Below are 57,671 nucleotides of genomic sequence, written 5' to 3' on the forward strand. Positions count from 1 at the left end.
CAGATTATTTTCATGAATCATTTATGCAAATTATTAGCCTTTATTAGCTTATTTAATAACCATCTCATTTTTGAAAACTAGATTTATTAAATTTTTTAAACCCTTGATTGTTCAACCTACAAACTGATTTTGAACGAATTATTATCATAAAACACAATTTATAATATTAATACTTAAGGCTATGAAAAGAAAGTCATTACAATTCGTTATTAGAACTTGTATCCTGCTAATAACCATTTTAAACACTAACCTAAAAGCTTATAATCAAGTAGGGCAAACCGAAGGATTTGCTAAATTTCAAGTTGATTTCATCAGTGCAATTCATGATGATTCTTTTAGGGGCTTCACTCTAACGGAGAAAGATATTGCAGGATCCCCCTATCTTTCAAATGAATTTATATTTGGCTTAGTTATGACTAATGATAATGTAACTTATGCAGGGATTCCATTGCGCTATAATATATTTAATGATGAGATGGAATTTAAAATCTCAAATGACACCATACTTTCAATCACCAATCCGGAAATTATTAAAGAAATAAAATTTGGCGATGAGTCTTTTATATACCATAAAGTTAATAATAAAAAAGGTGGTTATTATAGTCTACGATGTACTGGTAAAGTTCAATTACTTGCAAAATATAAAATTATTTTCAATCCAGCTAAAGAACCTGAGCCGTACAAGGAAGCTACTCCTCCAACCTTTAGTAAGAAAAGCACAACTTACTGCATTAAACTAGAGGATGCCGATCCGGTATTAATCAATAATAATAAAGATATTGAAAATGCTTTTGGAAAAGAAAGTGATGAAATACTGGGGATTATCAAGAAAAATAAATTAAATGTTAAAAAAGAAAAGGATTTGATTCAGTTGGTTCAAATGATAAATCAGAAGTAAGGATCAAATTTTTCCAGATACTAAGTAAGTTTACTCTTTACAATTGAAGCAATTTGTTTGCTTTCAGCCTTACCGGCTAATTTTTTAGAGGCAAGCGCCATTACTTTTCCCATATCTTTCATTGAAGATGCGCCGGTTTCCTGAATAATTTTCTCAATAATCCTACCTACTTCTTCCTCACTAATTTGCTCAGGCAGATATTTTTGGATCACCTCAACCTGAAACAGCTCGACATCTGCCAATTCTTGCCTTTCCTGATTAAGATATATTTCAGCCGATTCTTTTCGTTGCTTCACCAATCGTTGCAATAACGAAATTTCGGCATCTTTGGATATTTCACCATCCTTTGAATCCTTCCCTGTCTTAACCAATAATAATGAAGCCTTAACTGCTCTCAATGCTTCCAAAGCTTTTGGATCCTTAGCTAACATCGCTTTTTTAATGTCTGCATTTACTTGTTCTTCCAGGCTCATTGTTCAATTATTTAAAATTCCTAATCAACATTATCGTGTAAAAATGAATTATTCTGTTTTAAACTTATTGAATCATTCTCATCCGGTTCTGATAAAGAAAACTTTGAAACTAAAGATTCTGAAGATGGACTGGGTTCAATTAGCTCAACATTCCTTCTCATGTAAGCCGGCTCTCTCTCGAGTTTTTCCAAATCTTCACGTGATTTAAGCCTGATGCTCAAATCTTTTAGCTTCCTTACCCTGTCATTTGTACGACGTTCAACTTCCTCAATATCCATTTGATCAGATGATTTTTCGGTATCGAAGCTTAATTTGGGTTTAGATAGTTCTGCTTCCTGATTATCAACCCTACTAACCAAAGTAGGTTCAGTTATCTGAATCTTGTCAATTGGGTTTTCTGATTTCTTTGTAAAATCAATTGGAGGAGGATTTAGGCGAAACGTTATGGTACGCTCTAGTTTTTCCTCTATAGGCTTCATTTTTAATACATTTTCCTGAGTTGACTCTTGCCTATTCCTCATATCATTCGTAGATATAAGTTGGATTTCATCCATTGGATTCTCGGGCTTATCTTCCTTTTTCTTTTCAACCGTTAAAGGATCACGGTTTAAGGGAATAATTATTTTTTTTGCCCGTTCGATATCAGCTTTTGTTCTGGAATCAAATCCTGTTGCGACAATCGTAACACTAATTTTATTTCCAAGAGATTCATCAGTACCATTACCCCAAATAATTTCTGCATTTCTGCCTGCTTCTGTTTGAATATACTCGGTAATTTCCGTAACCTCATCCATTGATATTTCCTCAATGCCTGAGGAGATGTAGAGAAGTATATCACTTGCACCCGCAATATCACTATCATTCAATAATGGAGAGGCAAGAGCAGCTTTCACCGCAACAATAGCCCTGCTTTCGCCTTCAGCGGATGCAGATCCCATCAGTGCTTTTCCACTGTTTTTCATTACTGTTTTAACATCCTCGAAATCAACATTTATATAACCAGTTACAGTAATGATTTCAGCAATTCCCTTTGCAGCTGTTGTTAAAATGTTGTCGGCTTGCGAAAAGGCCTGAGATAATTTCAGGTCACCATGTAACTCACGCAATTTATCGTTGCATACAACAAGTAAAGTATCTACATTTTCGCGCAGATCTTTTATCCCCTGTTCTGCCTGCAGTTTTCTTTTTCTTCCTTCAAAAGAAAATGGAATTGTAACAATCCCTACTGTTAAAATACCCAATTCTTTAGCTACTGCTGCAATAACCGGAGCAGCTCCCGTACCGGTACCGCCACCCATTCCGGCAGTGATAAATAACATTTTGGTATTTTTTTCCAAAAGCGTTTTTATCTCTTCTATTTTTCCTATCGCTGCCTCCTTGCCCACAGATGGGATGGACCCTGCTCCTAATCCATTGTTTCCGATCTGGATTTTTGTTGGGACAGAACTTGTCTCCATTGCCTGAGCATCAGTATTACAGATGATAAAATCTACCCCTTTAATACCTTGATTAAACATGTGAGTTACGGCATTGCTCCCACCACCTCCTACACCAATTACTTTTATTAAAGAAGACTGGTTCTTTGGATGATCAAATTTTATCATTGCGCTATATTTGGTTTCTTAAATTTATGTTTTAATATCCTCTAAAAAAATTGCTAATTTTAATTTTTTCAACAATTATTTTGTTAATTATTATTCTATTCCATCTCGTTCAAACCAATCCTGAATACTCTTTAAAAAGTTAGTAGGCTTGACTTCTTTTTTTGCTTTTTTAGGCGACCACATCAATTTTCTTTTTTCGCCTTTTTCAAACATTTCCCTATCCTTATCTCTCTTATAACGATCAATCCCTACAATCACGAGACCTATACCAGTCGAGTACATCGGGCTTGCCATCTCATCATCTACGTCGTTTGCCAGGTGCTCATTTGGATAGCCAATTCGTGTATCCATGCCGGTAACAAATTCGGTAAGCTGAGAAATATGGCTCAATAATGCACCACCACCGGTGAGAACTATTCCTGCTATAAGTTTCTTTTCATAGCCTGAATTTCTGATTTCGTAATAAATATGCTCCACAATTTCTTCCATACGGGCCTGAATGATGCTGGCTAAATTTTTCAATGAGATTTCTTTTGCCGGACGTCCGCGAAGACCAGGAATTGCTACAATTTCTTCTTCTTTATTCTCACTTGCCAAAGCTGAGCCAAATTTCACTTTTAATTCTTCAGCATGTTTTTTGATAATCGTACATCCCTCTTTAATATCTTCGGTAATAATATCGCCTCCAAAAGGAATCACCGCAGTATGACGAATAATCCCATCCTGGAAGATAGCAATGTCTGTTGTTCCGCCACCAATGTCGACCAAAACTACCCCGGCTTCTTTTTCGTCATCGCCCAGCACTGCTTCAGCAGAGGCAATTGGCTCCAAAATCAGATCAACGACTTCAAGACCAGCTTTTTTAACACACTTGTAAATATTTTTGGCGGCAGCGGTTTGGCCGATGATGATATGAAAGTTGGCCTCCAGCGTATTTCCCAACATCCCAATTGGCTCTTTTACCCCTTGCTCATTATCGATAACGTATTCCTGAGCGATCACATCAATGATTTCTTCGCCGGGGCTCATGTTTAAATTATACATGGAGTTGTTCAGGAAATCTAAATCTTTCTGGCTTATTTCCTCATCACTGTTTTCACGTATAATATTGCCCCGATGTTGCAAACTTTTAATATGTTGTCCTGCAATACCCACATTTACATATTTAATTTCCACACCTGAAGTTTGAGTGGCTTGCTCAACTGCAGTCATAATGGATTGTACCGTATGCTCAATATTAGATACGACACCACGTTTGACCCCTATGGATTCTGTTCTCCCGAATCCAAGTAACTCAATTTTACCTTTGTCGTTTTTACGTCCAACAATGGCAGCAATTTTTGTAGTTCCAATATCTAATCCAACAATGATTTCTGATGTTTCCATATCATTAAATTTTTGTACAAACAACCTGATTTTTAAACTTTATATTTATCATTTCATAAGCATCCCAGCCATTTATAGGCATTCCCTGCTCGTAGAATATCTGAAGCTTATTCAACTTTTCCTCAACATGTTCAGCCTTACCTAACAATATATATTGCTTTCCAAGTTTTGGGATAAGTTCTATTTCTCTATCTTTATTTACATAGATTTGCTCAATTAAGGCACTCAAAAAGGTATCTTTTCGGATAAACTTTACCAATTCAATAATTGGTGCTATTTCTGAGTTTTCAGCTTGATTATTCAGATTTAATCCCTTTTCATTATTTATATCTATACTTTTTAAAAACCCGCTAACAATTACCAATCGCGGAACATACTGTGGACTTAACGGCATGTAACTTCCATAATTATCCACATAAAAACTTCCTCTGGGCATTTCAAGTCTGAAAATTGGCTGCCTTTGCACAATATCGATAATCAATTCACCTTGAATATTTGAATAAACATTGGCACTCCTGATATAAGGATTTTGTGAAAACAGATTTTCAAGTTTCTCAGTACTAATTACGTTGATAGCTACAGAATAAATATCGCCATACGTTGTTTTAACTATTTCCTCAATTTCACTCTTTTCAATAAAAATATCCTGTTCGGGATAATTTATGCTAATTCGCATGCCAATGCATTTCACCTCTTCCTGCTTTAATGAAACGACATAGATCAACACTACCACTCCACAAGCAGCAATGATCCCGGCTAATATTTTAAGTATCCGTTTCATAATAATCTTTCCTTTATCGGTTGAACCAATTTATCAATATCACCTGCGCCAACTGTCAGCAATACTTTGGGTTTAGAATCTGAAATAAAATTTAGTACCTGCTCGTTTGTAAACAAATATTTGTTTTTCAAATTCACTTTATCTAATAAAAAAGTAGCGTTTATTTCTTCTATAGGCTTTTCACGTGCCGGATAAATTTCAAGCAAGATGAGTTCATCAAGTTGCTCCAGACTTCTGGCAAATTCATCGGCAAAATCGCGTGTACGGGAAAACAAATGCGGTTGAAATATGCCCGTAATTTTTTCCCCCGGGTAAAACTCTCTTACAGCCTGAATACATGCTCTCAATTCTTCCGGATGATGTGCATAATCATCAATATAAACACAATCCGGTCTATTTATTAGAATATCAAAACGACGTTCTACGCCCATATATGTTTTGAGTGCTTCCTTGATAAACTGATTTTTGATCCCATATAATTTGGCGACAGATACAGCTGCAATCACATTTTCAAGATTATGCCTGCCCGGAATCATAAATTGAAGATCATTCAGAACACCCTCAGTTGTGTGAATTTTAAATTCATAGGCAGCATTTACTATCGCGATATCGTATCCATAAAAATCAGCATTATTATCCAAGTTGTAGGTGAAACACTTTTTAGATCCTAACTCTGATTTTAATCGGTGATTGACAACCAAATGTGAATTTGGCTTGCCTTGCCCAGCAAATAATTTAAAATATTCAACCAACTGCATTTTATTATAATAAATATCCAGATGATCCGCATCCATAGAACTGATCAGGCTTATATTCGGGCTTAAACTTAAAAATGAACGATCGTATTCATCGGCCTCTGCAATGACAACTTCTGCATCAGCCGATCCAACAAAATTCGTGTTATAATTCTTTGTAATTCCGCCAACAAAAGCCGAAACTTTTATACCGGCCGTTATAAAAATATGCGCAACCAAAGATGTAATGGTTGTTTTACCATGTGTTCCCGCAATGGCAATGGTAAATTTATTTTTGCTAAGCTCACCAAGCAATGCTGATCGTTTAAGAACGGGAGTTTTGAGCGTTTTGAAATAATTAAATTGTTTATGATCGCTTGGTATCGCCGGAGTATATACAACCAAGTCTATTAATTCAGGGATTTCTGCTACTGCATCGATATAAGTTATATGAATGCCTTCCTCTTCAAGAAGCCTGGTGAGTTTGGTTTCTGTTTTATCATAACCACTTACCTTGACGCCTTTTTGCATAAAGTAACGAGCCAGGGCACTCATTCCAATGCCCCCGATGCCTATGAAATATATATGTTTCAGCTCGTTCAAATTCATGATTAATTTTTTTTACCCAACAGTTTCATAATTTCGTCAACAATAATTTCACTTGCATTTGGTATTGCAAGTTTTCCAATATTAGCTTTGAGCTTAAGTTGAAGCTCTTTGTTACCTGATAAATCTTTTAAAATTGGGCCTAACTTTTCTCCAATATTTGATTCTTTGATCATTAATGCAGCTTCAAGCTCAACCAATGCCACCGCATTTTTAGTTTGATGATCTTCTGCCGCTGATGGAAGAGGAATGAATATTACGGGGTTTTTCACCAAACACAATTCTGAGATGGCAATTGCACCAGCCCGTGAAATCACGATATCAGCAGCTGCATAGGCCAAATCCATTTTTTCGATAAACTTAAATATTTTGATCCTGTCAGATGCATTCTGTAGAGCCTTATTATAAAATGTCGTTCCTGTTTGCCAAATCAATTGCAAATCATTTTTAATAAATTCAGGCAATAAATTCTCAATGCTTTTATTGATCGCAATTGCACCCTGACTTCCACCAACCACAAAAACTACCTGTCGTGAATCCAGTTTAAAAAACTCCCTTGCCTGTTTTCGTTTTCCTGAAACATCAATCAACTCTTCTCTTACCGGGTTTCCTGTTTTGACAATTTTTTCTTTTGGAAAAAAATGATCCATATGATCATAGGCCACACAAATTGAATTTACTTCTTTAGCCAGAAGCCTGTTTGTGATTCCCGGATATGAATTCTGCTCCTGAATCAGTGTTGGAATTTTTTGTCGTATTGCCATACGTAAAGTTGGTCCGCTGGCATAACCTCCCACGCCAATCACAATATCGGGTTTAAATCTCTTGATAATTTGTTGCGCTTTAAATAAACTAAAAATCAGTTTTATCGGGAATAGTAAATTATTGATTGTTAAGCTGCGTTGGAGGCCACTGATCCATAATCCTTCAATTTTAAATCCGGCCAATGGAACCCGCTCCATTTCCATTCTTCCTTTTGCCCCAACAAATAAAATCTCAGCTGCTCCTAACCTTTTCATCAATGCCTTAGCAATAGCTATTGCCGGGAAAATATGCCCCCCGGTTCCACCTCCGCTAATGATTATTTTAGGATTGGCTCTCAACATTTTCTTGACTTTTATCTATTTTTCCTGTTAGATTAACTTCTTTACTCACACTTAAAATAATGCCAATGGATAAACTTGTAAACCAAATTGAAGTCCCACCCATACTGACCAATGGCAAAGGCTGACCCGTAACCGGTAATAAATCGACTGCAACACCCATATTTATTAAAGCCTGAAAAACCAGATTGAAAGCAACTCCAATGGTTAAAAATGCCCCAAATTTCTTTGGGATTATCGTAACAATTTTTACTGCCCTGTAAAACAAAATCATGTAAAGCAAAACGATGACACTTGCCCCGATTAATCCATATTCTTCAATAATGATGGCAAAAATAAAATCAGAATATGGATGAGGTAAAAAATTCCTTTGGGTACTGTTTCCAGGCCCTTTACCTATTATTCCTCCTGATGCGATTGCTATTTTGGATTGATCAACCTGATAAGTACTCTCACTGCTGCCATCCGGAGAAATAAAGTTTTCTATTCGGTTTTTCCAGGTTCCTATCCGTCCCTTCTTATCTCCGGAAGAATTGTAAAGAATAAAGATGAAAACAGTTAATATAACAACCCCTATCATAACCAGGGATAAAATATAAGTCATGTTTACCCGTCCAATAAACATCAGTACCAAACATGTGACAAACAGTAATGCAGCAGTTGAAAAATTAGAAGGCAAGATTAATCCACAAACAATTAAAATTGGCAACATTAATGGTACAAACGCCGATCTAAAATCCTTGATTTGATCTTGTTTTTTTGTCAGAAGGCGTGCCAGATATACGATTAAAGTAAGTTTGGCCAAATCGGATGTTTGAAAACTCAAATTAAAGGGCAAGGGCAGAACACGTTTTGCATCGTTCAAATCTATCCCAATAACCAATGTAAGGGCAAGTAAGGGAACCGCAATAAAAAGTATTATTTGAAAAATCCTGGAATAGTAGGTATAGTTAACCAGATGGGCCAAATACATGAGTCCAAAACCAAAAGCAAGTATCGTAAAATGCTTGATCATATAGTACTCCGTGTTCCCACCTTTGTATTTATAAGCCAGTGTGCCAGATGAACTATAAACAGCCAATAAAGAAAATACAGACAATAGTATCACTACCGCCCAAATTACTTTATCCCCTTTTATTTTATTTGCAAAGCTTGACATCCCAGCTATTTCTTATTATTATAACCCGTTAACGGCTTGTTTAAATTGATTACCCCTATCCTCATAATTTTCGAATAAATCGAAGCTTGCACAAGCGGGTGAAAAAAGAACAGAATCACCTCTTTTAGCCAATTGATATGAAATATTAACAGCTTCAGTGATCGATTGCGTATCAATAATTGTCTCAACTTCTCCTGCAAATGCTTCATGAATTTTTGAGTTATCCAATCCTAAACAAATAACCGCTTTAACTTTATTGCGAACCAAGGTTTTCAAAATTTCATAATCATTGTCTTTATCAATTCCTCCTGCAATCCATACAACTTTGTTCTGCATGCATTCAAGTGCATACCAAGTAGAATTTACATTTGTGGCTTTTGAATCGTTGACAAATTCGATCTCGCTTATGGATGCCACAAACTCAAGACGATGTTCGATATTTTGAAAATCCGTCAGGCATTTTTTAATTGTCTCCTTCCGAATACCTATCAATTTAGAGTTTATACCTGCTGCCATTGATTTGTAAGCTCTTTGCTTACCCTGTAATGCTAATTCTTCTAGAGTCATGTTAATTTTATTTGAGTATTTATATAAATCCTAATTATTCTATTATCTAAGTTTAAGCGTAACAATCGTAAATACTGCGAGCATGATTCCAACAATAAAAAATCGCTGAACGATTTTTGGCTCCGAATAACCCAGTACCTGAAAGTGATGATGAAGCGGTGACATTTTAAAAATTCGTTTCCCAATGCCGGACTTCCTTTTTGTATACTTGAAATAGCTTACCTGAAGTACAACCGAGAGATTTTCAACAACAAAAATTCCGCATAAAATTGGGATTAATAACTCTTTTCGAATGATAATGGCAATTACGGCTATAATCCCGCCAATAGCCAAACTTCCGGTATCGCCCATAAATACTTGTGCAGGATAGGAGTTGTACCATAGAAAACCTATGCAGGCCCCAACAAAGGCACTGATATAAATGGTCAATTCCCCTAAATTGGGGATATACATGATATTTAGGTAATTGGCAAATACGATATTTCCAGAAACCCAGGTTAAGACAGCAAGTGTAGCTCCGATAATCGCGGAAGTTCCGGTTGCCAGGCCATCCATCCCATCCGTTAAATTGGCTCCATTTGAAACAGCCATGATGATCAAGATTACAATTGGAATGAAAATCAAATAAGCTAAGTTTGCATAATCTTTGCCCATCCAGGATATCAGGATAGAATAGTCAAACTCATTATTTTTTACGAAAGGGATACTTGTTTTTGTTGATTTTACTGCATCCAGTTCAAAATTCGCTTTGGCATCACCAAGATTGATCCCCTGTGCAATTGCAGTTTCAACACTGATTTTTTCCCTTATGACAATCGAATCATTAAAATACATGACCGAGCCAACTACCAATCCTAAAATTATTTGTCCTAATAACTTAAATCTTCCGGCCAAACCTTTTTTATCTTTTCTGAATACCTTGATATAATCATCCAACAAACCAATTCCGCCTAACCAAATGGTTGTGAAGATCAAAAGCAAAACATAAATATTATCAAGTTTTACAAATAGAAGTGTTGGGATCAGGACCGCTCCTATTATGATAAGTCCTCCCATTGTTGGCGTTCCTTGTTTTTCAATTTGCCCTTCCAACCCTAAATCCCTTATCGATTCGCCAACCTGCTTTTTAACAAGCACATTTATCAGTCGCTTACCAAAAAGTAGTGAAATGATGAGAGAGAAAATTATTGCCATTGCCGCACGGAATGAGATATACTGAAATACCCCTGCACCCGGGAAGTTGAAATGCTGATCGAGATAACTGAATAAATAATAAAGCATAATTTCTGTCTTATAAATTCATTAATAATTGCTTAACAATCTCTTTTTCATCAAAAGGCAATTTTTCACCTTTAATAATTTGATATTTTTCGTGGCCTTTTCCTGCTACTAAAATGATATCGCCATCTTTCGCAAACATGATCGCAGTTTTTATTGCTTCTCTTCTATTCGTTATTGATAAAGCTTTTCTCATCTGAACTGCATCAAGTCCGGCTTTCATATCTTCAATAATTTGATCAGGATCTTCATTGCGCGGATTATCAGAAGTAAGGATGACACGATCACTATTATTGCAGGCAATTTGCGCCATAACAGGTCGCTTTAATTTGTCACGATTCCCTCCAGTTCCAATCACCGTAATGAGCTGTTCATTTCCGGTTCTGATCGACGCAATCGTTTTCAAAACATTCTCTAAAGCATCGGGTGTGTGGGCGTAATCAATTATTACGTTTATATTACTTTCATATCGTATTTGATCAAATCGACCTTCGGCAGCCTCCATATTGCTCATCAATGTGAGCACCTTTAATTTATCCTCACCCAACAAAACTGCCGTGGCATAAACGGCGAGTAAATTATAAGCATTGAATTTCCCAATTAATTTAAACCATACAGGATGATTCTCAATTTCCAATTCCAATCCTTCAAATTGATTGGTCATAATTTTTGTATTGAAATCTGCAACACCTCTTAAACCATAAGTAAATTTATCTGCCTTGGTATTTTGCAGCATAATTTGTCCGCGCTTATCATCGGTATTGCAAAGTGCAAATGAAGAGGAAGGCAATTGATCGAAAAATTTCTTTTTAGCTTTTAAATATTCATCAAAAGTCAGATGATAATCTAAATGATCATGTGAAAGATTGGTAAAAACAGCCCCTGAAAAATGAAGTCCATAAATACGCTCCTGATCCACTGCATGAGAGCTAACTTCCATAAAACAAAACTCCACACTTGCTTTCACCATTTTATCAAGTAATTGATTCAGTTGAACGCTATCCGGCGTAGTATGTGTAGAAGCAATGCACTCTTGTCCAATTTTATTTTCAATGGTAGAGAGCAATCCTGTTTTATAGCCTAGCTTTGAGAATAAATCATGAAGTAAAGTAACTATCGTGGTCTTGCCATTTGTTCCTGTTATTCCTATCAATTTTAGCTTAGTAGATGGGTGATTGTAAAACTCCGTTGCCAATATTCCCAAAGCTTTTTTTGAATCCGGAACTTGAATATAACAAATGGAATCATTAATGATAGCAGGGATTTTCTCACAAACAACAGCAAGAGCACCTTGCTGAATAGCCAAATCGATAAACTGATGACCATCTACATTTGTTCCAGCCTGAGCAACAAATAAAGATCCTTTTTTAACCTTCCGTGAATCAAAAATAATTTCTTTGACCTGAAGATCGTTAGATCCAATCAATTGCTCGATTTGCAAACTACCTGATATGTCGATCAAATTCTTCATTATACCTAGCTTGATAGATTTAATATTATCATCATTCCACTTGATATTTTTGTTCCGGCACTAATAGATTGGCTCGAAACAATACCTCTGCCAATCACTTGTGTTTTTACACCTATACTTTCCAATAAATAAACTGCATCCTTCACGCCCATTCCGCTAACATCGGGTATCAAACCTTCTGTAACTTCTATTTTGCTTATTTCAATACGTCTTTCTTTTGGTTGGGAAATCACCCAACTGCTATCAGAAATAGTTTTGATCGGATAAGCAAGTGCCTGATAAAGCAATTTGAAATCCGAGTTTTCGCCTTTAATTTCACCCGGAAAGATTGTTTTTGGCTGCAGATTTGGCGTACCCAGTTGGTTTGCCAATTGTGTAGCTACGATTTTATCAGCTATTTCTTTGAAAACAGGAGCTGCAACAGAGCTTCCATAAATCTTACCCTTTGTAGGATTATTTACTACAATGATGCATGAATACTGTGGATCATCAGCCGGGAAATAACCAACAAACGATGCATTATAATCAGACTTATTATAACCACTCTTGCCTCTTGCAATCTGCGCGGTACCTGTTTTCCCTGCAACTCTATATTTTATGTTTTCAAATGCAATATCTCCGGTGCCTCTCAAAACAACTCCTTCCAGCAGAGCTTTGACCGAATCAATTGTTCGTTGCGAACAAATTGATTTATTGATCACAATTGGGCTAAAAGTCTTTAATACCTGATTTTCCTGCCGTATCGCCATCACAAATTGAGGTTTTACCATCACTCCATTATTTGCGACAGCGTTGTAATAAGTCAGGGTTTGAAGAGGTGTCAGAGTCAATTCGTAGCCAATCGACATCCATGGTAAAGTGGTACCATACCAATTACTTTTATCTTTTGGGCTTTTAATATATGGTTTACCTTCTCCTAAAATATCCAGGCCCAAAGGTTCATTAATTGACATTTTAGTTAAATAATCAACAAATTTTTGCGGATTGTCTTCAAATATTTTAGTTATAACTTTTGATATTCCGACATTTGAGGATTTCTCGAAAGCTTCGCGAACGGTTATCCATCCTTCGCCAATCTTATGATCATCCTTCATAATCCGGTCATAATATTTGACCCATCCTTCACCGGTTTCGACGTAATCATCCACCTTTACTTTTCCCGATTCCAAAGCAGCAATTATAGAAGCCAGCTTAAAAGTTGAACCGGGTTCTACATTTTCGGCTATTGCGTAATTGTATGATTCTTCATATGTTCCTGTGGATGGCTCATAACGCAGGTTTGCAATCGCCTTAATAAATCCGGTTTTTGTCTCCATTAACACCGCACAACCCTGATATGCGCCATGCTCGACCAAATGCTGGTATAATGCATTCTCTGCAACATCTTGGATATCTACATCTATCGAGGTAAAAATATCCTTTCCGTCAACCGGAAGAATATCATTTTCGTCATTTAACGGGATCCAATCTCCATTATTTATTCTCCTTTGCAATTGCTGACCTTGAATTCCTTCAATATGATCGGCATAAGCACCCTCTAAACCAACAAATAATTTTTCTTCTTTATTCTGATAACCAATGGTGCGTTTAGCCAGATTGCCAAAAGGCATTTTTCTCGTAGTATTTGAAATTGAGATTAACCCACCAAGGTATTTACCTCTTCTCAAAATTGGGAATGTTCGCAGCTCTTTCAATTGTTCATAAGTAACATTCCTGTTTATTAAAAAATATCGATTCCCATCTTTACGGGCTTTTTGCAACTTATTTTTATACGATTGTTTTGAATTATCACCAAACAATTTTGAAAGACATAAAGCCAAAGAATCCACTTCTGAGTTGAATAAATCATCTGTTATATGCTCCGAATCCACATCCATTCTGATTTCAAAAACAGGCACAGAAGTTGCGAGCAATCTTCCATCGTCGGAATATATATTACCACGGTTAGCTTCTAAGCTTACATACTGCATTTCTTGCTTCTCTGCCTTCTGAAGCAACTTATCGGATTGATAAACCTGAATTTGAACGACTTTAGCAATAACAGCAATTCCTGCGAGCAGTACAAAAATGTACAACAAATAAACCCGCCATAGTATGTCACGTTTGTCGTTCATTACTTCAATTAATTTTTGATTTCAGGTTTTACCAAAACCAGTTTATAGGGAGGAACCACAGATTCCTTTATTCCACTCCCTAGCAGCCGTTTTGTAATTTCAGATTGTTTACTAATATTCATCAAGTTTGATTTACACGTAATGTATTCGTATCTCAATTCCTTCAGCTCTTTATTCAATGCATTGAATTCTCTAATATCCTTCTCCGCATAATAGATATTTGCGATATAAAGGATGGCTAAAAATGTGGCATAAAGCAAAAAAGTCAATTGGTTTACTACTCCATCTTTCGTTAAAAATCCCCCACCCAGAATACTTTGAATTGTCCGACGAAAAGAGGAAGTTTTAGCTGAAGAACCAGCCGAACTTGATCTTTGACCCGTTTTTAATTCATTTCTTTGTATCATATCTTTTCAGCGATACGAAGCTTTGCACTTCGTGATCTTGGATTTAAATTCAATTCCTCATTTGATGCGGTTACAGGCTTTCTTGAAATTTGGCGAAACAGTGTGATCGGGTTTCCATAAAAATCCTTCTCGAGTTTTCCTTCAAAATTTCCTGTCTTAATAAAATTTTTCACCAATCGATCTTCCAATGAATGGTACGACATTACGACCAATCTGCCACCCGGTTTAAGCACCTCAGCTGCTTGTTCCAGCATACTTTTCAAAGCACTTAACTCATCGTTAACTTCTATACGTAGGGCTTGATATAGTTGAGCAAGGAACTTATTTTCTTTGCCTCTTGGCATACAAGACTCCAAGGTTTTCTTCAATTCAACGGTGGTTGAAATCGGATGTTCTGCCCTGCCAATAACAATTAATTTTGCGATATGCTTTGAGTTTTTTAGTTCTCCATAAGTTTTAAAAACAGCACTTAATTCCTCCAATGAATAATTATTTAAAACATCTAAAGCAGAAGTTTCGATTGACTGGTCCATTCGCATATCAATTTTTCCGTCGACACGAGTAGAGAAGCCTCTTTCTGCAGTATCAATCTGGTGTGACGAAACTCCTAAATCAGCCAAAATCCCATCCACCGGAAGCAACTGAAATAATTGTAAATGCTTTTTTAACTCTTTGAAATTTGCCTGAATAAAAATGAGTTTGCTATCTTCAACTTTGTTTTGGATAGAATCCTTATCCTGATCGAAGGCAATTAATTTTCCAATCTCTAAGTTTTTCAATATTTCTTTTGAATGGCCTCCTCCACCATAAGTCACATCCACGTAATGACCATTCGGTTGAATAGCCAAACCTTCTATACATTCATGTAGTAATACTGGATTGTGGTACATTAATTAATTTATTCAGTTTCATTATCACCCATCACTTCTTCAGCCAAACTTGCAAATTCATCAGGATTGTAATCCACAGCTTTTTCATATTCCGCACGATCCCAGATTTCAATTTTATTTACAACTGATGCAAGAACGATTTCGCTCTTTATTTCTCCATATTTTAACAGATCTTTCGGGATCAGGATTCTCCCTGCTTTATCTAATTCGGCAGTTTTCACACCGGCCATAAATTTTCTGATAAAATCAACATTCTTCTTTTTAAATCGGTTTAGCGTATTAATTCGTTTGCTTTCCAATTGCCATTCCTCTTTCGGATATAACTCCAGGCATTTCATAAAAATGCTCCTCTTGATCACGAATCCTTCCGTTGAGGCGGATGGGATTTGTGTCCTCAATTGCGATGGAAACATCAGTCTTCCTTTGACATCCACCTTACATTCGTATGTACCTATTATTTCAGCCAAGAATCTTGATTTTTATGGAGTAAATATAAATAATTATTTACCACTTTTTACCACTTTTTACCACTTTGTTAATAAAAAGTTACATTTAAATGGGTATTTTTTTTTGACACATGAAGAAATTGGGTTACAGAATTGATTGCCTGCTATTTATCTTTGAAATATTTTATAAACATTTCAAGCTCTTTAATCTAATTAAACTCAGAAAAAAAATACCGGTTATGAGGTTAAAGAATGACTATTAATCCTAAATTTGTATAGAATGCATAACAAAACCGATGGACTGATACAACAAAGGCAAAAGCATGAAGCAAAAAGTGATAGATATTGACAATGTTTTTAGAAGCAAGAATCCAAAACTATTTAAATTAATTCCGGGATTTTTACTCGCTTATTTAAAAAGGATTGCCCATGAAGATGAAATGAATAGCTTTCTTGAAGAACATTCTCAACTATCGGCATTTGAGTTTATCGACACCGTATTGTTCGATGAATTTGGAGCAAAGGTTTTTTCAGAAGGCCTCGAAAAAATACCACAAACAGGAAAATACATTATAGCTTCGAATCATCCATTAGGAGGGCCAGACGGGTTGGCATTAATGCACGAAGTTAGAAAAGTCAGGAGTGATTTAATCGTCCCTGCTAATGACCTTTTATTGAATGTACCAAATCTTAAAGAGATTTTTATTCCAATCAACAAACATGGAAGCAATGCCGATAATGTACGGATAATCAATGATACTTTCGCCTCTGAATCTATTTTGCTTTATTTCCCGGCCGGCCTCGTTTCTCGTAAAAAATCGGGACATATTTCGGATTTACCTTGGAAACAAACATTCATCAAAAAAGCAATCCAACACCAAAGAGACATAATCCCTACGCATATTAGCGGGCGTAATTCCAACTTTTTTTATAACCTTGCAAATTTACGTGAGAAACTTAAAATTAAGTCAAATATAGAAATGCTTTATCTGGTTAATGAGATGTATAAACAACGAGATAAAACAATTAAAATTACATTCGGAAATCCAATTCCTTACCAAACTTTTGATAAGAGAATGAGCAGCATTGCTTGGGCGCAGAAAGTGCGAGAACATATTTATTCCATTGAAACAAACCCTGAAAGTGAATTTAAATATTAAGTTGAACTGAAATTGAACTGTATGGAAACCATAATACCACCTGTCGATAAAGCCTTGCTTGAAAAAGAATTGAATGATAAAATCTTTATCCGTAACACAAATTTTGGCAATAACGAGATTTACGTTTTTACGGTACATGATTCACCAAATCTGATGCAAGAAGTTGGTCGTTTGCGTGAAATCACCTTTAGGGATGCAAAAGGAGGAACCGGAAAATCTATCGATATTGATAGTTTCGACATTTCTGAAATTCCATTCAAACAACTTATTGTTTGGAATCCTGAAGACAAAGAAATCATTGGCGGCTATCGGTTTATCCATTGTAAAAATTTACAAATCAATGAGAAAGGTGCTGTTAGTACACCAACTGCAGAATTATTTAAATATTCTGAAAAATTCGTGAAGGAATTTTTACCATATACGATTGAACTAGGACGATCTTTTGTTCAACCACTTTACCAACCCTCAAACAATATCAGAAAAGGGATGTATTCATTGGACAATATCTGGGACGGTTTAGGCTCAATAATGGTTGACAATCCGGATGTTAAATATTTATTCGGCAAAGTAACCATGTACCCACATTTTAATGTTTATGCCCGCGATATCATTCTTTTTTTCATGGAAAAATATTTCCCTGACAAGGATGAGCTGGTTCGCCCGCATAAACCCATGAATTACACCACTGATGCGGATGAATTAAATCGGGTTTTTACTTCAAGAAGTTACGATGAAGATTACAAAATATTGGTGCAAAAAGTAAGAAGTTTGGGTGAGAACATTCCTCCACTTTTCAACGCATACATGAATCTTTCTTCAACAATGAGGACTTTTGGCACTGCTTTAAATGATCATTTTGGACTGGTAGAAGAAACCGGGATCATGGTAACCGTTGACGATATTTTTGAGGTTAAAAAAGACCGTCATGTTACCACTTATAAAATTTAATAAATAACAATGATTATTAAATCCGCAGATTTTGTTGTTAGCAATCAGGAGGTATCAAAATGCCCTAAAACCGATTTGCCCGAATACGCTTTTATTGGCAGGTCAAATGTTGGTAAATCTTCACTGATCAATATGTTAACGAACAGAAAGAAACTGGCAAAGACTTCCTCAACTCCCGGAAAAACGCAATTGATCAATCATTATTTAATAAATGAAGAGTGGTATTTAGTGGATTTACCCGGATATGGTTTTGCTAAAATCTCAAAATCGGCCAGAGAAAAATGGGGTGAATTGATCCACAAATACCTGATGAAAAGAAAGAATTTGCGTTGCACATTTATTTTGATTGATGCGCGCATTGAACCTCAAAAAATAGATTTGGAATTTATGGAATGGCTTGGGATAAATCAATTGCCATTCGTGATCGTATTTACCAAATCTGATAAATTGAACAAAACCGCACTGATCAATAATATTGAGCGTTATAAGTTAACTTTGTTCGAAAAATGGACAGAATTACCTCAGTTCATTGTTAGTTCATCAATCACATCCCAAGGAAGGGATGCGATTTATGATTTGATTACGGAAACCAATAATTTAGGCGATTTCAACAAGTAACTGACCTTTGGTTACTTGTTCTCCTGAAACTACATGGATTTTCTTTATAACTCCGTCATTGGCTGCTCTGATGACATTATTCATCTTCATAGCCTCCAGATAAAGCAGGATATCTCCTGCTTTAACCTTTTTACCCTTTTTCACTTGAATTTTATTAATTGATCCGGATATAAATGCAGATATCAATTTCTGATCAACTTCTTTAAAATTCTTTCGGGCAATGTATTTTTTGGTCAACAATGTCTTATAATTTACACCGTCGATGGTTAACGTTTTATATTCAGATTCTTTCTCTTCCATAACACATTATTAAAATGGTGGAACACCGTGCTTCCTCTTTGGAGTTATCTCTTCTTTATAGGTAGAAATCCCCAATGCATGAATAAGTTTGTTGCGGGTTTCAAGAGGCTCGATTACAGCATCGACATATCCGTAAGTAGCTGCCACGTATGGATTTGCAAATTTTTCTTTATATTCTGCAACCTTTTGTTTTCTCATTTCATCCGGATTTTCAGCTTCCATAATTTCCTTACGGAAAATAATATTAGCAGCTCCTTCCGGTCCCATTACGGCAATTTCTGCAGTGGGCCATGCAAAAACAAAATCAGCACGTAAATGATGCGAACACATGGCAATGTATCCACCACCATAAGCTTTTCGCAGAATTACAGTTATCTTTGGGACTGTGGCCTCTGAGTATGCATACAATACTTTTGCACCATGCCTGATTACACCTGCATGTTCCTGATCAACTCCGGGCAAATATCCTGGCAAATCAACCAGGGTAATAATTGGAATATTAAATGCATCGCAATAACGGATAAAACGACCAGCCTTATCTGATGAATCTACATCAAGTACACCGGCTAAAACCAAAGGCTGATTTGCAACAAAAGCGACTGTTTCGCCTTGCAAACGTGCATAACCAACAACAATATTAGCTGCGAAAAGTTCCTGAACCTCTAAAAACTCGCTATCGTCAACGATGGCTCTAATTACATCCCTTACATCGTATGGTTCTTTTGGATCAGTAGGCAAAACTTCATCGATCGGGAATTGTCGCGTCTTTGGATTTTTCTTGGGAAAGGACATTGCCTTCTTCGTGTTATTCCATGGGATAAAGCTGATCAATTGTTTAATTTGTCCGAAACATTCTTCTTCGCTCAAGGCATAAAAATGTGCATTGCCTGTTATTTCGGCATGAACCCTAGCACCACCAAGTTCTTCCATCGAAATTTCCTCACCAAGAACTGTTTTTATTACCTCTGGTCCTGTAATAAACATTTTTGAAATATTTTCTACTACAAAAACAAAGTCGGTTAATGCAGGAGAATAAACAGCACCACCTGCACAAGGTCCTAAAATAACAGATAACTGAGGCACAACGCCCGATGCTCGTGTATTTCTATAAAAAATTTCGCCATAACCTGCCAACGAGTTTACGCCTTCCTGAATCCGGGCTCCGCCTGAATCGTTAATTCCAATAATTGGGACTTTCAATTTGATTGCATGATCCATTATTTTGGTAATTTTTTTGGCATGTGCCCAACCTAATGAACCTCCGGCAACTGTAAAATCCTGAGCATAAATACAAACTGGCTTGGTTCTTATTGTACCAGTACCCGTAACCACTCCATCGCCCGGAAGGCTCTTTTTATCCATGCCAAAATCTTTGGCTGCATGTTCTACAAAAAGATCATACTCATGAAATGAATTGGGATCCAATATGGCAATGATCCGCTCACGTGCGGTTAATTTGCCAATGGCTTTTTGTTTTTCAATTGCTTTAGTACCACCTCCTTTGAGGGCATCTTTCACCCTCCGACTTAAATCAGAGGATTTTTGTATTGATGGCATATGTTTTCTTTTTAAAAATAATTGATTTAAAAAAAATGAGCGCAAAGATTTTAAAACATTGAAATGATTAAATGAACTACCACGCAGCAGAACTGCGAGGTATCTAGAATACAGAATACAGTAGTCAGAAGTCAGAATTTTTTGAAGATATTTTAATCCCTCTTCTGGATTCTGAATTCTGGATTCTTACCACGAAGCAGAGCTTCGAGGAATTCTTTTGATTAAACATTAAACAATACTTTAACAATCTGCCCTCAAAACTGGGGCAAAGTTAGCTTATTTTGATAAAACAACAATTTTATCTTTTTATTTTATCCTTTGAAATTAAATTTGAATTTTTATAGAATCCTTAACTTAGCCATAAAAAAATTCGATGAATATTGAAGAAATCCGTGAATATTGTTTAGCAAAAAAAGGAGTTACGGAAAGTTTTCCTTTTGATGATGAAACCCTTGTTTTTAAAGTAATGGATAAGCTTTTTGCCTTAATAAGTCTTGACGCTGATTTGAGTATCAATTTAAAATGTGATCCGGAAACTGCCATTCAGCTGAGAGTACAATATCCTTCGGTACTACCTGGTTATCATATGAATAAAAATCACTGGAACACAATTTTGATTGATGGATTAGTGAATGATCAACTCATTTGTGAATGGATCGATCATTCTTATCAATTAGTAGTTGAAAGATTAACGAGAAAGCAAAAAGACGAACTTGGTAAATTATAACTCGTCCTTGACTGTTTTTTTCAGTTCCTTTTTCTTTTTATTGAACATATCAAACAATAAATAACCAAGGGCTGCTCCCCACAGCATACTTAGCCATGGATTTGAAGTGATGGCACAAGTGCCGTTAACACAACCAACTTTAAGATAGTATAGGTATCCTCCAATAGTTCCTAATATTATTCCGAGTATTGATAATGGTGGGAAAATTGTAAATATTTTTTCTTTAAATGATTTTTTTGATTCTTGTGGGGTTTTGTCAGCTTCGCTCATTTTATATGTATTTATTTACATATATCAAATTTAATGCCATTACCTGAGTTCTACAATGGTGATTCCGTTGCCCCCTCTTTCCAAATTCTGGTCCTGACACTTTTTAACCTGATCAATTGTATTCAGATATTCCCTTATGATTTTTCTTAATATCCCATCGCCTTTGCCATGAAGCACATAGACTTCTTTTACACTTAATAAAATTGCTTCATCAATATATCGACTCACTTCACTTAATGCTTCATCAGCCCTTTTACCTCTGACATCAATGGAAAGATTGAAATTTGCCATTTTGTCATTTAGCTCATTAATGACACCGGAATAGGACGATTTTGTTGATCTGGTTTCTTGCCTGACTTGTTTCTTACTTACTTTTTGTAATCGATCAAGCGGTGTCCTGAATTTGATTGAATTAAATGAAATAACAGCCTCATCATCCTTAATTTCGGTCACTTCCCCAATGGTATCCTGCTCTTTTATTTTTACCGAATCACCAAGTTTAATTATCTTATCCAAAGGTTCACTTTCCTCCTGATCCCGGTTTATAACTTTCTTGTTTTTTTTATTGTCAGACTTTAGAGAATTCTTTTTTAGCTCTTCCGATTTTTGCTTTATTTTTTCACGAAGTTCTTTGGTTTTTTCCTTATCGGCTTGCGATTCTTTAATTTCTTTGATGGTTCTTTCAATCAGCTGATTTGAATTTTCAATCAACTGAAGCGCCTCAGTTTTGGCCTTTGAAATAATGTCCTTTTTGGAATTTTGTATTTCTTCGAGCAAATTTTCGTACTTGGACACTATTTCAGCCAAAAATCCATCTGCCACGTTTACTTCTTCTTCTTTTCTTTGTAATGACAACTTATCCACTTCTAACTGTTGTAACTGCTGATCGAAATCCAACTGGGTTTTTCCGGTTTTATTAGCAGCATTTTGTAGGACGGTTTTTGGAAAACCGATATTTTTAGCTATCTCAAATGCAAATGAACTGCCGGGCCTGCCTATTCTTAACTGATAAAGTGGCTGCATTTGAGTGGTATCAAAAAGCATGGCTCCGTTTACAATTCCTTCCTGCGAATCTGCCAATAATTTTAAATTAGAATAATGGGTAGTGATTACACCAAAAGATTTATTTTCATTGAGTTTTTCAAGCGCTGCTTCTGCAATGGCACCTCCAAGTTGTGGTTCGGTACCTGTCCCGAATTCATCAATCAGAAAGAGTGTTTTTTCATCACTGTTTAAAATAAAATGTTTGATGTTCAGCAAATGAGAACTGTAAGTACTTAAATCATTTTCGAGCGACTGTTCATCCCCAATATTAATAAAGAGATTATCGAATATTCCGGTTTCCGAACTTTCGTCGAGAGAAGGAAGCAAACCACATTGCAGCATATACTGGTTTATCCCAACTGTCTTTAAACAAACTGATTTACCACCTGCATTTGGTCCGGAAATAATGAGTATACGCTGATTTTTGCCCAATTGAATATCGAGCGGGACAACCTTTTTCTTTTGTGCTTTGTGCGATATAAATAGTAATGGATGCCTAGCTTTGACCCAATTAACAATTTGCTTATCCAGAAAAACAGGAATTTGAGCTTCAATTTCAATAGCCAGTTTTGCCTTGGCCCGAATAAAATCAATCAATCCCAAATATTGGTAAGCCAATCGTAGGTCCTCCAAATGAAGTCGCAAGAAATCTGTGAACTCGAGCAAAATTTTTAGAATCTCACGTTTTTCAGCATTTTCCAGGTCCCGAATTTCGTTATTTGCATCAAAAATTTCAGCAGGTTCGATGTACACCGTTTGTCCGGTAGCGGATTCATCGTGAATAAACCCTTTCAACTTACGTTTATGGGTAGCCTGAACAGGAATAACAAGTCGATTATTTCTTAAGGTTGGTTCAACATCTGCAGCGGTCCAACCCTCACTTTTCGCATGATTGAGCGATTGGATAATCTTCCGGTCAATTTGCCCTTGCTTTTTTCTCAACTCCGTTCTGATTTCTTTCAGCTTTTTAGATGCTCCATCCTTGATCTTACCTCTTTCATCCACAATTACATCAATTCTTTGCAGTATTCCTTTATCTAAATATAGATTTGCACCCAGTTCTTTTAAGGTTGGAAATTGTTCGGGTTCTGCCTTCTTAAAAAAAAATAAAATGTTTGTGATAGTAACTAAAGATGCTTTCAAATCGAAGAGTGCAGCTAATTCAATGATGGTTCCGTTAATCCGGATTCTGGAGAATTCGGGCCTTAGATCAAAATAATCATGAGACGAGAAGTTTTCAGAAAACCTAAGGATTCCGGAAAATTCATGAACCTGAACTAATAATTTTAAGATTAATTCGTGATTACTGCTAAATCTGATTTTATCAACATAATCCTCACCCATCCGGCTCAAACAAAATTGTTTCAGCTTAACACGGATTTGATCAAATCCAACTTTCTTTTCAAAATCATCGGGGTAAATCATAGTTGCAAATGTAAGATTTATAAGTTTTAAAATAGATGCAGAAATAAGAGGTTTTTACTAATTTAGAAGATTATTCATTCAAATGAAGAAAGATGTTAAAATAGAAGTTTGTGTCGATTCTGTCGAATCTGCCATGATTGCCCAACAAGCAGGGGCTCATCGTATTGAGTTATGCAATAATTTAATTGAAGGCGGGACCACTCCGAGTGCTGCAAGTATTGAAATTGCACGAAAACACCTTAAGATTGGGTTAAATGTAATTATCAGGCCAAGAGGCGGCGATTTTCTTTATTCGGCATTGGAACTGGAAATAATTAAGAAGGATATCCAGATCGCCAAATCACTTGGAACTGAGGGTGTAGTTTTCGGGATGTTAACTCCGGAAGGGAAAATTAATGAAGAAATCTGCAAATCCCTGATTGAAATCGCACGACCCATGAGCGTTACATTTCATCGCGCTTTTGATCTTTGCGTTGATCCATTTGAAGGAATGGAAACTTTAATCAATTTGGGAGTTGACCGGATCCTCACTTCCGGACAAAAAAACAAAGCTGAAGATGGATTGACATTACTTACAGAATTGGTAGAAACAGCAAACAACCGTATTATTATCATGCCCGGAAGTGGCATCAATGAACAAAATTTCTCAAAAATCATGAACCAATGCAAGGCCAGAGAATACCATGTTTCGTGCAGGACGGAAATAGAAAGTAAGATGTTGTTCCGCAGAGAAGATGTAAAAATGGGAAGCTTCCCCAATTATAATGAATATGCTTACAAACAAAACGACTTGCAAAAACTGAAATCAATCATCCATGTAATCAATCATTGATTTATGTTTAAAAAATACATCTTTGGCATAATAATCTTAATGGCCTTTTTGGTTTCGGGTTGTTTTAAGTCAAATCAAAAAGTTTCAAAAATTGAATTGAACAGTAACTGGAAATTCAGACAAGCCGGAAATTCTGATTATTTGCCGGGAAAAGTGCCGGGTTCGGTCCATCTTGATTTACTAAATGCAGGTTTGATCGAAGATCCTTTTTACCGATCAAATGAAGACAGCATACAGTGGGTTGCCGATGAAGATTGGGAATATTTGAATGAGTTTGAGCTTAATAAACAGTTTTTGAAAAGCAATAAAACATTCCTCGTTTTTGAAGGCATTGACACTTACGCCAAAGTCTACCTGAACGATTCACTTCTACTCCAAACCGATAATATGTTCAGGCAGTGGAAGATTGATGTTACGAACCTCCTCAAGCAAAAAAATAAGATTTTAGTACACTTCTATTCGCCAATAAAGAAGAATGCAGAAATGGCCAAATTATCAAACATTACATTACCTGAACAAAGAGCTTTTACCCGCAAGGCACCCTATCAGTTCGGCTGGGATTGGGGTCCTCGAATTGTCACCTCAGGAATTTGGAAGCCGGTATATCTAATCAGCGAACCAGAAACCCAAATTCATTCAACCTACTTCTCGACCGATTCTATCGTCATTGGAACAGCTTTTATTTCAGCCGAAATCGAAATTCATTCTGAAATAAATAAGGAAATTGATATAAAAATACTGAATGATGATCAGCCCTTTTTTTTGGAAAAAAGAGAGTTGGTAATTGGTAAATCCATCTTTAAGATAAACTTTCAAATTCCTCAGGCAAAACTTTGGTGGACGAATGGTTTGGGAGAAGCAAATCTTTATCATTTCAACACGGTAATTTCTGCAAAAGACAAAATCATTGATAAAAAAGACGACCAAATAGGAATCAGAACGATAAACCTTATTGAAGAGGAGGATGAAGTTGGAAAGTCATTTTATTTCGAACTAAATGGAATTCCTGTTTTTATGAAAGGAGCCAATTATATACCACAAGATAATTTCCTGACGAGGGTTGATTCTTCAAAATATAAATCGATCATCGAAAGTGCCCGACTGGCTAACATGAATATGTTGCGTATTTGGGGCGGCGGTGTTTATGAAAGCGATTTGTTTTATAAACTCTGTGATGAAAACGGAATCCTTATCTGGCAGGATTTTATGTTTGCCGGGAGTATGTATCCGGGAGACGATCATTTTATTGAGAATTGCAGACTGGAAGCCATTGATCAAATTATTCGTTTAAGAAATCATCCAAGCCTTGCGCTCTGGTGCGGGAACAATGAAGTTGACGAAGCCTGGCATAATTGGGGTTGGCAGCAACAATTTAACTGGACGGAGGAACAACAAAATGAAATTTGGGATGCTTATGAATTACTCTTCCATCAAACACTTCCTGCACAAATTAAAAAATATGATCCGGGCCGCAAATACTGGTCTTCTTCTCCAAAAATAGGTTGGGGACACAAAGAAAGTTTACAGGAAGGCGATTCGCATTATTGGGGTGTTTGGTGGGGAAGAGAACCATTCAGTATTTACAACGAAAAGGTCGGGAGATTCATGAGCGAATATGGATTTCAGGGCTTCCCTGCGAATGCAACTTTCGATTCAGTCTTACTACCGGAAGATAAACACTTTTATTCGCCTGCCCTCAAAACCCATGAAAAACACAATCAGGGTTTTGAAATTATTAATGAGTACATGAAGGATGAGTACAAAATCCCTGAAAAATTTGAAGATTATGCCTATGTAAGCCAACTTTTACAAGCCAAAGGGGTAGGCATCGCTTTAGAAGCCCATCGACGGGCAAAGCCTTATTGCATGGGCACTTTGTATTGGCAATTGAACGATTGCTGGCCGGTTATTTCATGGTCGGGCATCGATTATTACGGCAACTGGAAAGCATTACATTATCAAGCTCAGAAAGCCTTTAAAGATTTAATGATTTCATATGAACAAAAGGATGATTCGGTATTTGTATGGATTGTTTCTGATCGGATGAAGAATTTAGATAGCGAACTTGATTTACAGCTTATTGATTTTGATGGAAATGTTTTATGGAATGATCAGGTAAAAATCAATATTCCATCAAACTCAAGTCAAATATATAACCGACTTTCCATCAGAAATCAATTCAAAGCATTTGATCGGAATAAAATCGTTTTAGCTGTCTCATTCAGAGATGAAAAGGGAATGGTGATCGACAGGCTTCACTATTTTATCCCGGTTAAGGAACTTATTTTACCTAAACCCAAAATGACGACTTCTATTACTAAAATACCTGAAGGATACAGTATAAGTATTGAAACCGATAAATTGGCTAAAAACATTCTTTTAGATTTCCCTGGTTTTCACGGAAGTTTTACCGATAATTATTTTGACTTACTACCGGGTAAAGCAAAAACCTTAAAATTCCTTACACTGGAGACAGTTGATGATCCGTCTGAACTTCTGAAAATAAAGACCCTCACTGACAGTTATTAAATTCATCTGCTAACCTGGGATGACATCGATACAATTTTGATTTTTTCTTTTGTCATTCCTGCGAATGCAGGAATCTCTGTAGAAAAAAGGGATGGCTTCCCTCATCTTTTCAGGGATGCCATCCTTCTATTTTATTGAAAAATGCTTATTTCTTTTTTTCTCTATTCTTATTGGGTAAGATCATTATTTCCAAGTCCACGATGACGTCTTCTACCTTAATTGCAATTTTTGCTTTACCATTATGTGTTCCGGTAAAAAAAACCGAAAAATCGCCTTGGTTATCTGTTACTGTATTTGCTGGGTTAAAAATCCCCCTGCCTTCACCACCAGGTGAACCATTCACAATACTGAATGATACCTCCCGACCATAAGCTGCTCCTTGACTACTTTGTGCATTACCTGAAATTACAATGGTTTCACCCTGATTAATCATATAAGATTGTGCAAATACTTCTATATAATCAACCGGCCCGGATGAACCCAAAGTAGTAAAAGTTGCCGGGTTGCTTCCGTCATCGCATGGAACGTAACTTCCCATCATCTCGTCAAAAGTCATTGCTTCAGCCCTATAATTTGTTAAGGGGCTTAAATTACTAAGGGGATATTCGTGAGTGCAGGTATTGGATGATGATATTTTTGGTAAAAGCGAATAAATATAATTACCATCAGGTTGTTGAACGCCCAGCCTTAATTCTGTAGTACCACGCTCAAAAGTCCTCCAGGTTACAATTGCTGAATTCTCAGTAATATTGTTTATACTAACACTGTATATTCCCCCATAGCCCTCTATCATAACAAAGTTTAATAAGAGCACGAATATTATACTCAGTTTTTTCATTGATCATTCCTCCCTTAAATTAATGAATTTACAATAGATATTTAGCTGAAATTTACGACATTAATCTTATCTTGTCAATCCCACTAAGATCTTAAAATTAATCTTTCATTTTAGTCTAAAATTTGATGAATCCGGGTTTTTTATTCTTAAAACCCAATCTCAGTCCAGCTATTCCATGAGAATAATAAACTATTCCTATTAATTAACAACCAATTATTTCATAGAAATGGGTTCATAAATTAGGTAAATTGCCTATAAATATTTTTACCTACAAAACTATCTTTGAGATTAGTTTTCAAACTATTGATATATTGAGTTTAAATGCACGTAAAAAAACTCGATAAAGAATACAACAAACTTATACAATTGAGATAATTGAAACAGCTTATCGCATGAAGCTCATTGTCAATTGCAAACTCAACTATTTATAAAAAGATGGATGTTTTTAAGTAAACAAAGGCTCTAACAGCTAATAAAACCTGACCATGAAGAATGATGCACTTAAAAACATCCTAAATTTTTTAAACGATCAAAGAGGATTTGATTTTACCGGATACAGAACTGCCATGCTCGAAAGGAGGATTCAGAAAAGACTTTATACCACTAAAATTCAAAATATTGATGACTATTTAAGTTTTCTTCATGAAGATCCGGATGAATTGGATTACTTAATCGACGTATTTACCATCAATGTCAGTCGATTCTTCCGAAATTCATTATCATTTGAACACATTCGTAAAACCATTATTCCTGAAGTTTTTCTGGATAAAATAAAAGCGCAGGATCAACATTTAAGAATTTGGTCGGCAGGTTGTTCATTTGGTGAAGAGCCATACTCCATGGCCATCCTCATTAACGAATTTGTAGAGAAAGAGAAATTAAGTATGGATCTAAGCATTTTTGCTACCGACATCGACAAAAAAGCGCTAAAAAGGGCCTCAGAAGGAAGTTATACCGCGAATAGCATTAAGAATGTCAAATATGGACTCATTGAAAAATATTTCACTTTTAACCATGATCGCTTTGAAATTGATCCAAAAATAAAAAAAATGGTCCGGTTTTCATTTTACGATATGCTCGACAAACATCATTCAGTGCCATCTGAAAGCATTTATGGGGGCTTTGATTTGGTGCTATGCCGAAATGTTTTAATTTATTTTGAATTAGAGCATCAAAAGCTTATATTTAATAAGTTATATAAGTCGCTAAATCCGAATGGATATTTGATATTGGGGGAAGCAGAAGTACCCATTGAAGGGTTTAAACATAAATTTAACAGAGTAAATAATTGTTGTAAAATATATAGAAAGATTGGGTAGTGGGGTGAGCAGGGTGAGTAAGTTGAGTGGTTGAGTGAGGTGAGTTGGATGAGTGGATGAGAAGGTTAAGTAATTACAGAAAAATATTATCTAAGAAAATGAATGAAACAAAATCGACATTTGAAACTTTAGAGGTCTGGATTAAATCCAGAGAAATGCGAAAGAAAATAGCAATCCTTTCAAAAAGCTTTCCCATGGAAGAGAAATATAAACTAATGGATCAAATGATTCGGGCTTCACGCTCCGTTACTGCAAATATTTCAGAGGGTTATGGCAGATTTCATTTTCAGGAAAATATTCAGTTTTGCCGACAAGCAAGGGGATCATTATACGAACTAATTGACCATCTTTATGTAGGTTTAGATGAAGGGTATATTGATAATGACAATTTTATTAATCATAAAACTGAAATATTTGAACTTATAAAAATATTGAATGGATATATTAAATATCTGAAGGAGAGAAAAGAAGGAGAAATTAGGTAAGTGGTTAAGTAGGTTTATTATGGTGAGTAAGAAAATTAGCACTCAACAACTCAACACACTTAACCTACTTAACCACTCAACTTACTTAACTACTCAACTTACTTAACTACTCAACTTACTTAACTACTCAACTTACTTAACTACTCAACTAAATATTGAGATATGAAAAAATCTAATGAACAACTTCTAAAGGAGATCGCTCAATTACAGGCTAAAATTGCTGATCTGGAAAAATCTTACGAAGAACATAAGAATACTGAAAATGCGCTTAAGCAGAGTGAAGAACGATACAATGGCATCTTTCAAAGCATGGCAAGTTGTGTGGCCGTTTATAAACCTATCGATAATGGAAAGAATTTTATCATTGTTGATTTTAACCAGTTAGCCGAGAAAATTGAAAACATATCAAAAAATGAAATTATCGGGAGAAAAGTTACTGAGGTTTTTCCGGGAGTACTGGAATTCGGCATCTTTAAGGTGTTTCAAAATGTTTTGAAAACCGGAAAACCGGAGCATTTTCCTGTATCAGTTTACAAAGATGAAAGAATTCAGGGATACAGGGAAAATTATGTGTATAAATTGTCATCGGGAGAAATTGTTGCAGTTTATCAGGATTTGACCGAACGTAAAAAAGTCGAAAATGAATTGGCAAAGCTTCAACTTTTATATGATGAAACTGAAAAGGCGGCTAAAATTGGTGGATGGACATTTGATATAGAAACGATGGAACAAACCTGGACAGATGGAATTTTTTGCATACTCGAAATCGACTTGAGCATGGGAGCACCTAAAGTGCCGAAAGGGATTACGTTTATTGATCCTCCTTATCGTCAAATGGCTGAATCAGCCATTCAGAAGTCCATAGAAAATGGTGAACCCTACGACCAAGAGTGGATAGTTACAACATCAAAAGGGAATAAAAGATGGGTGCAGGCTATTGCAAATCCTCATGTTGAAAATGGGAAAACGATTAAAATTTCAGGCTCATTTCAGGATATTACAGATCGGAAACAGGTTGAAGAAGCATTATCTAAAAGTGAACAAAAATTTAAAATGCTGGTCACCAATATTGAAGAAATTATTTATTTAGTGGATAAGAACGGTATATTTACTGTTTCTGAAGGGAAAGGGCTTGAAAAACTTGGACTTAAACCTGGTCAGGTTGTGGGAATGTCAGTTTTTGATTTCTATAAAGACTATCCTGGTATTTTAAAAGGAATAAAGAAAGCCTTAAATGGGGAAACTAACGGCATTGAGGTTCAAATTGGGCCAAATTATTTCACAAACTGGAGCACCCCACATTTTAATCCTGAAGGTGAAGTGATCGGATTAATTGGTCTCGCAATAAACATTACCGAACGTAAACAGGCAGAAATTAAGCTCCTGAAAGAAAAAGAATACTCAGATGAAATGATAAATGCGCTTCCCGGTGTATTTTACCAGATAAGCAATGAAGGTAAATTTTTAAACTGGAACAAGGATTTTGAAATAGTTTCAGGTTATTCTGCTGAAGAGATGAGCAAAATTAGTCCAATTGATCTATTTGAAGGCGAGGATAAAAAAAGAATAGCAGAAAGCATAGCACAGGTTTTTTCACATGGGAGTGTTTATGTAGAAGCGAATTTAACCTCTAAAACAGGGAGTAAAGTACCTTATTTTTTTACCGGAAAAAGAATTATGATCGATGCATTAGCGGTTTTAGTAGGAATGGGAATGGATGTTTCCGAATTGAAAAAGGCCGAGAATGAATTAAAAAAACATCGTGAACATTTAGAAGAACTTGTAAAAGAACGTACCAAGGATTTGGAAACTAAAAATAAAGAACTCGATAATGCCATGAAGGTATTTGTTGGAAGGGAATTGGCCATCCGGAATTTGCAGGATAGGATCAGGGCTTTGGAGGGGAAGTGAGCGGGTGAGTGAGGTGAGTAGGTAAAGTAGGGTGAGTAGGTAAAGTAGGGTGAGTAGGTAAAGTAGGGTGAGTAGGTAAAGTAGGGTGAGTAGGTAAAGTAGGGTGAGTAAGGTGAGTAAGGTGAGTAAGGTGAGTAAGGTGAGTAAGGTAAGCAGGAAAGAGTTGAAGGCTATAAAACTCAACAAATCAATAACTTAACTTACTCAACCACTTAACTCACTCAACCACTGAACTCACTCAACCACTAAACTTACTCAACCAATGAACTTACTTAACTACTTAACCTACTCAACAACTCAACCACTGAACTTACTCAACCAATAAACGGATAAAAAATTAAGAAATGAAACTACGAAAATTCAAAAGCATCCGGTCGCAATTAACTTTTTGGTTTCTGTTGCTATCGCTTTCGCCCATTATTGTTGCACTTGCCATCACATATCTTCAAAGGGCGAATAACATCAGGGTGATGGAATTTAATAAACTGTCGGCTATCAGGGATTTGAAGGTGCGCGAAGTATCTAACTGGATTGATGAAAGAATCGGTGATTTGCATAATATGGCTGGCGATTACGAGATCAGAAGCCTGGAGAATGTTTTTGGCAAAACCTCATTGTCTGAACAAGATCAGGAAAAAATATCAGCTGCCGTTGAACTGTTCAAAAGAAATATGCTCAATTATAAAGTTTACAGCGAAATATTTTTCGTTAAGGCCGGTACAGGTGTGGTTGCAATATCCACAATAAGTGAAGTTGAAGGCACCAATGTAGCCCATAACGATTATTTTACGAAACCGCTACAATCCGGGAATTTTTATATACAGGATATTTACCGCTTGCACGAAACCAATAAAACCGAAATGGCTTTTTCGATCCCGGTCTATTGCATAGCGCATAATGCGCATATAATTGGTGTTTTGGTATGCCGGATTGATCTTGATAATTCGTTATACAAGCTTTTGAAAAATCCGGTGGGATTGGGCAGTACTGGAGAAACATTGATCGTAAATAAAGAGGGGTTAGCTCTAAACGAACTTCGCTGGCATGATAATGCAGTGCTGAACCTGAAAATTTCTGCGGAACCGGCCTTGAATGCAGCAAAAGGAAATACCGGAATTACGAAAGCAAAAGATTATCGGGGCGAAAAAGTATTGGCGGCATATACCTATATACCCCAAACCGGATGGGGCTTTGTTTGCAAACAGGACACCTATGAGTTAAATGCCCCCATGCGTGAAATGCTTTTAAACTTTGTAATTCTGTTCATCATCTCTTTAGTTGCTATTTCATTCGTTGCATTATTTGTCAGCAATTCTATTTCCAAACCCATTGTTGCCATGAACAAAGCTGCTCAAAAAATTGGGGCAGGCGATTTTTCCATCCGAAACCAAATCAATTCTGCTGATGAATTGGGTTCTTTGGCTCTTGAGTTTAATAAAATGGCAGAAATGACCGAATCGAAAATCAAGATCAATAAAGGAATAGCAGATATTTCAGAAACCATGATTGGTAAATCCGGCATGCAGGAGTTTGGCAAATCGCTGCTCAAACGATTGATGAAAATAACCGATGCCAACATGAGCACTTTCTATATTCTGAACGAGGGAAGCATGGAATATGAACATTTTGCATCGGTAGGTGCCAATGAAGAAATGCTTAAACCTTTCAGTGCTAAGAACCCACAAGGAGAATTTGGCAATGCATTGTCCACTAAAAATATTTTTCACATACAAAATATACTGGCCGATACCATTTTTAAGTATAATACTGTTGTGGGAGAAGCCATCCCAAAAGAAATTATTACCATTCCTATCCTTGTTGAGGAAAGCATAATTGCAATCATTTCACTAGTAAACATTCAGAAATTCAGCAAGGAAAGCCTGGAAATACTCCAACAATCTTGGGTAAGCATCAACACTTCATATTCAAATTTAATAGCTAACGAAAGAACGAGGGTTTTAGCTGAGCATTTAGGACGGATTAACCAACAACTTGAGGCCCAAACCGAAGAATTGCAGGATCAGGCAGAAGAATTGCAGGATCAGGCTGCTGAGTTGCAACAAAATGCGGAAGAACTTCTGGAACAAAATACTGAGTTGGATGCACAGAGAAAACAAGTGGAAGCCGCAAATAGACTAAAAAGCGAATTCCTTTCCAACATGAGTCATGAGTTGCGTACCCCGTTGAATTCAATCATGGCGCTTTCACGGGTTTTAATGATGCAGGCAAATAATAAACTTAGTGAAGAAGAAAACCATTATCTCGAAATAGTTGAACGCAATGGCAAAAGGCTTTTAGCACTCATCAACGATATTCTCGATCTTTCGAAAATTGAAGCAGGGAAAATGGAGATAGAACCAAAACCATTTTCTCTATCATCATTCCTTTCAATCATAAAAGAGAATATGCAAGAATTGGCCGAGCAGAAAGGGCTTTCCATAACCTTGAATATTCCTGATGGCATAAATCAAATAGAAACCGACGAATCGCGACTTCATCAGGTATTAACGAATATTGTTGGGAATGCCGTAAAATTTACAGATAAAGGAACTATTGCGATTGAAGTGAAACATGATTTAGAATATGCATTTATTGAAGTTAAGGATAGCGGTATAGGAATTGCTGCCGAAGAACTTCCATATATTTTTGATGAGTTCAGGCAGGTAGACGGAACCTCTTCACGCCAATATGAAGGTACAGGCCTGGGCTTGGCTATTGCACGAAAAATGATGAATATTTTGAGAGGTGAAATTAAGGCTGAAAGTGAACCGGGGAAAGGCTCAATTTTCACCATTACTATTCCAATAAAATGGTCTGAGGAATTTGAAACACCTAAGTCATATCATTTCGAAGACACCAACATAAGTCCCGGACAAAATACCATACTGGTAATTGATGATGATCCAAAAACGGTAAAACTCATTTCGGAATACCTCAACGAAGCCGGATACAAAACCATCACTACTACCAGCGGAAAAGATGCCCTGAAACTTGCTGAATACCATCAGCCTTTTGCCATAACCCTGGACATTATAATGGAAGATATGGATGGTTGGGAAGTTTTGCAAAAATTAAAAAGTAATTTAAGAACCAAAGACATACCAGTAATTGTGGTTTCTGTTTCCGATGACCGGGATACAGGAATTGCATTGGGCGCTGTTGGATTTATTAATAAGCCTGTCAATAAACATACATTGATATCCCAGATTAGGGAGATTGTCGAATTGCCACATTCTGTAATGATAGTTGATGATAATGAATTTGAATTGACCCAAATATCAAAAATAATCGAGTCGCAAAATATAAAACCCATTTTAGCAAGCGGAGGAAAGGAATGCCTCAAATTATTAGAAGTAAAAAAACCCGATATATTGATCCTTGATCTGATCATGCCCGGGATGGATGGGTTTACGGTTTTGGATGAAATACGCAAGAACAAAGAAACCCAAAACTTGCCTGTAATTATTGTAACAGCAAAAGATTTAAGTAAAGAAGAGAAAAACAGACTAAGTGGAAACGTTTCGGCCCTTATTTCAAAAAGCCAGGTGAATTCTGAAAATTTATTGAGTGAAATTAAGCGGATTATCATGGAACTTGAAATAACCAGAAAAATCCGTATTTCAGAAAATCAGGATCCAAAAGCTTGTATTCTTCTGGTAGAGGATAATCCGGAAGCAATCATTCAGGTAAAAACCGTATTAGAAAAAGAGCTTTATAAAGTAGTTGTGGCAAGTGGGGGCCGGCAGGCACTGGACTACATGAAACATAACAATCCCGACGGAATTATCCTCGACCTGATGATGCCTGATATCGATGGGTTTGAGGTTTTAGAGAAACTTCGGGCCACCGAGAAGAGTCAAAAAACACCGGTCCTAATTTTAACGGCCAAAGATTTGACCCGAAAGGATATGGCAAAACTCAGTGCCAATAATATTCAGCAACTCATCCACAAAGGCGATGTTGATATTGACGGTTTGCTTTATAAAGTAAAACTCATGTTAGGAAATGGGGCAAAAGAAGAATTCAAAGTTGACCTGCCTTCGCTAAAGCCACAGCAGGTGAAAAAGGAAGAACCGCAGCAACAAGCAACAAGCAACAAGCAACCAGCAACAAGCCTTCCAAATATACTCATCGTAGAAGACAATCGTGACAATTTAACAACGATAAAAGCCATTTTAAAAGGGAAATACCATATATCAGAAGCTATTGATGGTGAAATAGGGTTAAGGAAGGCACAATCGGAAAAACCGGATTTGATTCTTCTTGATATGTCGCTCCCCAAAAAGAGTGGTCAAAAGATAATAGCAGAATTGAAAGCAAATAATGAAACTAAACACATCCCTGTTGTTGCAGTTACAGCTCAGGCTATGAAAGGTGATAAGGAAAAATTCTTAAAGTCGGGATGTGATGGATATGTGTCGAAACCGATTGATCATCTGGAATTACTTGCAGAGATTGGGAGGTTGTTGAGTAGGTGAGTAGATGAGTAGGGTAAGTGAGGTGAGTAAGTGTAGTAGGGTAAGTGAGATGAGTAAGGTAAGTAAGGTGTGTAAGTTTAGTAAGGTGAGTAAGGTAAGTAAGGTAAGCAAGGAAATTAGCACTTTCACACTGAGCTGTACATTGAGTTTATCGAAATGTTGTCGAAGTGCAACAACTCAACAACTTAACTTACTCAACAACTTAACTTACTCAACATACTCAACTACTTGACTCACTCAACCACTAAACTAAAAAAAATGAAAAAAATACTAGCAATCGACGACCAACAAGATAATTTAACCACCCTAAAGGCGGTTATAAAAAGCCAAATGCCGGATTGTATGGTTTTGACTGCTTTGTCGGGGAAAGTAGGGATTGAAATAGCCCAAAAAGAACAACCCGACACCATTCTGTTGGATATCATCATGCCAAAAATGGATGGTTATGAGGTTTGTAAAAAACTCAAGGCCGATGAATTGACCAAACATATCCCGATCATCATGGTAACAGCCATTAAAACCGATTCAGAAAGTCGTGTTAAAGGGCTTAATTTAGGTGCGGATGCTTTTCTTTCAAAACCAATCGATGCGGTTGAACTCATGGCTCAGATAAAAGTTATGCTCCGAATCAAGGAAGCGGAAGATAAATTGCGTAAGGATAAAAACATGCTGGAAGAGTTGGTCAGGGAACGAACCAAAAAGTTGACGGAAAGTGAAGAGCAATTTCGATTAATTGCAGAAAACACAAGCGATAATATTGGCATTACAACATTCGATCTCAAGGCGAAGTATCTTTATGTCAGTCCCTCCATAAAATCTGTTCTGGGTTATGAAGAGGAAGACTTGATCGGAAAATCTTTTTTCGATTTTATCCATCCTGACGATAAAAAATTATTACTCCCTTTGCTCGCAGAATACGTGAGATCAAAAGCTAAAAAATTATTCACGGGCAAGGAATTACCAACAAGCAGAACCATTGAATTCCGTTTTAAAAATAAAGCAGGCGAATGGCGTTTCCTTCAAAGCGCACTAAACATTGCGGGTGAGCATATTCTTGCGGTTTCGCGAGATATCACCGAACAAAAAGCTTTTGAATCAAAACTAAAAAGCAACGAAAGAATGCTCCGAGATATCATCGATACTTCTCCAAATTTAATTTTTGTAAAAGACAGGAATGGGAAATATCTGTTAGTAAACAAAGCAATGGCTGATTATCACAGGACAACTCCTGAAAAATTAATTGGGACCTATGATTATCAGTTAGCAAAAGATTATTTTAAAACGAATGATTATAATGAGCTTCGAAAAACAGAACGGAATGTCATCTACACCAAAAACCCATTTCATCTCATTGAAGATCATTTTATTAATGATTTTGGCGATGAACGATGGTTCCAAACAGTGATGCTTCCTTTCGACAACGCTGATAATCAAAACTGTATTATGATTATCGCTATTGATGTGACAGATTTTGTCAGGACACGAGAAGCACTTAAAGAAAGTAATCTTCGGTTTCAGGAATTGGTTGAATTATTACCGGAAGCTGTCATTGAAACTGACCAAAACTTAACAATAACTTACGCGAATAAGCGTGCCAAAAAGTTATCAGGCTTTTCCAAAAATGATATTGCTAAAGGGGTATATGGGCTCGATTTATTAATTCCTGAAGATCGGGAAAGGGCAAGAGCATACTTTAACAATCGTGCAAAAGGATTAAGCCCTCCAAGAACAATACAATATCAAGCCATAAAAAAAGATGGCACCAAATTTCATGTTCATTTTCATGCCAGTCCAATTATTAAGGATGGTTCATTTAAAGGAATCAGAGCTGTCATAGTCGATGTTTCCGGTCAAATAAAGATTGAACAGGAACTCCTTGATAGTCGTGATCAATATGAATCCCTTTTCAACCAAATCGCTGACCCAGTGATTGTTTTTGATCAGGAAACAAAATTATTTTTACATTTCAATACTGAGATGATCACAAAATATGGATTTTCAGCATCGGAATTGTATAAGATGACTCCCCATGATCTACATCCTGCTGATGCAGATTTGGAACAGATTAATAGGAACATCAATGATAAGACGCATGATACTCCAAACGAGTATATTCATAAAGGAAAAGACGGAACCCTTTTTTATGTTGAAACCCATACACAGGAAATCTTTTACAATGGCAGGGAAGCATGGATTACTATTATCAGAGACATCACCGATCGGAAGAAAACAGAAAATAATTTGAGGAAATCCGAGCAAGATTTCCGAGGTTTATTCGAGAATTCACACGATGCCATCATCATATTTGCGCCCGAAAGTGAAATAGTATTGGATGTGAACGAACGCGCGTGTAAACTATACGGTTTAAGTCGCGGCGAGTTTATTGGAATGTCGTTAAAAAACATTTCACACGATGTAGCTGAAGGAGAAAAAAAAGTTCAACGGATCCTGAAAGAAGGCTTTTTCAATCAACTTGAAACAATACATTACAAAAAAGACGGGAATCCATTATATCTGGAAATCAATGCTTCAATGGTTGAATTTGGGGGCCAAAAGGCTATTTTAAGTAATAATCGGGATATTACAGAACGTAAACTGGCCGAAGATGCATATCACGAAAGTACAGAGAAATATCAAAATATCTTCAATTCAATCAATGACGCAATTTTTATTATGAAGGATTACATCTTTACCTCTTGTAATCCAAGAACGCTCGAGATGTTTGAATGTAGTGAAGAAGATATATTAGGGCATCCTCCGAGTGATTTTTCACCGGAATATCAACCCGACGGAAAAAGCTCAACGCTCAAGGCTCAGGAAAAAATTGATGCTGTAATGGCAGGAATGCCACAATCCTTTGAATGGGTCCATTTGAAAAAAAATGGCAGTCAGTTTATCGCAGAAGTTTCATTAAACAAAATGACACTTAAAGATGGTGAATACATCAATGCAATATTAAGGGATATTACTGAACGTAAACGTTCAGAAAAAATCCAAAAAGTACTGTACAATATTTCTGATGCGGTGAGCACCAGTAAAAATATTGAAGAGTTTATTGTCGCTGTAAAAGAAGAATTAGGGAATATCATCGACACCACGAATTACTACATCGCTTTTTATACTAAACAAACCGATACCTTTTATATTCCATTTTATGCCGACGAATATGATGATTCCGAATTATTTCCTGCCGGGAAAAGCATGAGCAAGTATGTGGTAAAAAACCGAAAATCCTTATTGGCAACTTATGTACAACAACAAGAAATGGCAGATAAAGGGCTGATTGAATTCGTTGGGACTCGTTCTAAAACATGGCTTGGGGTGCCACTTGAAGTTGACGGAGAGGTCATGGGCGTGCTGGCTGTGCAAAGCTATACCGATGAAAATGCTTATAATGAAACCGATTTGAAATTACTTGAATTTGTATCTGATCAAATCAGCATTTCACTCGAACGAAAAAAAAATGAGCAGGATTTAAAGGTAGCACTTGCTAAAGCAACCGAATCCGACCAGTTGAAATCAGTGTTTCTGGCAACCATGTCGCACGAATTGCGAACGCCACTTAATGCCATTATTGGGTTTTCCGATATTATCAATAAAGATTTACCAATAGATGATATAGTCCAATTTAATCAGACGATTAATAACAGCGGGAACCATCTGCTTACAATCGTTGAGGATTTATTCGATATTACGCTTATTGATACAGGAGAAATAAAAATCATCCCAGAAGTTATTAACATAGGCTCTTTGCTTAATGAAGTAAAGGAAATAATAAAAATTGAACAGCAAAAACTTAAGAAGAATGAGGTTGAGTTGAAACTTATCATCCCGCCTGAAGGAAACGGTTTAATGATTAAAACTGATCCTGCACGGTTGAAACAAATTTTGATCAATCTATTAAAAAATGCCCTTAAGTTTACTGATAAAGGCTCTGTTAAGTTTGGCTTTACCTTAAATATGGTCAGTGAGCCTCAGGTTACTGAGCGTAGCCGAAGTACCGAACTGAAATTTTTTGTAATAGATACGGGTATAGGTATTCCAAAAGACAAACAGAAACTAATTTTCGATATTTTTCGTCAGGTTGAAGATACAGATACCAGAAAATATGGAGGAACAGGTATTGGATTGTCGATTTCAAAAAAATTATCACAGCTGCTTGGAGGTGATATTTGGATTGAATCGGAAAAGGGCCGGGGTAGTTCATTCTTTTTTACAATACCAATGGAACAAAGCATTGCAGTAAATACTTCTATAACTAATGGCAACGACTTAAAAGGCAACCCGAAGGATAATATAATTCTGGTGGTTGAGGATGATGAACCAAGTTTTGAATTTTTAAAAGTTATCCTAAGCAAGTCGGGCTATAAAATAATCTGGGCCCTAAATGGAGAGGAAGCAGTAACAATATGTAAAGAAAATATGGATATTGATTTAGTGCTGATGGATATCAATATGCCTGTTATGAATGGTTATGATGCGACAAAGGCCATAAAAAAGCTTCGTCCATCACTCCCGATCATAGCACAAACGGCATATGCTGTATCCGGGGACCGTGAAAAGGCAATAGCTGCCGGATGCGATGATTATATTTCAAAACCGATCAAAAATGAGTTGTTATTAGATAAAATTGGGAAATTATTTTCCAATTTATAACAGCTATAAAAAATGCTTTTGTTAAATTGAACTTTAAAATAAATTAACATGAACCAGGTAAAAAGATACAGCGTTTTGCTGGAGCAAGCCTTACTCTCCTTGGATCAGGAAGCAGCCGAACGAATCATTCTGGAGGCAGAAATTGCCAGTTCGCCAATTAAAACAGCGGGTGACTTAATATCTGCTACTTTAGTAAGAATAGGCGATTCATGGGAGTCGGGAAATCTATCTTTATCGCAAGTATATATGAGTGGTATCATTTGCGAAAAAGTAATTGATAAAATTTTACCGCCACAAAGCCCGATCAGAAAAAGCCAACCTAAAATGGCCATTGCCGTAGTCGAAGACTTTCATTTGCTGGGTAAAAGAATCGTTTATTCAACTTTACGTGCAAGTGGATTTGAACTTATGGATTTAGGTGGAGGATTAAGTATTGAACGCATTGTTGACATTGTAAGAACCGAAAAAATAAAAATCTTACTGCTTTCAGTCCTAATGTTACCCTCCGCACTTCGGATTAAAAAATTGAAAGATCAATTAAAAGACAAAGATGTGATTATTGTGGTTGGAGGTGCACCTTTTAGGTTTGATGATGAATTATGGAAAGAGGTTGGAGCCGATTATTATGGTAAAGATTCATCTGAAGCTTTGGGAATTGTAAATAAAATTATGGAGGGAAGCATATGAAAACATCTGAAATGACCCCGATGGAGCGTGTTTTAACCACACTGTCGCATAAAGAACCCGACCGTGTTCCTTTGTTTTTATTACTCACCATGCGTGGCGCAAAAGAACTGGGATTGGGGATAAAAGAGTATTTTTCGAAAGCTGAATATGTTGTTGAAGGGCAAATAAAACTGCAAAAGAAATACAATATAGATTGCTATTTTCCATTTTTTTATGCCCCTATTGAAGTAGAAGCTTTTGGCGCAGAAGTAATTTACAGAGAAGACGGGCCCCCAAATTCAGGACTTCCCCTTATTCATAACATCAACGATATTAAAAAGCTGGAAGCGCCAAAGGTTCGTGACTCGCAAGTATTGCATAAAGCATTAAAATCAATTGAGATACTGAAAGAAGAAAGCAAAGGAAATATCCCTATCATTGGAGTTGCCGTGTCGCCCTTTTCATTACCTGTAATGCAACTTGGATTTGAAAAATATCTTGAACTCATGTTTTATCACGAAGATTTATTCAATCATTTAATGCAGATCAACGAAGCCTTTTGTGTGGATTGGGCGAATGCACAATTAGCAGCCGGAGCTACTGCCATATGCTATTTCGATCCGGTCTCCTCTCCTACCCTCATCCCTAAAGAATTTTATATTAAAACGGGCTTTCAGGTGGCTAAACGAACCATCGCTAAAATTAAAGGCCCGACTGCTACTCACCTCGCTTCAGGAGATTGTTTAGCACTGGCCGATTTACTGCCCGAAACAGGAACAGCGGTTGTAGGGGTCAGTACACATGAAAATATCAGCGAACTTAAACAGGCCTACAAAAACAAATTAACTATTTTGGGAAACTTAAATGGAATTGAAATGAGGCGTTGGACAAAAGAGGAAACTAAAAATATTGTTAAGGAGGTGATTAAAAAAGCAGCTCCGGGGGGTGGATTTATCTTGGCCGATAATCATGGTGAAATACCATTTCAGGTTAAAGACGAAACCTTGCTCTCAATAACAGAGGCTGTAAGAGAATACGGAACTTACCCTATTAAATAAACGCAAGTCAGATGAATGAAAAATTGGTAATAGCAGCTTGTAACTTTTTAATACCCGAAATTGCACAGGTTATTAAAAATGGGGATTATCCGGAGGTACAATTGATCTCCTACCCGGTCAATTGCTCCTCGAATGCACTTAATTCGGCCAAGGTCTCTGAAATCGCATCGAAATCGGTTTCAGCGTCTGACATTATCGTTATAGGGAGCTTTTGTCATTCACCGCAAAATTCAGAAATCCAGGGCAGTAAAGATGTTAAGGTTGTTCAATTGGAACAATGTTTTGAACTTATTTTAAACCCCGAAACCATTTATCATTTTGTGCAACAAGGTTATTATATTGTAACCAATGGTTGGCTGAGAACTTACGAACGCAATATTCACGATTGGGGATTCGACAAAGCATCTGCCCGGTCGTTTTTTAAGGAATCGATGAAATCCATCTTGCTTTTGGACACAAAAATTCCGGGCGATTATATGCCAAACCTTTTGGCTCTTTCCGAATATATGGGATTGCCATTCGAGATTATCCCGGTTGGATTATCTCATTGCAAAAAATATCTTGATTCGGTAGTATTGAATTGGAGAAACGAGCACGAACAAATAAAACTAAGCAATAAACTTTCAGCAATTTCCAAACAAAGTGCCGATTACAGAGTTATATTCAATCAATTGGAAACGCTTGTTTTACTTACAAACGAAACAGAAATTACTCAAATTGCCTTCGAACTGATAAATATATTATTCGCTCCTTCCAAAATTGTTTATAAGCTTATTAATAATAAGCAGGAAGAATTATTTGATTTTAAGGGAATTTTCAATAATGAAGATTTCAATGCTGAAAATACATTTAATATAGAAATTAAACATACGAACGAATTGTTGGGAACCTTTGAAGTAAAAGGTCTTCAGTTTCCGCAATTTAAAAAGAAATATGAGGAGATGGGTGTTGTGATCAGTCAGATATTTGGAATGGCCATTGCAAATGCACGTAAATATTCTGAACTCGAAGATGCCAAATGGCTTATTTCTGAAAGTGAGATAAAATATCGAAGCTTATTTGACAATATGCACGATAGTTTTGCTTTACACCAGATCGTACTGAATAAAGAAAATGAAGCGATAGATTATATTTTTACTGAGATTAATTATGCTTTTGAAAAGCAAACAGGATTAAAAAGGGAAAACATTATCGGACATAAAGTTACGGATGTTTTACCCGGGATTGAGAATGACCCTACCGGATGGATTGAACTATATGGGAAAGTAGCCCTGACAGGAGAAAGTGTGAGATTTGAAAGTTTCGCAAAGCCCATAGGTAAGTGGTATAATATATATGCATATTGCCCTAGAAAAGGTTTTTTTGCCACAATTTTTGAAGATATAACCCAACGTAAACTGGCAGAAGAACAAATCAGAAAACTTTCTACCGCCGTTGAGCAGAGCCCGGTTTCAGTTGTAATAACTGATACTGATGGGAATATTGAGTACGGAAATCAAACAGTCTTCGATTTGACGGGATATACGCCTGCTGAAGTTTTAGGAAAAAATCCGCGCATCTTCAGTTCAGGGGAAATGCCAAAGAGGGAATATGAAAATTTATGGAACACCATTTTATCCGGGGAAATCTGGCATGGTGAATTTCATAATAAAAAGAAAAATGGAGAATTGTATTGGGAACGAGCATCTATATCAGCCATTAAGAATTCACAAGGCGAAACAACAAACTTTTTAGCAATAAAAACCGATGTTACCGAGTTTAAAAACATCCTTCATTCAATTGAAAAAAGTGAAGAAAAATACCGGCTCATTACCGATTTCGCTTCGGATGTAATTTGGGTGTTGAACCTTACACAAATGAAATTTACCTTTATCAGCCCTTCAATCATTCATTTAAGGGGATATTCGGTTGAAGAGGCAATGGCGCAAGGGTTGGAAGAATCATTAACTCCTGAATCTGTGCTAACCGTGCGCAAATTAATTGAAGAAAGTATAAATAAATTTATCAAAGATTCCAAAGAAGAAAATTTCTACATCAATGAAATCCAGCAGCCCTGTAAGGACGGGCGTATTATTTGGGTAGAGGTATCTACAAAACTCAAATTAAACAATGATGGTGAAATTGAGGTAATTGGTGTCAGCAGGAACATTGATCAACGTAAACAAACTGAAAAAGAATTGCGGGAAAATGCATCGAAACTCAGTGAACTAAATGCCACCAAGGATAAATTTTTCAGCATCATTGCCCACGATTTAAAAGGGCCCTTCAATTCATTGCTGGGATTCAGCGAATTATTGAAGGATGAAATTGAAAATGGCGATTTTTCAGAAGTTTCAAGATTGAGCTCCTTCATTCACGAAACCTCAAATAAAACCTATGATTTATTATTAAATCTATTGGAATGGTCGCGTTCGCAAACCGGTAAAATTAAATTTAACCCTGAGTCTGTAAAATTATCTGAATTAGTGGATAAAATTTTTGAATTATCAAACAATCAGGCAGAGAAAAAAGAGATATCATTGAACAGTGAGATTCCGGGAGATTTAAAAATATTTGCCGACAAATACATGCTGGAAACCATTATCCGGAATTTGGTTTCGAACGCGATAAAATTTACTCCAAAAAATGGAGAAATTATTGTAAAATCTATTATTCAGGATGATGTTGCTCAAATTATTGTATCAGATTCAGGAGTTGGGATTCGTAAAGAAAACATTGAAAAACTTTTTTCGATCGACAGCAATATAAGTACCAATGGAACAGATAATGAAAAAGGAACAGGTCTTGGGCTTATTCTGTGTAAAGAGTTTGTTTCGGCTCATGGTGGCGAAATTTGGGCAGAGAGTGAGATTGGAAAAGGATCAACATTTTATTTTACGATACCTTTGGTAATAGGTAAGTAGTTGAGTGGGTGAGTAAGTTGATTGGGTTAAGTGGGTGAGTGAGTTGGGTTGGTGAGTTGATAAGTGGTAAATAAAGTCGTATAGTTATACCGAAAAATATAATTAAAAAATGAGTGATACAAAATCAACGTTTGAGACATTGGAAGTTTGGATTAAATCTAGAGAATTGAGAAATCAAGTTTCTAGACTTTCAAAAAGTTTTCCTACTGAAGAGAAATACAGATTAATAGATCAAATGATCCGAGCTTCTCGTTCTGTTACTGCGAATATTGCAGAAGGATATGGGAGGTTCCATTATCAGGAAAACATTCAGTTTTGCAGACAAGCAAGAGGTTCATTATATGAACTAATAGATCACTTATCCGTTGCTCATGATGAAAATTATATTGATGAAGAAGCTTATAGAAAGGCAAAATTGGAAATACTGGGAATAGTAAAATTATTGAACGGATATATAAAATATTTGAAAGAGAGAAAGGAAATGGGAAAATAGGAGAGTAGGTAAGTAGGTGAGCAGGTGAGTGAGTTTAGTAGGGTGAGTAAGGAAATTATAACTCAACAACTTAACTTACTCAACTACTTAACCACTTAACTTACTCAACAACTCAACTTACTTAACAACTCAACAACTTAACTACTTAACATACTCAACAACTTAACTTACTCAACCACTGAGCATACTCAACCACTTAACGAATAGCATATGAAAAAAATACTTGCCATCGACGACCAACAGGATAATTTAACCACCCTAAAGGCGGTTATTAAAAACCAGATACCTGATTGTATTGTTTTGACTGCCTTGTCGGGGAAAGAAGGGATTGAAATAGCCCAAAAAGAACAGCCCGATACCATTTTGCTCGATATCATCATGCCTAAGATGAATGGTTATGAGGTTTGCAGGAATTTGAAAAACGATGAATTGACCAAACATATCCCGATCATCATGCTGACTGCCATCAAAACCGATTCAGAGAGTCGAGTTAAGGGCCTTAACATGGGTGCAGATGCTTTTTTGGCAAAGCCTATTGATCACGCGGAACTAACAGCGCAGATAAAAGTAATGTTTCGGATTAAAGATGCAGAAGATCGTTTGCGAACCGATAAAAAAGGATTGAAAGAAATAGTTAAGGAACAGTCTTTCTCATTGCGAGAGAGCGAAGAAAAATACAAAGCTCTTTATGAGAATGCTCCTTTACCCTATCAATCATTAAATGAAGATGGCAGTTTTAAAGATATTAATCCAGCCTGGCTTACAACACTAGGTTATAAGAAGAGCGAAGTTATTGGAAAGTTTTACAAAGACTTTCTTCATCCTGATTCGCAAAAACATTTTGAGAAAAATTTTCCGGCTTTTAAAAAACGGGGGTATGTGAGTGATGTTCAGTTTAAGATCCGACACAAAGACGGCCATTATCTCGACATCTCCTTTGAAGGCTGCATTGGTTATTATCCTGATGGTAGTTTCAGACAAACTTATTGCGTTTTTCAGGATATCACTGAACGTAAACTTATCGAAAAAACACTACAGGAGAGTGAAACGAATTATAAAAACCTTTTTGATCAATCCCCTGCCGGTTCGGTGATTGTAGGTTTGGATAAACGGTTTGTAAAATGCAATAAAGCATTCTGTAATTTTTTAGGATATAACGAGAGCGAACTTATTGGCAAAACCATAGCAGAGATTACTCATCCCGACGATATTGAGATCGGAATGGCAGAAATGAAACAGATTCTAGAAGGTAAAATTAAAACCGTTTCGCTTGAGAAACGTTACCTTCATAAAAATGGAAGTAGTTTATGGGGCCAGGTTGTTATTTCCATAGTGCGAGATACAACAAATAAACCCTTGTATTTTCTGCCAATTATAGAAGATATCACCGAACGAAAATTAGTAGAAATAGCATTAAAAGTAAGTGAAGAAAAGTATAAATACCTGTTTAATTCTATCAGGGATGCAATTCTGGTGTCAGATAAAGATCGAAATATTATTGATTGCAACACTGCTTTTACCAAACTCTTTGGATATTCCAAGAATGAAATCATTGGCAGGAAAACATTGTGTTGTTACGAGAGCGAAGAGCAATTTATGGCACTTGGAAAGGCTTTAAAAGAAAACTTTACTAAATCAACCCCTTTCTTGTACACGGTCAACTATAAGAAAAAGAATAAGGTTGTATTTCCAGGCGAAACGGGTGTTTATTACCTGAAAGACAATGATGGTAATGTATCCGGATTTATCGGTTTAATTCGGGATGTTACCGAACGAAAATTAGCAGAACAGAAACTCATTGCAGCTAAAAATGAAGCCGAAGAAAGCGAACTGAAATACCGTTCCCTTATTGAAAACACAAATGATGTTGTTTTTTGTGTTGATGAAAAAGGTGAATATAAATTTACCAACCAGGTATTTGCAAAAACATTTGGAAAGACTCCCGATTTTTTTGTTGGCAAAAATTTTTGGGATATTTATCCAAAAGAAGAAGCCGATCATCGTTTTGCCGCGGTTAAAGAAATGTTCCGTACAGGAGAAGTTCAAACTATTGAAGTGAGTGTTCCTCTGCCCGACAGAACATTATACTATTTGGCAAAGGCAAATCCCATCAAAGATGAAACCGGCAAAATAATTTTAAATCTGACAACTGCAATTGACATCACGGAGCGTAAGCAAGCCGAACTTGAACTTGCCGAAAGCGAAGAACGTTTTAAATCGTTGCATAATGCCTCTTTTGGCGGCATAGCAATTCATGACAAAGGAATAATTCTTGAATGTAATCAAGGTCTTTCGGAGATGACAGGATATTCTTTGGACGAACTTATAGGAATGGACGGTTTATTGCTTATTGCCACCGAACACAGAGAAATGGCTATGAATAAAATCGTAACTGGTTATGAAAAACCATACGAAGCCAATGGTTTGCGTAAAAATGGAGAACAATTCCCAATGCAATTAGAGGCGAGGAATGTTCCATACAAAGGTAAAAATGTCAGAACAGTTGAATTTAGAGATATTACCGACCGAAAATTAGCAGAAATAGCATTGAAAAATAGCGAAGAAAAGTTTCGCAAAGCATTTATCACCAGTCCCGATTCTATCAATATTAACCGCCTTGATGATGGATCTTTTGTTACCATCAACAATGGTTTCACACAAGTTATGGGTTATACAGAAGAAGACGTTATTGGCAAAACCTACATGGAATTTAATATTTGGAGAAATCAGGAAGACAGAAAAAAATTAATTGAAGGATTAAAAGCAAAGGGTATCGTTGAGAATCTTGAAGCAGAATTTTGTGCTAAAAACGGGGACATCAAAAACGGCTTGATGTCGGCAACTATCATCGAATTTGACGGAACAGCACATATTTTAAGCATTACAAGAGACACTACTGTTCAAAAAAAAGCAGTAGAAGGGATCATGCAAAGAGAATCACTCTTAAAAACAATTTTTGATTCAACGGCCGATGGACTTTTAGTGGTAGATAATAAAGGGTTTGTAACCCATAAAAACTCGGAGTTTATTCAGATGTGGAGAATTCCTGCAAATCTGCATAATTCGGTAGATGACAATGAGTTAATTAAAACGGTATTGGACCAATTAATTGATCCGGATCAATTTGTATCAAAGGTCAAAAAATTATACAACAGTAAATTGTCCGACCGGGATATGCTTTATTTTAAAGATGGGCGCATATTTGAACGGAAGTCTCAACCACTTATTATCGAAGATAAGATTTCAGGCAGGGTCTGGAGCTTTTCAGATATTAGTGAACGAAAGCGCTCGGAACAAATTCAAAAGGTTTTATACAACATCTCCGATACGGTTACCAGTAGCGATAACATCGAAGAACTCATTGCCAAAATAAAAGATCATTTATCCGGTATTATCGATACCACGAATTATTATATTGGCCTATATGATGATCGAACAAAGATGATTTCCCTCCCATTTGTTGCTGATGAAAAAGATGAGATTGAATCATTTCCTGCAGAAAATTCCCTGACCGGTCATGTAATCAAAACACAAAAATCATTATTGGTCACTGCCTATCAACAGGAAGAAATGATGAAGAAAGGGATTATCAAATATGTGGGTTCACGCTCCCAAGTATGGCTAGGAGTGCCCCTTACAATTGATGGAGAAGTGAAAGGCGTACTTGCCGTACAAAGTTATTCTGATAAAAATGCATACAATGAATCTGATCGGCAGTTACTTGAATTTGTGTCTGATCAAATTGGTTTATCCATTGAAAGAAAACAAAAAGAACAAGAATTAATCAGTGCCCTTGAAAAAGCAACGGAATCCGATCGCTTAAAATCCGCTTTCCTTGCTACCATGTCGCACGAATTACGCACACCGCTAAATGCCATTATCGGATTCTCCGACATTATAAAAGAAGATTTGCCCATCAACGAGATCATCGAATTCAATCATACAATTAATTCAAGTGGAAACCATCTTTTGACCATTGTTGAGGATTTATTTGATATTACCTTAATCGAAACCGGAGAACTCAAAATTATAAAAACTGACGTTAATCTGGATGCATTGCTGAACGAGGTGAAGGAAATAATTAAAATTGAACAATTGAATTTAAAAAAGGCAGATTTAGAATTGAACCTGACCATTCCCGGTTCAAAAAAGCAACTAAATGTAAAAACAGATCCCTGGCGTTTGAAACAAATCTTGATCAACCTGTTAAAAAACGCACTAAAATTTACGCATAAAGGCTCTGTTAATTTTGGCTTTACCTTAAATATGGACAGTGAGCCTCAGGTTACTGAGCGTAGCCGAAGTACCGAACTGAAATTTTTTGTCAGGGATACCGGTATTGGGATTCCAAAAGACAAGCAAGAATTAATTTTTGATGTATTTCGCCAAATCGAGGATTCACATACCCGAACTTATGGAGGGACCGGAATTGGTTTGTCCATTTCCAGAAGATTAACTGAACTTTTGGGAGGCCGTATGTGGGTTGATTCAGATACAAATGGCAGTTCTTTTTATTTCACCATTCCGTTAGAACTGATTATTGATCAGGATAAACCAGGCATAAAAGCTGAATTAAGTTCAGCATCTATTAAGGATAATACCATACTGGTAGTTGAAGATGACGAATCAAGTTTTGAATTCTTAAAAGTGATACTTAAAAAGACAACTCAATTTATACTCTGGGCCCCAAATGGGGAAGAGGCAATCAGACATTGTAAAAATAATCCTGCTATTGATTTGGTGCTTATGGATATCAATATGCCGGTTATGAATGGTTATGACGCCACCAAAGCCATAAAGGAGTTTCGGCCCAATCTCCCAATCATTGCACAAACAGCCTACGCAATCGCAGGTGATCGTGAAAAATCTCTTGCAGCCGGTTGTGACGATTATATTTCAAAACCGATAAAGAGAGACGAGCTTTTGGATAAAATAAAAAAATTGTTGAGTAGTTGAGTATGGTAATTTGGTGAGTGGTCATTCGATCTTTGAAAATAATGAATAGGGTATAAAAATTAGGCTGATTTTAAATGTTTAGAAAGATGTAACTTTCTTAACTATTTCAGTTTATTTTTCCTTTAAGTTTAATTTAAATACGATTTTAAATATGCTAAACAAAATTGGGATTTACAAAACATTATACTTCTTAATCATCTTTAATGTTTTTTTTCTTTCATCACGGTCACAGAAATTTTCGTTTCTCGAATTTGAGAGCTTATCCAATTTGAATAGCTCATCATATTTTAAACCGCAGATGAATTTTTATTCAAACTCATTTAAAAATGGTTCGAATATTGGATTTTATTATTTTACACTGTTAAACGAAAATTGGGCTCAGGCATATGCAGGTTTGATTTTCAAACCATCCGAATGGCTATCGCTCAGTGTTGGAGCAGGCATGGAAGTAAACAAAAACCCTTACCGTTTTAATGTGAGCATGCAAATTATAAAAAATAAAATAAATTTTCTGCAGATATACGAATATGGGGGATCCGGATTTTGGTACAATCTAATTTTTAATTATAAGGTTCATGAACAAAACTCTATCGGGCTCATACTAAAAAGATACTATGGCCTGGGACTAAACTATGAACATGAATTTAAAAATTTCCCCATAAGTTTTATCATTTCTCCACTCTACGATTTGGAAGATGAAAGTTATAAGCTATTGATGATGATCAGGTATTATTTATAAAAGGACGGAGCAAATGAAAAAAATGATGATAAAAAATTCCATTAAGCAATCAATGCCTTTTCTTATCGCGGTATTGTCATTTACTATATTGGTTATGAGCGCCATAAGTTATACTGAGTTTAAAAAGGACTCCTGGGAGAAAGATGTAAAAACAAGGCTTTTTGAAATTTTGATGACCAAAAAAACCATGCTTGAGAAGGCTTTGTATTCGAGAATTCACTATACAAGAAGCGTAGCTGCCTATGTCTCATTAAAGCCAAATATTTCAACACTCGAATATTATAATTTAGCCCATGAACTTATTGATAACGACTCCGTTATCTGCACTATGAGCTTGTCAAAAGATTGTATTATCGGGGCAGTATATCCACTTGAGGGTCATGAGGCTGCAATCGGACTAAATTTACTTGCACATCCCGAAAGGTTTGAGATTGTTCAAAAAACAATAGAAACTCACGAATCGTTCATTGCAGGTCCTGTAGAACTTATGGAAGGCGGGCTTGCATTTATTAGCTACACCCCTATTTTCGATAAAACCATAGATAAAAATGGCAAATTTTGGGGCGTAACCGATATCGTTGTTTATCAAAACCAATTACTTGAACAAGCCGGTTTGATCGATCGTGAGTCAGGATTTTTGTTTGCACTCAGAGGTTATAACGGACTGGGAAATAAAGGTGCTATTTGGTGGGGCGACGATAAGGTTTTCAGTCAAAATCCGGTAACTGTCAATATAGATATCCCAAACGGGAGCTGGGTTTTAGCGGCTGTACCGGAAATCGGCTGGACCTCTTACCTCAACCAGGATCAGGTTTTGTTAAGCTTACTCATTGTTAGTTCTTTTATAATCAGCATTTTAATTTGGCTGCTTAGCCGAGGGTTGGTAAAAATCAAAAGAAATGAGCAGGAATTGAGCGCTATTTTTAAATCAATGGATAGCCTGATCATAGAATTTGATCATGAAGGAAGGTACATTAAAATTCCTCCCGTTAATCCAAAGCTATTATACAAAACCGAAGCCGAATTGATAAATAAAACGGTTTATGAAATTTTTCCGTATGATTATGCAAAATTGTTTCACAATGCCATTCTTGAATGTTTAAATAGTAAAAAGATAATCGAACTTGAATACCCACTTAATATTGATGGAAAGGAAATTTGGTTTTCAGCCAAGTTTTCGAGAAAATCTGAACAGAGGGTGATTATGCATGCATTTGATAATACAGAAAAGAAAAATGCCATGGAAGCGACATTGAGGTCGGAACAACGATTAAAAGAACTGAATGCCACCAAAGACAAGTTTTTCTCGATTATTGCCCATGATTTAAAAAGCCCATTTAATGTGATTTTAGGATATAGCGATTTATTAAGCACTGAATATGAATATCATATTGAAGATCAACGAAGAAAAATAATTGAAGAGCTAAACAATGCATCCAAAAGCGCATATAGCCTATTGGAAAATTTACTCCTTTGGGCGAAATCACAAAATGATAAATTTAAAATTGTAAAGGAAAATTTAAATTTATTGAATTTAATTAATGAATCTATTGACATTTATATTCCATTAGCCAGGAATAAGCAAATCAGTTATCATGTTGAAGTGAATGATAAAATTACAGTTTACGCAGATAAATTCGCGCTCACCTCAGTTATTTCAAATCTTTTCAATAATGCGATTAAATTCACGCCAAAAAATGGTAATATAATTATTGAAGCAATTGTAAAAGCTGAAACAATTGAAATTAGCATTGCTGATAATGGCATTGGAATTCCACATGAAATTATCCCAAAACTTTTTCGTATTGAGGAGGGTATTTCCACCTCAGGCACGAATAATGAAAAGGGCACAGGCTTAGGTTTGATACTTTGCAAAGAATTTATTGAAAAGCATGATGGCAATATTTGTGTCGAAAGCAGCCTGAAGGGATCAACTTTTTATTTTTCTTTGCCAAACGATAAGGTTTCTGAGCTATAGAAAATATACCACAGAGATTTTTGGTTAACGATATCTGTTTCTAAGATTAAGAATAGGAAAATCTATGGCTGCTCTTTAAGGAACTATAAAATGATACCCCATCCCTTTCAAGGTAACAATTTCAATACGTTTATCTGAAGAAAGGTATGCTCTTAATTTTCTGATATACACATCCAGATTTCTGGAATTAAAGTATGAATCGTCGCCCCAAACACACATGAGGAGCATTTTTCTTTCAACCGTTTGGTTTTGATGAGCAGCTAAAATAGTTAATATTTGTGATTCACGAGAGGATAGTTTTATTTGCTTCGTATCCGAAATTAATTCAAATTTTCCGGGAATAAAACGGATATTGCCCAGTATAATTTCTTCGGCCTGCACATTATTCTTAGAAGATCCAACCGTATTTATTAATTGCAATTGATTTTGAATCCGAACGATCAGTTCTTTTACGCTAAATGGCTTTTTGATATAATCAGTTCCTCCACTTTCAAAACCCATAACAAGATCGTCAACACCGACTTTTGCCGTTAAAAAAATAATGGGTAATGCAGGATAAAGATTCCTGATTTGTTTGCCCAAACTTAGTCCATCCACATTAGGCAACATAATGTCCAAAACGCATATATCCGGTGTAAACCCTTTAAAAGCATTTAGAACCAATGCGCCATCATTAATTAATAACAGCTCAAAACCTTGACTCTCCAATGTTTCCTTGACTATTTTCCCAAGGAAAGGCTCGTCCTCTACGTATAAAATTTTATGCTTTTTCATCACCTGTCGGGACTTTTAAAATAAATTCACATCCACCTTCTGTGCGATTAAAGACATTGATACTGCCTTTATGATGTTCCATCACTAATTTCGCATAGTTCAAACCCAATCCATAACCTTTCACATTGTGTTTGTTGTGGGTTGGCACTCTAAAAAATTTATCGAAAACCCTTTTAAGGTATTCTTCCGGAATACCGGGACCATTATCTTTTACTGAAATTTCGAAATATCCGGCTTTACGGCATAGGTTCAAGCTGATAATCGCCGGTGCTTTGCAATATTTCAGGCTGTTATCGATCAAATTAATTATCACTCCCTGCAAATGGATACTATCAACCTTTGCAATAGCTTCACTTAAAACTGTCGAAAAGTTCAAACTGGCATTATTTTTACTCAAGCGATATTGTAACGATTTTATCACTTCTTCAATAAGAGAATTTATATCTGTATCTTCCGTTTCAAATAAATTTTCCCCATTTTCGAGAACCGAATTATTCAATACTTTCGAAACCAGCAAATCCAAACGATTCATTTCTAACAGCGACATTTCCAAATAATCTTTCACAACCTCAGGATCCTTGCTCATGTCAAAATCAAGCAATGCTTCTAATGCAACTTTTACTGTCGACACCGGAGTTTTAAGTTCATGCGTGATATTACTAATAAACTCATTTTTAATCAACAAAAGCTTTTTCTGTTTTTTAATATTTAAGTACGACAGTCGGAAAGATCCTGCAGTAATGATCAAAAGTATTAGGGCAAAAAACAGTTGAGGGCCCATCGCAAATAGAAGGTAACTATTAAACCCTTCCAATTTAACAGCAAATGAATTATTGAAAATCCTACTTGAAATCGTAATTCCTTCATGAGAAGGCTTAATCACCTCTTTAGAAGAAATCCAAGTTAAAGAAAAATCAAATTCATTCTGTTGAAGGAATTTTTTGAAATTATCCTGTAAAATCAAGGTATCTGCTTTTGACCCAAAAAAAGAGGTTCTTCCGGATCTATAATTTCCCATGCCTTCCATTCGATTTACAAACATCCGAACCCCTTGATATAAATATGCATTCGTGGTATCTCCGCTTGGGACAATATGAAAAACAGGTTTTTTCTCCTTAGTCATCGAATCCTTTACAATATTTAAGCTTTTAATTTCCACATTCCCACGGTGCCTTTCTATGGAATGTGGATCAGCTATGGTCACCAATGTGTCAAAACTATTTCTATCTGCTGAATCCGATCTCAGATCAAGCTGAATGGTGAAATTGCTTGAGTCACCTAAAATAGGATTGATCAAATGTATGGACATCAGGGAATCAATCATTGATCTTTCAGCAGTATCAAATCCCCTTGATAATTCCCTCTGAAGTGTGAATTTCTCCATTCGGTATTGTCCAATTAACCAATACAAAACAAAAAATGTGAGCAATAACTGGCTCAGCAACATCAGGAAAACGATCGGTATTTTTTTAAAAGCTTTCATTATTTATAATGATATCGGCAAAAGTAGCCTAAATGAAAAAGAAGTAATAATAAATTAACCTTAATTAACCTTTATTGGGTTTTCCTTAACCTTGCAATCCATCCACCCCAACTACCTTTGACTAATTATTTCACTTAATTTTTAAATTGGAATTAACCATAAAAAGTATTAATAATTTATAAAAATTTATTTAAGGATGAAAAATATTATTTTAACAATTTGCGCAATTGGCCTTGGTTTGGGAGTTTCTGCACAAGAACCTGCAAAGCAAGGAGAGGTTACTTATTTAGAAACCGTAAAAATCGAAATTCGGTTCGAAGGCATGACCGAAGAAATGATCAACCGCATGCCAAAGGAAAGAAAAATGAAAAAGGTACTTTACTTTAATGAGGCTGAATCCAGCTATCAAAACTCGAAAGAAAATGCGGATGCACCTGTACCCGGTAGCGGTGGGATGAGAGGTGGAGGAATGCGCTTTATGATGGGTGGGGGAAGTCCTGATGAAATGGTATATCTGAACTTTAACGATAAGATCAAAATTGAACAAAAAGATTTCATGACCCGAATATTTTTAATTACAGAAGATCTTGCAATCGAAAATTGGAAATTTACTGGCAATCAGAAAACCATACTTGATTACCCGTGTATGGAAGCATCCCAAATTACTGATAAAGATACTATTTTAGCCTGGTTTGCCCCTAGTATTCCTGTATCTGCAGGACCGGGGAATTATGTAAACTTACCGGGTTTGGTATTGGGAGTTGATATAAATAATGGTAAAAGAGTGATTATGGCAGAAACCCTTGAACTAAAACCAATAGATAAGGATCTCATCTCAAAACCCAAAAAAGGGAAAAAAACCACCAGAGAAGAATTTAAGAAAATTGTGGATGAAAAAACCAAAGAAATGGGTGAAAATTCACAAGGTGGAACCTTTAGGGTAATGGTACAACACTAATTTTTAAAAAAAATCTTGCTGAGTTTTATACGAGGAAATCATTCCAATACAAAGGGATAAACCTGAAAAAATTCATATTAAAAATCGATACAACTTTTAACAATAATTATAGACTAATGAAGAATTTATTTGTTTTTTTAATATTACTGGGCTCTACCGTTGCATATTCACAACAAACTACCCTTCAAGGAAACATCCTTGATGAAGAAGGAGCACCTTTGATTTATGCAACGGCGGTATTGCTGAACCCTACAGATTCAACAATGGCATATTATGGTATCACCAATGCAGAGGGCCATTTTTTAATCAAAGACATTAAAAAGGGGAAATACATTTTACAAACCGGATTTACCGGTTACAATTCCTATTTTAAAGAAATTGATTATCCGCTTCCGTCAGGCAATGATCTGGGTGTGATTGTCATGAACCCTAAATCCAACCTTTTAAATGAAGTGCAAATTAATGCTGACAGGGTCCCTATTTTGATTAAAAAAGATACCGTCGAATATATTGCAAATTCATTTAAAACAAAAACAGATGCTGTAGCCGAAGATTTGCTGAAAAAATTACCCGGTGTTGAAGTTGACCGTGCCGGAAACATCAAAGCCCATGGAGAAAATGTACAGCGTGTACTGGTAGATGGAAAAGA

General features: G+C 36.2%; 42 protein-coding genes (1 of these 42 running past the window's edge). 21 read left to right on the top strand and 21 right to left on the bottom strand.

Annotation, left to right across the window (positions count from 1 at the left end; all coding sequences use genetic code 11):
• The first annotated feature begins 181 nt into the window (after positions 1-181).
• A complete protein-coding gene (locus KKG99_11475) occupies positions 182-898 on the top strand; it encodes a hypothetical protein (protein ID MBU1013618.1) in 717 nt (238 codons plus the stop codon).
• A 20-nt stretch (positions 899-918) separates the two neighbouring features.
• Here KKG99_11475 and KKG99_11480 read toward each other — a convergent pair whose 3' ends face one another.
• The 14 genes from KKG99_11480 to mraZ form a co-directional block, all read right to left on the bottom strand.
• Positions 919-1,371, bottom strand: coding sequence for a GatB/YqeY domain-containing protein (locus KKG99_11480; protein ID MBU1013619.1), 453 nt, complete (start codon positions 1,369-1,371; stop codon positions 919-921).
• A gap of 20 nt (positions 1,372-1,391) precedes the next feature.
• The gene (gene ftsZ / locus KKG99_11485; GenBank protein ID MBU1013620.1) at positions 1,392-2,972 is read right to left on the bottom strand and encodes a cell division protein FtsZ; all 1,581 of its coding nucleotides are present in this window, start codon (positions 2,970-2,972) and stop codon (positions 1,392-1,394) included.
• Positions 2,973-3,065: 93 nt separating this feature from the next.
• Complete coding sequence (ftsA, locus tag KKG99_11490; protein ID MBU1013621.1) at positions 3,066-4,361, bottom strand: cell division protein FtsA; 1,296 nt, start codon at positions 4,359-4,361, stop codon at positions 3,066-3,068.
• Between the two features lie 4 nt (positions 4,362-4,365).
• Positions 4,366-5,142: a hypothetical protein gene (locus tag KKG99_11495; protein ID MBU1013622.1), complete on the bottom strand. Its 777-nt coding sequence runs from the start codon at positions 5,140-5,142 to the stop codon at positions 4,366-4,368.
• The gene (locus KKG99_11500) at positions 5,139-6,485 is read right to left on the bottom strand and encodes a UDP-N-acetylmuramate--L-alanine ligase (GenBank protein ID MBU1013623.1); all 1,347 of its coding nucleotides are present in this window, start codon (positions 6,483-6,485) and stop codon (positions 5,139-5,141) included. The genes KKG99_11495 and KKG99_11500 overlap by 4 nt, the downstream gene beginning before the upstream one ends.
• 2 nt (positions 6,486-6,487) lie before the next feature.
• Entirely contained in the window at positions 6,488-7,585 is a 1,098-nt protein-coding gene (murG, locus tag KKG99_11505) for an undecaprenyldiphospho-muramoylpentapeptide beta-N-acetylglucosaminyltransferase (protein ID MBU1013624.1), read from the bottom strand.
• Positions 7,569-8,744: an FtsW/RodA/SpoVE family cell cycle protein gene (locus tag KKG99_11510; protein ID MBU1013625.1), complete on the bottom strand. Its 1,176-nt coding sequence runs from the start codon at positions 8,742-8,744 to the stop codon at positions 7,569-7,571. The genes murG and KKG99_11510 overlap by 17 nt, the downstream gene beginning before the upstream one ends.
• Before the next feature lie 18 nt (positions 8,745-8,762).
• Positions 8,763-9,311, bottom strand: coding sequence for a hypothetical protein (locus tag KKG99_11515; protein MBU1013626.1), 549 nt, complete (start codon positions 9,309-9,311; stop codon positions 8,763-8,765).
• A gap of 42 nt (positions 9,312-9,353) precedes the next feature.
• Positions 9,354-10,592: a phospho-N-acetylmuramoyl-pentapeptide-transferase gene (gene mraY / locus KKG99_11520; GenBank protein ID MBU1013627.1), complete on the bottom strand. Its 1,239-nt coding sequence runs from the start codon at positions 10,590-10,592 to the stop codon at positions 9,354-9,356.
• A gap of 10 nt (positions 10,593-10,602) precedes the next feature.
• A complete protein-coding gene (locus tag KKG99_11525) occupies positions 10,603-12,060 on the bottom strand; it encodes a UDP-N-acetylmuramoyl-L-alanyl-D-glutamate--2,6-diaminopimelate ligase (GenBank protein MBU1013628.1) in 1,458 nt (485 codons plus the stop codon).
• A gap of 5 nt (positions 12,061-12,065) precedes the next feature.
• Complete coding sequence (locus KKG99_11530) at positions 12,066-14,174, bottom strand: transpeptidase family protein (protein MBU1013629.1); 2,109 nt, start codon at positions 14,172-14,174, stop codon at positions 12,066-12,068.
• A gap of 8 nt (positions 14,175-14,182) precedes the next feature.
• On the bottom strand, positions 14,183-14,581 hold the full coding sequence (locus KKG99_11535; GenBank protein ID MBU1013630.1) for a hypothetical protein: 399 nt from the start codon (positions 14,579-14,581) through the stop codon (positions 14,183-14,185).
• Positions 14,578-15,471: a 16S rRNA (cytosine(1402)-N(4))-methyltransferase RsmH gene (gene rsmH, locus KKG99_11540; GenBank protein ID MBU1013631.1), complete on the bottom strand. Its 894-nt coding sequence runs from the start codon at positions 15,469-15,471 to the stop codon at positions 14,578-14,580. Before rsmH ends, KKG99_11535 begins: the two co-directional genes overlap by 4 nt.
• Positions 15,472-15,479: 8 nt before the next feature.
• Positions 15,480-15,938 (bottom strand): division/cell wall cluster transcriptional repressor MraZ, encoded by a 459-nt coding sequence (gene mraZ, locus KKG99_11545; protein ID MBU1013632.1) that lies wholly within the window; start codon positions 15,936-15,938, stop codon positions 15,480-15,482.
• Between the two features lie 302 nt (positions 15,939-16,240).
• On the opposite strand from mraZ, the gene KKG99_11550 reads away from it, so the two are divergent.
• The 3 genes from KKG99_11550 to yihA are packed head-to-tail and all read left to right on the top strand — an operon-like array spanning position 16,241 to position 18,643.
• A complete protein-coding gene (locus KKG99_11550; GenBank protein ID MBU1013633.1) occupies positions 16,241-17,077 on the top strand; it encodes a glycerol acyltransferase in 837 nt (278 codons plus the stop codon).
• Between the two features lie 21 nt (positions 17,078-17,098).
• Entirely contained in the window at positions 17,099-18,025 is a 927-nt protein-coding gene (locus KKG99_11555) for a GNAT family N-acetyltransferase (GenBank protein ID MBU1013634.1), read from the top strand.
• A gap of 9 nt (positions 18,026-18,034) precedes the next feature.
• Positions 18,035-18,643, top strand: coding sequence for a ribosome biogenesis GTP-binding protein YihA/YsxC (gene yihA, locus KKG99_11560; GenBank protein MBU1013635.1), 609 nt, complete (start codon positions 18,035-18,037; stop codon positions 18,641-18,643).
• On the opposite strand, the gene KKG99_11565 is transcribed toward yihA, so the two are convergent.
• Positions 18,623-18,943 (bottom strand): acetyl-CoA carboxylase biotin carboxyl carrier protein subunit, encoded by a 321-nt coding sequence (locus tag KKG99_11565; protein ID MBU1013636.1) that lies wholly within the window; start codon positions 18,941-18,943, stop codon positions 18,623-18,625. The two genes, yihA and KKG99_11565, sit on opposite strands and share 21 nt — an antisense overlap.
• Positions 18,944-18,952: 9 nt before the next feature.
• Entirely contained in the window at positions 18,953-20,500 is a 1,548-nt protein-coding gene (locus KKG99_11570; GenBank protein ID MBU1013637.1) for an acyl-CoA carboxylase subunit beta, read from the bottom strand.
• Positions 20,501-20,873: 373 nt separating this feature from the next.
• Here KKG99_11570 and KKG99_11575 point away from each other — a divergent pair, with 373 nt between their 5' ends.
• Positions 20,874-21,227 carry an MmcQ/YjbR family DNA-binding protein gene (locus KKG99_11575; protein MBU1013638.1) on the top strand — a complete coding sequence of 118 codons (354 nt, stop codon included), beginning with the start codon at positions 20,874-20,876 and terminating at the stop codon, positions 21,225-21,227.
• Here the strand turns inward: KKG99_11575 and KKG99_11580 are convergent.
• Both KKG99_11580 and KKG99_11585 read right to left on the bottom strand, forming a co-directional pair.
• Positions 21,222-21,443: a hypothetical protein gene (locus KKG99_11580; GenBank protein ID MBU1013639.1), complete on the bottom strand. Its 222-nt coding sequence runs from the start codon at positions 21,441-21,443 to the stop codon at positions 21,222-21,224. The two genes, KKG99_11575 and KKG99_11580, sit on opposite strands and share 6 nt — an antisense overlap.
• A gap of 93 nt (positions 21,444-21,536) precedes the next feature.
• The gene (locus tag KKG99_11585) at positions 21,537-23,966 is read right to left on the bottom strand and encodes a Smr/MutS family protein (protein ID MBU1013640.1); all 2,430 of its coding nucleotides are present in this window, start codon (positions 23,964-23,966) and stop codon (positions 21,537-21,539) included.
• 82 nt (positions 23,967-24,048) lie between these two features.
• On the opposite strand from KKG99_11585, the gene KKG99_11590 reads away from it, so the two are divergent.
• Together KKG99_11590 and KKG99_11595 are read left to right on the top strand one after the other, a co-directional pair.
• Positions 24,049-24,798, top strand: coding sequence for a copper homeostasis protein CutC (locus KKG99_11590; GenBank protein MBU1013641.1), 750 nt, complete (start codon positions 24,049-24,051; stop codon positions 24,796-24,798).
• Between the two features lie 39 nt (positions 24,799-24,837).
• Positions 24,838-27,327 carry a glycoside hydrolase family 2 protein gene (locus tag KKG99_11595; protein ID MBU1013642.1) on the top strand — a complete coding sequence of 830 codons (2,490 nt, stop codon included), beginning with the start codon at positions 24,838-24,840 and terminating at the stop codon, positions 27,325-27,327.
• A 145-nt stretch (positions 27,328-27,472) separates the two neighbouring features.
• Here the strand turns inward: KKG99_11595 and KKG99_11600 are convergent, their stop codons facing one another.
• On the bottom strand, positions 27,473-28,165 hold the full coding sequence (locus tag KKG99_11600; protein MBU1013643.1) for a hypothetical protein: 693 nt from the start codon (positions 28,163-28,165) through the stop codon (positions 27,473-27,475).
• A 485-nt stretch (positions 28,166-28,650) separates the two neighbouring features.
• Here KKG99_11600 and KKG99_11605 point away from each other — a divergent pair, with 485 nt between their 5' ends.
• The 12 genes from KKG99_11605 to KKG99_11660 all read left to right on the top strand — a co-directional run bounded on the left by KKG99_11605 (position 28,651) and on the right by KKG99_11660 (position 53,807).
• On the top strand, positions 28,651-29,484 hold the full coding sequence (locus KKG99_11605; GenBank protein ID MBU1013644.1) for a protein-glutamate O-methyltransferase CheR: 834 nt from the start codon (positions 28,651-28,653) through the stop codon (positions 29,482-29,484).
• A 98-nt stretch (positions 29,485-29,582) separates the two neighbouring features.
• Positions 29,583-29,969: a four helix bundle protein gene (locus tag KKG99_11610; GenBank protein MBU1013645.1), complete on the top strand. Its 387-nt coding sequence runs from the start codon at positions 29,583-29,585 to the stop codon at positions 29,967-29,969.
• A 162-nt stretch (positions 29,970-30,131) separates the two neighbouring features.
• On the top strand, positions 30,132-31,880 hold the full coding sequence (locus KKG99_11615; protein ID MBU1013646.1) for a PAS domain S-box protein: 1,749 nt from the start codon (positions 30,132-30,134) through the stop codon (positions 31,878-31,880).
• 344 nt (positions 31,881-32,224) lie between these two features.
• Positions 32,225-36,358, top strand: a complete 4,134-nt coding sequence (locus KKG99_11620) for a response regulator (GenBank protein MBU1013647.1) — start codon at positions 32,225-32,227, stop codon at positions 36,356-36,358.
• A gap of 258 nt (positions 36,359-36,616) precedes the next feature.
• Positions 36,617-41,014: a PAS domain S-box protein gene (locus KKG99_11625; GenBank protein MBU1013648.1), complete on the top strand. Its 4,398-nt coding sequence runs from the start codon at positions 36,617-36,619 to the stop codon at positions 41,012-41,014.
• 48 nt (positions 41,015-41,062) lie between these two features.
• Positions 41,063-41,701: a cobalamin-dependent protein gene (locus tag KKG99_11630; GenBank protein ID MBU1013649.1), complete on the top strand. Its 639-nt coding sequence runs from the start codon at positions 41,063-41,065 to the stop codon at positions 41,699-41,701.
• Entirely contained in the window at positions 41,698-42,738 is a 1,041-nt protein-coding gene (locus tag KKG99_11635) for a uroporphyrinogen decarboxylase family protein (GenBank protein MBU1013650.1), read from the top strand. Before KKG99_11630 ends, KKG99_11635 begins: the two co-directional genes overlap by 4 nt.
• 11 nt (positions 42,739-42,749) lie before the next feature.
• On the top strand, positions 42,750-45,641 hold the full coding sequence (locus KKG99_11640; protein MBU1013651.1) for a PAS domain-containing sensor histidine kinase: 2,892 nt from the start codon (positions 42,750-42,752) through the stop codon (positions 45,639-45,641).
• 109 nt (positions 45,642-45,750) lie between these two features.
• The gene (locus KKG99_11645) at positions 45,751-46,134 is read left to right on the top strand and encodes a four helix bundle protein (protein ID MBU1013652.1); all 384 of its coding nucleotides are present in this window, start codon (positions 45,751-45,753) and stop codon (positions 46,132-46,134) included.
• 210 nt (positions 46,135-46,344) lie between these two features.
• Positions 46,345-51,090 carry a PAS domain S-box protein gene (locus KKG99_11650; protein ID MBU1013653.1) on the top strand — a complete coding sequence of 1,582 codons (4,746 nt, stop codon included), beginning with the start codon at positions 46,345-46,347 and terminating at the stop codon, positions 51,088-51,090.
• 298 nt (positions 51,091-51,388) lie between these two features.
• Positions 51,389-51,829, top strand: a complete 441-nt coding sequence (locus tag KKG99_11655; protein ID MBU1013654.1) for a hypothetical protein — start codon at positions 51,389-51,391, stop codon at positions 51,827-51,829.
• 22 nt (positions 51,830-51,851) lie between these two features.
• Entirely contained in the window at positions 51,852-53,807 is a 1,956-nt protein-coding gene (locus tag KKG99_11660) for a CHASE domain-containing protein (protein MBU1013655.1), read from the top strand.
• Between the two features lie 75 nt (positions 53,808-53,882).
• Here the strand turns inward: KKG99_11660 and KKG99_11665 are convergent, their stop codons facing one another.
• Positions 53,883-54,581 carry a response regulator transcription factor gene (locus KKG99_11665; GenBank protein MBU1013656.1) on the bottom strand — a complete coding sequence of 233 codons (699 nt, stop codon included), beginning with the start codon at positions 54,579-54,581 and terminating at the stop codon, positions 53,883-53,885.
• Positions 54,568-56,064: a HAMP domain-containing histidine kinase gene (locus KKG99_11670; GenBank protein MBU1013657.1), complete on the bottom strand. Its 1,497-nt coding sequence runs from the start codon at positions 56,062-56,064 to the stop codon at positions 54,568-54,570. Before KKG99_11670 ends, KKG99_11665 begins: the two co-directional genes overlap by 14 nt.
• Before the next feature lie 196 nt (positions 56,065-56,260).
• Between KKG99_11670 and KKG99_11675 the strand changes: the two genes are divergently transcribed.
• Entirely contained in the window at positions 56,261-57,022 is a 762-nt protein-coding gene (locus KKG99_11675) for a GLPGLI family protein (GenBank protein ID MBU1013658.1), read from the top strand.
• A gap of 116 nt (positions 57,023-57,138) precedes the next feature.
• On the top strand, positions 57,139-57,671 hold the start of the coding sequence (locus KKG99_11680; protein MBU1013659.1) for an outer membrane beta-barrel protein. The gene runs 2,227 nt beyond the window's last position; the window shows 533 of its 2,760 coding nt (coding positions 1-533); it begins with the start codon at positions 57,139-57,141; its stop codon lies off the right edge, out of view.

It is taken from the genome of Bacteroidota bacterium, from assembly GCA_018816945.1.
Lineage (GTDB): Bacteria > Bacteroidota > Bacteroidia > Bacteroidales.

Coding starts and splice junctions, on each gene's coding strand:
- KKG99_11620 (MBU1013647.1), top strand. CDS start 32,225: ATGAAACTACGAAAATTCAAAAGCATCCGGTCGCAATTAACTTTTTGG.
- KKG99_11515 (MBU1013626.1), bottom strand. CDS start 9,311: ATGACTCTAGAAGAATTAGCATTACAGGGTAAGCAAAGAGCTTACAAA.
- KKG99_11570 (MBU1013637.1), bottom strand. CDS start 20,500: ATGCCATCAATACAAAAATCCTCTGATTTAAGTCGGAGGGTGAAAGAT.
- rsmH (MBU1013631.1), bottom strand. CDS start 15,471: ATGTACCACAATCCAGTATTACTACATGAATGTATAGAAGGTTTGGCT.
- ftsA (MBU1013621.1), bottom strand. CDS start 4,361: ATGGAAACATCAGAAATCATTGTTGGATTAGATATTGGAACTACAAAA.
- KKG99_11600 (MBU1013643.1), bottom strand. CDS start 28,165: ATGAAAAAACTGAGTATAATATTCGTGCTCTTATTAAACTTTGTTATG.
- yihA (MBU1013635.1), top strand. CDS start 18,035: ATGATTATTAAATCCGCAGATTTTGTTGTTAGCAATCAGGAGGTATCA.
- KKG99_11500 (MBU1013623.1), bottom strand. CDS start 6,485: ATGAATTTGAACGAGCTGAAACATATATATTTCATAGGCATCGGGGGC.
- KKG99_11575 (MBU1013638.1), top strand. CDS start 20,874: ATGAATATTGAAGAAATCCGTGAATATTGTTTAGCAAAAAAAGGAGTT.
- KKG99_11585 (MBU1013640.1), bottom strand. CDS start 23,966: ATGATTTACCCCGATGATTTTGAAAAGAAAGTTGGATTTGATCAAATC.
- KKG99_11555 (MBU1013634.1), top strand. CDS start 17,099: ATGGAAACCATAATACCACCTGTCGATAAAGCCTTGCTTGAAAAAGAA.
- KKG99_11495 (MBU1013622.1), bottom strand. CDS start 5,142: ATGAAACGGATACTTAAAATATTAGCCGGGATCATTGCTGCTTGTGGA.
- KKG99_11675 (MBU1013658.1), top strand. CDS start 56,261: ATGAAAAATATTATTTTAACAATTTGCGCAATTGGCCTTGGTTTGGGA.
- KKG99_11635 (MBU1013650.1), top strand. CDS start 41,698: ATGAAAACATCTGAAATGACCCCGATGGAGCGTGTTTTAACCACACTG.
- KKG99_11610 (MBU1013645.1), top strand. CDS start 29,583: ATGAATGAAACAAAATCGACATTTGAAACTTTAGAGGTCTGGATTAAA.
- KKG99_11660 (MBU1013655.1), top strand. CDS start 51,852: ATGATGATAAAAAATTCCATTAAGCAATCAATGCCTTTTCTTATCGCG.
- KKG99_11640 (MBU1013651.1), top strand. CDS start 42,750: ATGAATGAAAAATTGGTAATAGCAGCTTGTAACTTTTTAATACCCGAA.
- KKG99_11645 (MBU1013652.1), top strand. CDS start 45,751: ATGAGTGATACAAAATCAACGTTTGAGACATTGGAAGTTTGGATTAAA.
- KKG99_11665 (MBU1013656.1), bottom strand. CDS start 54,581: ATGAAAAAGCATAAAATTTTATACGTAGAGGACGAGCCTTTCCTTGGG.
- KKG99_11605 (MBU1013644.1), top strand. CDS start 28,651: ATGAAGAATGATGCACTTAAAAACATCCTAAATTTTTTAAACGATCAA.
- KKG99_11625 (MBU1013648.1), top strand. CDS start 36,617: ATGAAAAAAATACTAGCAATCGACGACCAACAAGATAATTTAACCACC.
- KKG99_11650 (MBU1013653.1), top strand. CDS start 46,345: ATGAAAAAAATACTTGCCATCGACGACCAACAGGATAATTTAACCACC.
- KKG99_11615 (MBU1013646.1), top strand. CDS start 30,132: ATGAAAAAATCTAATGAACAACTTCTAAAGGAGATCGCTCAATTACAG.
- KKG99_11530 (MBU1013629.1), bottom strand. CDS start 14,174: ATGAACGACAAACGTGACATACTATGGCGGGTTTATTTGTTGTACATT.
- KKG99_11550 (MBU1013633.1), top strand. CDS start 16,241: ATGAAGCAAAAAGTGATAGATATTGACAATGTTTTTAGAAGCAAGAAT.
- KKG99_11565 (MBU1013636.1), bottom strand. CDS start 18,943: ATGGAAGAGAAAGAATCTGAATATAAAACGTTAACCATCGACGGTGTA.
- KKG99_11480 (MBU1013619.1), bottom strand. CDS start 1,371: ATGAGCCTGGAAGAACAAGTAAATGCAGACATTAAAAAAGCGATGTTA.
- KKG99_11655 (MBU1013654.1), top strand. CDS start 51,389: ATGAATTTTTATTCAAACTCATTTAAAAATGGTTCGAATATTGGATTT.
- KKG99_11525 (MBU1013628.1), bottom strand. CDS start 12,060: ATGAAGAATTTGATCGACATATCAGGTAGTTTGCAAATCGAGCAATTG.
- KKG99_11535 (MBU1013630.1), bottom strand. CDS start 14,581: ATGATACAAAGAAATGAATTAAAAACGGGTCAAAGATCAAGTTCGGCT.
- KKG99_11670 (MBU1013657.1), bottom strand. CDS start 56,064: ATGAAAGCTTTTAAAAAAATACCGATCGTTTTCCTGATGTTGCTGAGC.
- KKG99_11510 (MBU1013625.1), bottom strand. CDS start 8,744: ATGTCAAGCTTTGCAAATAAAATAAAAGGGGATAAAGTAATTTGGGCG.
- KKG99_11595 (MBU1013642.1), top strand. CDS start 24,838: ATGGCCTTTTTGGTTTCGGGTTGTTTTAAGTCAAATCAAAAAGTTTCA.
- KKG99_11590 (MBU1013641.1), top strand. CDS start 24,049: ATGAAGAAAGATGTTAAAATAGAAGTTTGTGTCGATTCTGTCGAATCT.
- mraY (MBU1013627.1), bottom strand. CDS start 10,592: ATGCTTTATTATTTATTCAGTTATCTCGATCAGCATTTCAACTTCCCG.
- KKG99_11630 (MBU1013649.1), top strand. CDS start 41,063: ATGAACCAGGTAAAAAGATACAGCGTTTTGCTGGAGCAAGCCTTACTC.
- KKG99_11475 (MBU1013618.1), top strand. CDS start 182: ATGAAAAGAAAGTCATTACAATTCGTTATTAGAACTTGTATCCTGCTA.